52 protein-coding genes (1 of these 52 cut by a window edge) are annotated in these 56,482 nt (G+C 58.4%); 23 read left to right on the plus strand and 29 right to left on the minus strand.

Annotated elements, in window-relative coordinates:
• The coding region (locus tag PSTU_RS0102400; RefSeq protein WP_019339445.1) for a methyl-accepting chemotaxis protein at positions 1–1,470 on the minus strand (1,470 nt) is incomplete at its 3' end.
• A 108-nt stretch (positions 1,471–1,578) separates the two neighbouring features.
• Entirely contained in the window at positions 1,579–2,391 is an 813-nt protein-coding gene (locus tag PSTU_RS0102405; protein WP_019339446.1) for a TatD family hydrolase, read from the minus strand.
• A gap of 175 nt (positions 2,392–2,566) precedes the next feature.
• Between PSTU_RS0102405 and PSTU_RS0102410 the strand changes: the two genes are divergently transcribed.
• On the plus strand, positions 2,567–3,976 hold the full coding sequence (locus tag PSTU_RS0102410) for a transglycosylase SLT domain-containing protein (RefSeq protein ID WP_019339447.1): 1,410 nt from the start codon (positions 2,567–2,569) through the stop codon (positions 3,974–3,976).
• A gap of 5 nt (positions 3,977–3,981) precedes the next feature.
• Here the strand turns inward: PSTU_RS0102410 and PSTU_RS0102415 are convergent, their stop codons facing one another.
• The 5 genes from PSTU_RS0102415 to PSTU_RS0102435 form a co-directional block, all read right to left on the minus strand.
• A complete protein-coding gene (locus tag PSTU_RS0102415; RefSeq protein WP_019339448.1) occupies positions 3,982–5,004 on the minus strand; it encodes a lipase secretion chaperone in 1,023 nt (340 codons plus the stop codon).
• A 49-nt stretch (positions 5,005–5,053) separates the two neighbouring features.
• Entirely contained in the window at positions 5,054–5,950 is an 897-nt protein-coding gene (locus PSTU_RS0102420) for a triacylglycerol lipase (RefSeq protein ID WP_237709829.1), read from the minus strand.
• Positions 5,951–6,294: 344 nt separating this feature from the next.
• Positions 6,295–6,792, minus strand: a complete 498-nt coding sequence (gene greB, locus PSTU_RS0102425) for a transcription elongation factor GreB (RefSeq protein ID WP_019339450.1) — start codon at positions 6,790–6,792, stop codon at positions 6,295–6,297.
• A gap of 64 nt (positions 6,793–6,856) precedes the next feature.
• Positions 6,857–9,358, minus strand: a complete 2,502-nt coding sequence (locus PSTU_RS0102430; RefSeq protein ID WP_019339451.1) for an ABC transporter permease — start codon at positions 9,356–9,358, stop codon at positions 6,857–6,859.
• Positions 9,355–10,041: an ABC transporter ATP-binding protein gene (locus tag PSTU_RS0102435; protein ID WP_019339452.1), complete on the minus strand. Its 687-nt coding sequence runs from the start codon at positions 10,039–10,041 to the stop codon at positions 9,355–9,357. Before PSTU_RS0102435 ends, PSTU_RS0102430 begins: the two co-directional genes overlap by 4 nt.
• A 10-nt stretch (positions 10,042–10,051) precedes the next feature.
• Here PSTU_RS0102435 and PSTU_RS0102440 point away from each other — a divergent pair, with 10 nt between their 5' ends.
• From PSTU_RS0102440 to PSTU_RS0102450, 3 genes are all read left to right on the plus strand, one after another.
• The gene (locus PSTU_RS0102440) at positions 10,052–10,657 is read left to right on the plus strand and encodes an arylesterase (RefSeq protein ID WP_029404582.1); all 606 of its coding nucleotides are present in this window, start codon (positions 10,052–10,054) and stop codon (positions 10,655–10,657) included.
• Positions 10,658–10,702: 45 nt separating this feature from the next.
• Positions 10,703–10,984 carry a hypothetical protein gene (locus PSTU_RS0102445; RefSeq protein ID WP_019339454.1) on the plus strand — a complete coding sequence of 94 codons (282 nt, stop codon included), beginning with the start codon at positions 10,703–10,705 and terminating at the stop codon, positions 10,982–10,984.
• Between the two features lie 67 nt (positions 10,985–11,051).
• A complete protein-coding gene (locus PSTU_RS0102450; RefSeq protein ID WP_019339455.1) occupies positions 11,052–12,014 on the plus strand; it encodes a L,D-transpeptidase family protein in 963 nt (320 codons plus the stop codon).
• 89 nt (positions 12,015–12,103) lie between these two features.
• On the opposite strand, the gene PSTU_RS0102455 is transcribed toward PSTU_RS0102450, so the two are convergent.
• Positions 12,104–12,358 carry an Lpp/OprI family alanine-zipper lipoprotein gene (locus tag PSTU_RS0102455; protein WP_029404583.1) on the minus strand — a complete coding sequence of 85 codons (255 nt, stop codon included), beginning with the start codon at positions 12,356–12,358 and terminating at the stop codon, positions 12,104–12,106.
• Positions 12,359–12,779: 421 nt separating this feature from the next.
• Here PSTU_RS0102455 and PSTU_RS0102460 point away from each other — a divergent pair, with 421 nt between their 5' ends.
• Positions 12,780–13,070, plus strand: coding sequence for a GNAT family N-acetyltransferase (locus PSTU_RS0102460; protein WP_019339457.1), 291 nt, complete (start codon positions 12,780–12,782; stop codon positions 13,068–13,070).
• Between the two features lie 42 nt (positions 13,071–13,112).
• On the opposite strand, the gene PSTU_RS0102465 is transcribed toward PSTU_RS0102460, so the two are convergent.
• Positions 13,113–14,189: a 3-deoxy-7-phosphoheptulonate synthase gene (locus tag PSTU_RS0102465; protein WP_019339458.1), complete on the minus strand. Its 1,077-nt coding sequence runs from the start codon at positions 14,187–14,189 to the stop codon at positions 13,113–13,115.
• Between the two features lie 270 nt (positions 14,190–14,459).
• Between PSTU_RS0102465 and PSTU_RS0102470 the strand changes: the two genes are divergently transcribed.
• Both PSTU_RS0102470 and cysB read left to right on the plus strand, forming a co-directional pair.
• Positions 14,460–15,407: a putative 2-dehydropantoate 2-reductase gene (locus PSTU_RS0102470; RefSeq protein ID WP_019339459.1), complete on the plus strand. Its 948-nt coding sequence runs from the start codon at positions 14,460–14,462 to the stop codon at positions 15,405–15,407.
• Positions 15,408–15,715: 308 nt separating this feature from the next.
• A complete protein-coding gene (gene cysB, locus PSTU_RS0102475) occupies positions 15,716–16,690 on the plus strand; it encodes an HTH-type transcriptional regulator CysB (protein ID WP_019339460.1) in 975 nt (324 codons plus the stop codon).
• A 100-nt stretch (positions 16,691–16,790) separates the two neighbouring features.
• Here cysB and PSTU_RS0102480 read toward each other — a convergent pair whose 3' ends face one another.
• Positions 16,791–17,525 carry a phosphoadenylyl-sulfate reductase gene (locus PSTU_RS0102480; RefSeq protein ID WP_019339461.1) on the minus strand — a complete coding sequence of 245 codons (735 nt, stop codon included), beginning with the start codon at positions 17,523–17,525 and terminating at the stop codon, positions 16,791–16,793.
• 181 nt (positions 17,526–17,706) lie between these two features.
• Between PSTU_RS0102480 and thrH the strand changes: the two genes are divergently transcribed.
• Positions 17,707–18,324 (plus strand): bifunctional phosphoserine phosphatase/homoserine phosphotransferase ThrH, encoded by a 618-nt coding sequence (thrH, locus tag PSTU_RS0102485; protein ID WP_019339462.1) that lies wholly within the window; start codon positions 17,707–17,709, stop codon positions 18,322–18,324.
• 41 nt (positions 18,325–18,365) lie between these two features.
• On the opposite strand, the gene pabB is transcribed toward thrH, so the two are convergent.
• From pabB to PSTU_RS0102505, 4 genes are read right to left on the minus strand one after another with little or no spacing between them, the layout of a single operon-like run.
• Entirely contained in the window at positions 18,366–19,715 is a 1,350-nt protein-coding gene (pabB, locus tag PSTU_RS0102490) for an aminodeoxychorismate synthase component I (RefSeq protein WP_019339463.1), read from the minus strand.
• A gap of 48 nt (positions 19,716–19,763) precedes the next feature.
• On the minus strand, positions 19,764–20,747 hold the full coding sequence (locus PSTU_RS0102495) for an alpha-L-glutamate ligase-like protein (RefSeq protein ID WP_019339464.1): 984 nt from the start codon (positions 20,745–20,747) through the stop codon (positions 19,764–19,766).
• A 3-nt stretch (positions 20,748–20,750) separates the two neighbouring features.
• Entirely contained in the window at positions 20,751–22,277 is a 1,527-nt protein-coding gene (locus PSTU_RS0102500) for an inactive transglutaminase family protein (RefSeq protein ID WP_019339465.1), read from the minus strand.
• A gap of 4 nt (positions 22,278–22,281) precedes the next feature.
• A complete protein-coding gene (locus PSTU_RS0102505) occupies positions 22,282–22,818 on the minus strand; it encodes an ATP-dependent zinc protease (RefSeq protein WP_019339466.1) in 537 nt (178 codons plus the stop codon).
• Positions 22,819–23,083: 265 nt separating this feature from the next.
• Between PSTU_RS0102505 and PSTU_RS0102510 the strand changes: the two genes are divergently transcribed.
• The 5 genes from PSTU_RS0102510 to prpF all read left to right on the plus strand — a co-directional run bounded on the left by PSTU_RS0102510 (position 23,084) and on the right by prpF (position 29,889).
• Positions 23,084–23,788 (plus strand): GntR family transcriptional regulator, encoded by a 705-nt coding sequence (locus PSTU_RS0102510; protein WP_019339467.1) that lies wholly within the window; start codon positions 23,084–23,086, stop codon positions 23,786–23,788.
• Between the two features lie 14 nt (positions 23,789–23,802).
• Positions 23,803–24,690: a methylisocitrate lyase gene (gene prpB / locus PSTU_RS0102515; protein WP_019339468.1), complete on the plus strand. Its 888-nt coding sequence runs from the start codon at positions 23,803–23,805 to the stop codon at positions 24,688–24,690.
• Between the two features lie 95 nt (positions 24,691–24,785).
• Entirely contained in the window at positions 24,786–25,913 is a 1,128-nt protein-coding gene (gene prpC / locus PSTU_RS0102520; RefSeq protein WP_019339469.1) for a 2-methylcitrate synthase, read from the plus strand.
• Positions 25,914–25,988: 75 nt separating this feature from the next.
• Positions 25,989–28,598: a Fe/S-dependent 2-methylisocitrate dehydratase AcnD gene (gene acnD, locus PSTU_RS0102525; RefSeq protein WP_019339470.1), complete on the plus strand. Its 2,610-nt coding sequence runs from the start codon at positions 25,989–25,991 to the stop codon at positions 28,596–28,598.
• A 103-nt stretch (positions 28,599–28,701) separates the two neighbouring features.
• Complete coding sequence (gene prpF / locus PSTU_RS0102530; RefSeq protein ID WP_019339471.1) at positions 28,702–29,889, plus strand: 2-methylaconitate cis-trans isomerase PrpF; 1,188 nt, start codon at positions 28,702–28,704, stop codon at positions 29,887–29,889.
• Between the two features lie 108 nt (positions 29,890–29,997).
• On the opposite strand, the gene PSTU_RS0102535 is transcribed toward prpF, so the two are convergent.
• Positions 29,998–30,816, minus strand: a complete 819-nt coding sequence (locus tag PSTU_RS0102535) for a pyruvate, water dikinase regulatory protein (RefSeq protein WP_019339472.1) — start codon at positions 30,814–30,816, stop codon at positions 29,998–30,000.
• Between the two features lie 156 nt (positions 30,817–30,972).
• On the opposite strand from PSTU_RS0102535, the gene ppsA reads away from it, so the two are divergent.
• The 7 genes from ppsA (at position 30,973) to PSTU_RS0102570 (ending at position 38,006) form a co-directional block, all read left to right on the plus strand.
• Complete coding sequence (ppsA, locus tag PSTU_RS0102540; RefSeq protein ID WP_019339473.1) at positions 30,973–33,345, plus strand: phosphoenolpyruvate synthase; 2,373 nt, start codon at positions 30,973–30,975, stop codon at positions 33,343–33,345.
• Between the two features lie 219 nt (positions 33,346–33,564).
• On the plus strand, positions 33,565–34,053 hold the full coding sequence (gene rraA / locus PSTU_RS0102545; RefSeq protein ID WP_019339474.1) for a ribonuclease E activity regulator RraA: 489 nt from the start codon (positions 33,565–33,567) through the stop codon (positions 34,051–34,053).
• A gap of 68 nt (positions 34,054–34,121) precedes the next feature.
• Positions 34,122–35,114 (plus strand): CorA family divalent cation transporter, encoded by a 993-nt coding sequence (locus tag PSTU_RS0102550; RefSeq protein ID WP_019339475.1) that lies wholly within the window; start codon positions 34,122–34,124, stop codon positions 35,112–35,114.
• Between the two features lie 53 nt (positions 35,115–35,167).
• Entirely contained in the window at positions 35,168–35,413 is a 246-nt protein-coding gene (locus tag PSTU_RS0102555) for a hypothetical protein (RefSeq protein WP_019339476.1), read from the plus strand.
• Positions 35,414–35,415: 2 nt separating this feature from the next.
• A complete protein-coding gene (locus tag PSTU_RS0102560; protein ID WP_019339477.1) occupies positions 35,416–36,240 on the plus strand; it encodes a mechanosensitive ion channel family protein in 825 nt (274 codons plus the stop codon).
• 107 nt (positions 36,241–36,347) lie between these two features.
• On the plus strand, positions 36,348–36,914 hold the full coding sequence (gene sigX, locus PSTU_RS0102565; RefSeq protein ID WP_019339478.1) for an RNA polymerase sigma factor SigX: 567 nt from the start codon (positions 36,348–36,350) through the stop codon (positions 36,912–36,914).
• A 99-nt stretch (positions 36,915–37,013) separates the two neighbouring features.
• Positions 37,014–38,006 carry an OmpA family protein gene (locus PSTU_RS0102570; RefSeq protein WP_019339479.1) on the plus strand — a complete coding sequence of 331 codons (993 nt, stop codon included), beginning with the start codon at positions 37,014–37,016 and terminating at the stop codon, positions 38,004–38,006.
• A 738-nt stretch (positions 38,007–38,744) separates the two neighbouring features.
• Here the strand turns inward: PSTU_RS0102570 and PSTU_RS0102580 are convergent.
• The 10 genes from PSTU_RS0102580 to PSTU_RS0102625 form a co-directional block, all read right to left on the minus strand.
• Complete coding sequence (locus tag PSTU_RS0102580) at positions 38,745–40,340, minus strand: isocitrate lyase (RefSeq protein WP_019339481.1); 1,596 nt, start codon at positions 40,338–40,340, stop codon at positions 38,745–38,747.
• 509 nt (positions 40,341–40,849) lie between these two features.
• Positions 40,850–41,656, minus strand: a complete 807-nt coding sequence (locus tag PSTU_RS0102585; protein WP_019339482.1) for a secretin N-terminal domain-containing protein — start codon at positions 41,654–41,656, stop codon at positions 40,850–40,852.
• Positions 41,653–42,282, minus strand: a complete 630-nt coding sequence (locus PSTU_RS22255; protein WP_019339483.1) for a hypothetical protein — start codon at positions 42,280–42,282, stop codon at positions 41,653–41,655. The genes PSTU_RS0102585 and PSTU_RS22255 overlap by 4 nt, the downstream gene beginning before the upstream one ends.
• A 4-nt stretch (positions 42,283–42,286) precedes the next feature.
• Positions 42,287–42,712, minus strand: a complete 426-nt coding sequence (locus PSTU_RS0102595; protein ID WP_019339484.1) for a GNAT family N-acetyltransferase — start codon at positions 42,710–42,712, stop codon at positions 42,287–42,289.
• Positions 42,705–43,871, minus strand: a complete 1,167-nt coding sequence (locus tag PSTU_RS0102600) for a cupin domain-containing protein (protein ID WP_019339485.1) — start codon at positions 43,869–43,871, stop codon at positions 42,705–42,707. Before PSTU_RS0102600 ends, PSTU_RS0102595 begins: the two co-directional genes overlap by 8 nt.
• A gap of 75 nt (positions 43,872–43,946) precedes the next feature.
• Positions 43,947–45,317 (minus strand): adenylosuccinate lyase, encoded by a 1,371-nt coding sequence (gene purB, locus PSTU_RS0102605; RefSeq protein ID WP_019339486.1) that lies wholly within the window; start codon positions 45,315–45,317, stop codon positions 43,947–43,949.
• Between the two features lie 111 nt (positions 45,318–45,428).
• Positions 45,429–46,052, minus strand: coding sequence for a high frequency lysogenization protein HflD (hflD, locus tag PSTU_RS0102610; protein WP_019339487.1), 624 nt, complete (start codon positions 46,050–46,052; stop codon positions 45,429–45,431).
• Positions 46,049–47,179 (minus strand): tRNA 2-thiouridine(34) synthase MnmA, encoded by a 1,131-nt coding sequence (gene mnmA, locus PSTU_RS0102615; protein ID WP_019339488.1) that lies wholly within the window; start codon positions 47,177–47,179, stop codon positions 46,049–46,051. The genes hflD and mnmA overlap by 4 nt, the downstream gene beginning before the upstream one ends.
• 68 nt (positions 47,180–47,247) lie before the next feature.
• Complete coding sequence (locus PSTU_RS0102620; RefSeq protein WP_019339489.1) at positions 47,248–47,688, minus strand: NUDIX hydrolase; 441 nt, start codon at positions 47,686–47,688, stop codon at positions 47,248–47,250.
• A 113-nt stretch (positions 47,689–47,801) separates the two neighbouring features.
• Complete coding sequence (locus tag PSTU_RS0102625; RefSeq protein ID WP_019339490.1) at positions 47,802–50,027, minus strand: NADP-dependent isocitrate dehydrogenase; 2,226 nt, start codon at positions 50,025–50,027, stop codon at positions 47,802–47,804.
• 367 nt (positions 50,028–50,394) lie between these two features.
• Here PSTU_RS0102625 and icd point away from each other — a divergent pair, with 367 nt between their 5' ends.
• Positions 50,395–51,651 carry an NADP-dependent isocitrate dehydrogenase gene (gene icd, locus PSTU_RS0102630; RefSeq protein WP_019339491.1) on the plus strand — a complete coding sequence of 419 codons (1,257 nt, stop codon included), beginning with the start codon at positions 50,395–50,397 and terminating at the stop codon, positions 51,649–51,651.
• 57 nt (positions 51,652–51,708) lie between these two features.
• Here icd and cspD read toward each other — a convergent pair whose 3' ends face one another.
• Positions 51,709–51,966, minus strand: a complete 258-nt coding sequence (gene cspD / locus PSTU_RS0102635) for a cold shock domain-containing protein CspD (protein WP_019339492.1) — start codon at positions 51,964–51,966, stop codon at positions 51,709–51,711.
• A gap of 213 nt (positions 51,967–52,179) precedes the next feature.
• On the opposite strand from cspD, the gene clpS reads away from it, so the two are divergent.
• Both clpS and clpA read left to right on the plus strand, forming a co-directional pair.
• On the plus strand, positions 52,180–52,542 hold the full coding sequence (clpS, locus tag PSTU_RS0102640) for an ATP-dependent Clp protease adapter ClpS (RefSeq protein ID WP_019339493.1): 363 nt from the start codon (positions 52,180–52,182) through the stop codon (positions 52,540–52,542).
• Positions 52,543–52,571: 29 nt separating this feature from the next.
• Positions 52,572–54,842 carry an ATP-dependent Clp protease ATP-binding subunit ClpA gene (clpA, locus tag PSTU_RS0102645; RefSeq protein ID WP_019339494.1) on the plus strand — a complete coding sequence of 757 codons (2,271 nt, stop codon included), beginning with the start codon at positions 52,572–52,574 and terminating at the stop codon, positions 54,840–54,842.
• 192 nt (positions 54,843–55,034) lie between these two features.
• On the opposite strand, the gene infA is transcribed toward clpA, so the two are convergent.
• From infA to aat, 3 genes are all read right to left on the minus strand, one after another.
• Positions 55,035–55,253: a translation initiation factor IF-1 gene (gene infA / locus PSTU_RS0102650; protein ID WP_002553999.1), complete on the minus strand. Its 219-nt coding sequence runs from the start codon at positions 55,251–55,253 to the stop codon at positions 55,035–55,037.
• Between the two features lie 99 nt (positions 55,254–55,352).
• Complete coding sequence (locus PSTU_RS0102655) at positions 55,353–56,060, minus strand: arginyltransferase (protein WP_019339495.1); 708 nt, start codon at positions 56,058–56,060, stop codon at positions 55,353–55,355.
• Positions 56,061–56,112: 52 nt separating this feature from the next.
• Positions 56,113–56,482 carry the 3' portion of a leucyl/phenylalanyl-tRNA--protein transferase gene (gene aat, locus PSTU_RS0102660; RefSeq protein WP_019339496.1) on the minus strand. Its footprint extends 311 nt past the window's final position, so 370 of the gene's 681 nt are visible here — the last part of the coding sequence; the start codon falls outside the window, past its right edge; it ends in the stop codon at positions 56,113–56,115.

The following is a 56,482-nucleotide window of genomic DNA, read 5'->3' on the forward strand; positions in this document are numbered from 1 at the left end:
AAGCTTGAGCTGATGGATCGCCTTGCTGAGATCGCCCGACAGCGCAGCGAGTTCTGCGCTGGTGTTTGCCGATTCGACGGTTTGCTGGACGGTTTGCTCGGTGACGTCGCGAATGCCGGTGACCGAGCGGTTCAGCTCCTCCGCAACTTCGCTTTGTTGCTCGGCGGCGACAGCAATCTGCGTGTTGCTCTCGCGCATCTGTGCGACCGCCGCGGTGATGGCTTCAAGTGCTAGTCCTGCTTCACGTGCCTCGCGCACGCAGTCGTCTGCCTTGAGCGAGCTTTCCTGCATGAACTCGACGGCATCGCGCGTCATGCCCTGCAGCCCGGCGATCATCTGCGTGATTTCGTCAGTCGATACCTGAACGCGTTTGGCCAGGCTGCGTACTTCATCCGCAACCACCGCGAAGCCGCGGCCCATTTCGCCCGCACGTGCCGCTTCAATCGCCGCGTTCAATGCCAGCAGATTGGTTTGTTCGGCAATGCTGTGAATGACGCTGACCACGCCGTTGATCTTCTGGCTGTCGGCGGCAAGCTGTTCGATGGTTTCGGCAGTCTGCCGGACGCCCTGCGACAGGCTGGATATCGAGCGCTCAACCCGTCCTACTACCTCCTGCCCACTGCCCGCCAGGTGGTCGGCACTCTGCGACTGGTCGCGCGTTTCCCTGGCGTGTTCGGCGATGTGGTGGACGGTGGCGGTCATCTCATTGATCGCGGTCGCAGCCTGGTCGGTTTCGCCCTGCTGGCCGAGCATGCCCTGGCGGACCTCACCCATGCTCGATGCCAGGCGGGCGGCTCCGTCATCGAGCCGGGTAGCGGCCTGGGCAACGGTACCGACGATGCGCTGGTAGCCGGCCTGCATGGCGTTGAACGCCGCGGCCATCTCGCCGACTTCATCGCGGCTCGCCAGAGGCACCCGCATCGACAGGTCGCCGCTGCGCTCGACATGCACCATCACGTTTTTAAGCGTGTTGAGGTGGCTGAGGAGGAAGTGAATCAGCAACTGTGATGCGCCTAGCAGTACTAGCATCAGCACAGCAACAGCAACGGCGTAGCTGAAGAAATGCTCACCAAGCAGTTGCATGGCGCTGGGTGTGCGAGCCAGCACGGCGAGGTTTTCCCCACCCGGTCGGGTCACCAGTTGGGCGCCTACGACCGGCGTCGTGCCGAATAACCGGTCGTGCTCGACGGCAACCCATCCTTGGCGAGCGGTTACAGGCTGCCCGCCGATCGCAATCGCCTGACCGGCCGGAAACCGTTCGATATCCGCGTGCCTGGGAATTGCCGTGCCTTCCGGCCATGTCTGTAGCAGAGCGCCGAGCTGCTGGGCGTTGTCCTGCGCGTCCTGGCTTCGCGATTGCTGTTCAAGCTGCAGCGCAAAAAGCACCAGCAACAGGGTGGTCGCGAACGCTACCAGGTTCAGCGCCCAGAACTTGTACTTTAGTGACAGATCGCGAATCCACAAAGCCATTGCATTCTCTTCTTAGGTCGATGACCGGTACTGCTCGTCGCGCAGTGGGATCGCCGCTTTCTGCGAGCCCGTTCTATTAACGACCAAAAAGTGCTGGACTTGAGCCGCTCAGCACTCATTCAGCGGATCGATACGAAAGAATTCCTGAGCACAGCGCGTCGTGCTCCGCGCCAGTTGTTCTTCGCTGACACCTCGATGCCGTGCCACTTCCCGAAGCACTTCCGGAAGAAACGCCGGCTCGTTCTGGCCACCCTTGGGCTTGGGTCGCAGCGTGCGCGGTAACAGGTATGGAGCGTCGCTCTCGAGCATCAAACGGGCTGCAGGAATGTCGCGAACCAGCGGGTGCAGGTGAGTGCCGCGGCGCTCATCACAGATCCAGCCGGTGATGCCGATGTGCAGGTCGAGATCAAGGTAGGCGTACAGGGCACGTTTTTCGCCGGTAAAGCAATGCACGACTGCAGCACTGAGCTGATCACGGAACGGCCGCAGGATTTGCACCAGGCGCTGGTCGGCATCGCGTTCATGAAGAAACACCGGCAGACCGGTTTCGACTGCCAACTGCAGGTGCTCTTCCAGGACTCGCTCCTGTTGCGCGCGAGGAGACAAGTCCCGGTTGAAATCCAACCCGCATTCACCAACCGCGCGTGCCTCGGGTTCCGCGAGTAGGCCCTTGAGCTGCGCGCCGGTAGTGGAAGTCCATTGGCTCGCGTCGTGAGGATGAACGCCGGCCGTGCAGAACAGCCGTTGCCCGCTCTCATCCAGCTCCCGACAAAGCGCCAATGCCGATTCGCTTTCGCCCAGGCTGGTGCCCGTCAGGACGAGCTGGGCAACGCCCGCTGCGTGCGCACGATCTAGGACCGCGCGCGGGTCTCGGGCGAAGGTTGGGTGGGTAAGGTTGACTCCAATGTCGACAAGCTGCATGAAGCGTCTCGCTTATGAGATCAAAATATATGGATGAAAATCAGTGGGTTGAACGTGAAAGTTAATGTCATTAAATCGGTGTTGCTGGCGGCCAGATCAAGGCTGTGCCACTCTTCGCCACCTTGCGGCAGGGCGGCCGCAGTACAGCTTGTCCCATCCGAGCCGATATCCGGTAATGACCCGACTATTCTCCCTGCTGTTGTGTGTGCTGGTGCTGATGCCCGGGCCGGCCGCTGCGCGGGTGGTTGGGCCTCCAGCCTGGCAAGCGGCCGATACCGTACGCGATCTTGCGGACATTCGCCGCAGCGGCGTTTTGCGGGTGCTGGTCAATCAGAGCCGCAACAGCTCTGGTGAGGTTAAAGGCGAAGCTATTGGTGTGGAGTATGTGCGCCTGCGTGCGTTCGAGCAGTATCTCAATCGCGGGTCGAAAGGGCCTCCGATCACCTTGAAGATCATTCCCAAGGCCAAGGATCAGTTGCTTGGCGCGCTGCAGCGCGGAGAGGGGGATCTGGTCGCGCCCGGGGAAATCTTGCCGCAAGGACCGATACGCCGGCTGAGCCGTAGCCGCGCGGTGATCGACCAGGTGCCGATGGTATTGGTGAGCCGGCAGGGTGGTCCTCGCTATCACAGCTTCGAGCAACTGTCGGGTCGTAGCCTGGCGTTGTCCGCCGGCAGTGCCGCAGGTTCTGCCCTGGACAAGCTCAATCGAGCCTTGATGCAAGCCGGGCGAGCTCCGATTGCGGTCGAGTGGGTGGACCCCACGCTGGCAGTGGAAGACGTGCTGGAGATGGTACAGGCCGGCGTCTATCCGGCAACGGTGGTGGAGCAACCCATTGCCGAGCGTTGGGCCAAGGTGCTGCCTAAACTGCGCATCGAGTCGCAGCTGACGTTGGGCGATCCCGCTGATGTGCACTGGTTTGTGCAAAAGGACGCCGGGATGCTGCGCGCGAGCATCGACCGTTTTCTGCAGACTTACAACGCGCCGGATAACCAGGACGCGGTATTCGTTCGCGTCTATCGCAGGCTCTATCGGGTTCAGTATCCGCTGGATCGTGTCGGCAGACAGCGCTTGGAAAAGGTGCGTCCGACCTTGCAGCGGCATGCCCAGAGGCAAGGAATCGACTGGCTCAATCTGGCCGCACTGGCGTTCAAGGAGTCGACGCTTAACCCATCGGCGCGCGGCGCGTCCGGCGCCACCGGGCTGATGCAGGTGACGCCGGCCACCGCTCGCAGCATGGGCGTGCAGAACATCGGCCAGTTGGACAACAACGTGCTCGCCAGCGTGAGGTATCTGGCGAGCATCCGTAAAACCTTTTTTTCCAGCCCCAGGCTGAATGAGCGCGAACGCATGGCGTTTGTGCTGGCCGCCTACAATCTTGGCCCGCAGCGGGTCCAGGCTTTGCGTGCGGAGGCCCGCCGCCGAGGTCTCAACCCCGACCAGTGGTTTTTCCAGGTCGAACGCGTCGCCATGTCGACCATGGGCATGGGCGTGGTCAGCTACGTCAATGCGGTAAACAAGTATTACCTGGCCTATAGCCGGGAACGCTATCTGCTCGAGGGTAGCCCGCAAAGCGCCGCCAACTGAGCAGCTCAGCTGCGCTCAGCCGCAACCAATTGCTCAGCCGCTTGAAGGCGTTGACGCTCAGTTTCGTCGAAACGTTCGGCCGCCAGACGGGTGATGGCGGCGCGTTTATCCGCTTGGCTGAGGCCCGGGCTGCGTTCAATTCGCGCTTTTTCCTCACGGTAGGCGGTCAGCCGGTTTTGCCATGCCCGACGTTTTTCGTCGAGTTTCTCCAGACGGGCTGCGGCTGCGTTGCCAACCAATTGTTGGCGTAGCTGGCGCAGGTCCGTGGGGTTGCCACCACTGGCTGCCAACGCACGTGTTTGCTCGCGCAACTGCACTTGCATCTGCGCCGCGACTGCATCCTTCAGCTCCACTGGCAGGCGGTTGCGCAAGCTATCCAATGCCGCGCCTTTGCCTGACGCGTCGAGCGTCGTGTCGTGCCGAATGGCCAGGCGTTCCAGCGTGAAGCGGTCAGCTGCTTCGTCCAGCGCGAAGAACGCCAGGTGAACGGGCTCGTCGAATATCCCTGCACGCAACTGCTGAACCGCGCGCAGTCGGTTGCGCATGGCCTCCAGATCGGCCTGCTGCATATGTTGCTGTTCCAGCAACAGCAGCTGCCGTTTGTAGTCCAGATATTGGCTTAACAGCTGGACGGCGCTGTCTGCGGCAGGGGCGGGCAGTTGCGCTTCGATATAGCGACGTAGCCGGGCGATGCTGGTTTCCAGCGGTTCCTCGCCAATTGCGGCAAGGAAGTAGTCGAAGACACGGCGAATCTGCGCCTCAATGATCAACTTCCCCGCGGCGTCAGCCCGAAGACGACCGTCCACCTGGGTGCCAGCAAAGGAGCTTGGCAGACGGTCAAGCGCATCCGTTCGCGGCCGCGGTGGAGTTTGGGTTGGATGTATTTGCTGGCTGGCCTCGCTCGTGCTGATCCGAACGTTCTCGGTGCGGTTCTGCGTCTGGGCTGGCTCCGGGTCGGGTGGGGCACTGCCGTTCATTACAATGCCGATGAGAAGCGCCAATACAAACAGGGCGGCGATAAATTTCATCAGGATGCCTTGTAGTCAGAAGGTGGGGCCGGCGGGCCCCACCGGAGCCTCAGAGACCTGCGTTTTTCAGGCGATTGGCATGCTGTCGGTACACTGTCGCCGGATCGGTTTCGAACAGGCTGGTCAGCCCAAACACCTGGTTGACTTCATCGAGGTGGTTCATTCGGTAGTTGTCGCGGATGACCATGCCCAGATGCGAGCTGCAACGGCCAACGAGTCCGTCATTGGGCTCGTCAAATGCCAGCGAACCGGCCCCCAGCATGGCGTCGCTTACATCCAGTGGGTTGGTCAGCGGGCTGGTGCCGCCCCAGGAGTAATAACGCACACCGTTGACCTTGTAGGCGCCTTCGCCGCACGCAGTGGTCGGAATGCCCTGCGGATATTTCGCATTGAAGCGGGCGGCTCCTTCACTGTTGAGTGATTCAAGCGTACCGAGCGAGTTTTGTGGTTCGGTACTGGTGCTTCCCGACAGGAAATGGATCAATGCGCCCATCCCGTTGACGATGCCAGCGACGATGGCTTCGCCACTGGAGCCTTCAGGAATCTGACGTATCAGATCGGCAACATCGGACCCCTTGTGCGGTGCGCCTACGCTGGTGACCGACGCCACCAGGTCGGGACGGACCGCAGCGACGTAGCGCACGGTCGGCCCGCCGTGGCTGTGGCCGACCAGATTCACCTTTGGTTTGCCGCTGATGGCGACGATCTCCTCGACTTGTTGCAGAAGCTCCTCGCCACGCAGCTCCGAGGTGTTGAGTTGGCTCACTTCGGTGACGTAGACCTGGGCGCCATCACGTCGAAGCGCCTGGGGAATGCCGTACCAGTAATCGATGCCTAGCATGCTGTCGAAGCCGAGCATGCCGTGCGCCAGTACGATCGGATAACGCGTCTGGGTGTAGCCGCTGGAGCCGAATAGGCTGGCCTGGACCTGGCTTGAAACAGCCATGACGGTCCCGAGGCATAGAGCAAACACAGTCTTGTTGTTATTCATGAATGCACTCATCTAGGGTGACTGACATTGGGCAATCCCTCGCCATTCACCGCGCGTAGCGCGTACTGCAGGCGATTGCGGCGCAGCATTCGTGCCAGTTTGCCGGGAGGCAAGCAGATGAGGCTCTAGCGCGGCGTTCCGCCTGAGCGCTACTGCCAGGCTTGACGGCGATTGCCGAGATGTCTGTTACCAGATGAAACATAGAACTGGGTAGGAAAGTGTAGTATTCGTCAGTTGATCGAAATTAGGCGCTAGATCGACGAAAAACGTGACTTATCGGTCCAAGAGTAACTGCACGGTCACGAGTAATCGATTTTCACGATGTACCAGAGTTTCGATCCGGTGGGCGTCTGCACCTGGACTTCCGCATCCAAGGGTTTACCAACCAAGGCGCGTGCCAATGGCGAATCGATACTGATCAACCCCTGACGTAGATCCAGTTCATCCGGCCCGACGATACGGTAGCGGGCCTGTTCTCCCTCTTCGTCCTCGACTATCACCCAGGCGCCAAAATAGACCTTGCCGGGATCGCTTGGTCGCTCTGCGACCACTTTGAGCTTCTCCAGCCGTTTGGTCAGAAAACGCACGCGGCTGTCGATTTCGCGCAGCATCTTCTTGCCGTAGGTGTATTCAGCGTTTTCCGAACGGTCCCCTTGCGCGGCTGCCTCGCTGACCGACTGGGTAACCTGAGGCCGCTTCACATGCCACAGTTCATGCAGCTCGGCTCGTAGCCTTGCCTCGCCTTCGGGTGTGATCAGGGGGGTGCCGGCAGGGCGAGGTGGGCGATAACGGCTCATGGCATTTCCAGTTCAGGCACGGGCTCGGCATTCTACAGGCAGTCCAACGCGTTGCCTGCGCCGGTCAATTTTCACGCAGCACATTCAGAGGGCTGGCGTTGAGTGCTCGACGCGTACCCAGGACGCCTGCGGCACCGACCAATAGTGCGCCGATCAGCGGCAGCAACAGCAGCCATGGGTGGGGTTGCCAGCGAAGATCGAAGACGAAGTGGTAGAGCAGGGCGCTGACCAGCTCACAACCCAATGCGGCGAGTACACCGCTGGCCGCGCCTAATACACCGAATTCGGTACGTCGGGCTCTGAGCAATAGTTTTCGCTCCGCCCCCAGCGCGCGGAGCAACGCACCTTGACGAATCCGCTCGTCCAGCGTTGCTTGCAAACCGGCAAACAGTACCGCAAGGCCCGCCGCCAGCACGAACATCAGCACATATTCGACCGCCAGCGAGACTTGCGCCAGGATGCTGCGCAACTGGCTGAGCAAGGCTTCGACTTGCAATATCGTCGCAGACGGGAAGTCTCTGGCCAGTTGCACCAGTTCGCGATCCTTGCCTTGCGGCAGGTGAAAGCTGGTCATGTAGGTCGCCGGAACGTCCTGCAAGGTGTCGGGCTCGAAGATCATGTAGAAGTTGGGCTGGAAGCTGTCCCAGTTGACCTCGCGCAGGCTGGTCACGCTGACATCGCGGGTGAGCCCGCCAACTGTGAAGCTGAGTCGATCGCCCAATTGCACCTGAAGACTCTCGGCCAGCTCGGCTTCCACCGACACGCCAGGCAGATCGGCTCGCGCCCCGGTCCACCATTGGCCAGCAGTCAGACGGTTGTCGGCGGGCAGGTCCTCGGCCCAGGTCAGGCTCAGGTCTCGACGAATCGCGCGCTCGCCCTGGCTTTCCTTGCTGACCAGCTGGCGTACCGGCTCACCGTTAATCGCAACCAGACGACCTGGAACGACCGGGTACAGCGGAGCTGCGAGGTCGGAGAGTGCATCGATGCGTGCGGTGAATGCGTCCCGGTCGGCGGGCAGGACGTTCAGTACAAAATGGTTAGGGGCGTCATCCGGTAACTGATTTTGCCAAGTGTCGAGCAGCTCGCCACGCAGCAACCCGATCAGTGCCATGGCGAGCAGTATCAAGCCGAAAGCCAGCGACTGGCCGGCCGCCGCCAGCGGGTGTCGAAGTAGCTGCCCGAGGCCCAGACGCCATGTCAGCGATGCGCCTGAAAGTATTCGGCGCAGCCCCTTCAAAGCAAGCAACAGCAATCCGCCGAGGACCACCGTGGCGAGCAGACCGCCGCCCAGCAGCGCGAGCGTAATCTTCAGATCTAGGCTGAGCCGCCACATGATCAAGCCAAGGGGGATCACGGCGGCCCCGTACACCAGCCAGGAACTCGGCGGAATCGGCAGCATGTCGCGGCGCAATACCCGCAGTGGCGGCACGCGACCCAGTGCGGCCAGGGGCGGCAAGGCGAAACCCGCCAGTGCAACCAGGCCGGTCGCAATTCCCGCCAGCGCCGGCCACAACGTGGCGGGCGGCACTTCACTGACCACGAGTTCGCGCAGCAGGAAAAACAATCCATGTTGCGCGGCCCAGCCCAACAGCGCTCCGGCCGTGCTGGCAACCAGGCCGAGGTAGGCGAGCTGCAGGGTATAGAGCATCAATGCTTCGCGGCGTGACAGGCCAAGACAGCGCAGCAACGCACTGGCGTCGAAGCGGCGCGTCGCGAAACGTGCAGCCGATAGCGCCACTGCCACGCCCGCGAGCAGCACTGCGGCCAGGCTGGCCAGATTGAGATAGCGTTCGGCACGCCCCAGAGCGCCACCGATCTGACGGTTGCCGTCCTTGGCTGTCTCGATACGCTGATGCGCTTGTACATCGGCTTTGATGGCCTCTTCATAAGCTGCCAGCTGCTCCGGGGTGCCGCGCCAGAGTTCGCGATAGCGCACACGACTTCCGGGCTGTACCACGCCGGTCGCTTCGAGATCATCCAGATGCATCAGCACGCGTGGCGTCAAGCTGTAAAAATCGCCAACGCGATCAGGCTCGTAGGTCAGCACGCGGGTCAGCTGCAGTGGCTTATTGCCGACTTCGATCTGGTCACCGATCTGCAGGTTCAATGCCGCGAACAGGCGTGCTTCGGCCCAGGCTTCACCGGGTTTGGGGCCCGTTCCGGGCTGTTCGGTCTGATACGGCGCGGCCGCGCTGCGAAGCTCACCGCGTAACGGATAGCCATCGTCAGCGGCCTTGATGCTGGCCAGCTGCAGGTTGTCGTCCGTAGCGATGACGCTGGAAAACTCAACCACCCGAGCGTGTTCAAGCTGCAGTTGGTTGCCTGCTTCGATCTGTTCCGCTTCGGCCGGAGCACTGCCGCTCAGCACGAGATCGGCGCCTAGAAACTCGGTTGCGCGCAGCAGCATGGCGTCGTTCAGTCGCGCGCCAAAATACCCGATGGCTGTGCTGGCCGCGACGGCGATCAGCAGCGCAAAAAACAATACGCGCAGCTCGCCGGCACGGGCGTCGCGCAACAGCTGACGCAGCGCCAGCGTCGCCAGGCGGCTGAGGGGCACATGCTTCATTGGCTCAACTCATCGACGAGTTGGCGACCGCCTTCGAGGCGAAGCAAGCGCTGGCAACGATGGGCCAGACGTTCGTCATGGGTTACCAGCACTAACGTAGTGCCGCGTTCACGGTTGAGCTCGAACAACAGCTCGGTGATGGTTGCGCCTGTATGGCTGTCGAGGTTGCCGGTCGGCTCATCGGCGAACAGCACCGCCGGCTCGGCGGCAAAGGCGCGGGCGACGGCAACGCGCTGCTGTTCACCGCCTGACAGTTGCCTTGGATAATGATGGAGCCGTGCGCCAAGACCGACGCGATCAAGCAGCTCGATGGCTTTCGCCTCTGCGTCTGCGCGGCCATGCAGCTCCAGCGGCAGCATGACGTTTTCCAGGGCATTGAGGCTGTCGAGTAGCTGAAACGACTGGAAAACGAAGCCGACATGCTCAGCCCGCACATGCGCGCGCTGGTCTTCGTCCAGCGCGCCGAGCAGATGGCCAGCCAGATGCACCTCGCCTGATGTGGGAAGGTCCAGGCCAGCCAACAAACCGAGCAGCGTCGATTTACCGGAACCTGAAGTGCCGACAATGGCAAGGCTGTCGCCCTTGTCGAGGCTCAATGACACATCGTCTAGTATCGCCAGCTCGCCTTCCGCGCTGGGTACCGCTTTGCTAAGGTTCCGGGCGTAGAGAATGCTGGCGCTCATGGAGATTCCGATGCGAAATTGGTTGAGAGGTGGGGTCCTGGTTTTGCTGTGCTGGGCCCAGGGCGCCTTGGCGGGAACGGTGCTGGTGGTCGGGGATAGTATCAGCGCCGCTTTCGGGCTGGAAACCAGCCAGGGCTGGGTACAACTGCTCCAGCAACGCCTTGAAACAGAGAATTTTGACCAACGTGTGGTGAACGCTTCGATCAGTGGTGACACCAGCGCTGGAGGGCTGGCGAGATTGCCAGGGTTGCTGGCGGAGCACGATCCGCAAGTCGTCATCATCGAGCTTGGCGGCAATGATGGGCTTCGTGGTCAGCCGCCGAAGCAACTGAACAGCAATCTGGCTGCTATGGTCGACCTGTCAGTCGAGGCGGGTGCCGACGTCGTGTTGCTCGGGATGCGTTTGCCGCCGAACCTGGGGCAACGTTACACGCGCGCATTTGAGGAAGCGTTCGACTCGCTTGCAGACGAGCGAAACCTGCCCTATGTGCCGTTTTTTCTTGAAGGTGTCGGTGGGGTTGATGGCATGATGCAGGCCGATCGCATCCATCCGACTGCCGGTGCGCAGCAGCAACTGCTGGACAACGTCTGGCCGGTGCTCGAACCCTTGCTTTGAAGCGTGCGCGCGGCTACTGTCGCGCCCCTCGAATCGGAGCCTTAGATGCCGCGCCCAGCCTGGACCCTTTTTGCCTATCGCCTCATCGTTCCAGACGAGCAATTCGACTTGTTTGCATGCCGGGAGAACCGGCTGCACCTGGCGTTGCGGCAGCTGGAGTTGAATGGTCAGGTTGATCGCACGCTTTGCGGTGGTTTTCTACCAGCGCGCCCGCGCTGGCAAGATATCGAGCGCTCCGTACTCAAGGACCGCCGCCTCTGCCCCGCGTGTCGCGATGCACTCGGCGCACAACGCAAAGGCCTTCCGTCTGCCGTCAGCGCTTGGTAGGTCGGCGCCTGCAGGCGGTTCGAGTACAATCGGCGCAACACGAACACTTTCCCAAGGAAACCCCTGAATGCTCTCGCGTGCGTTTGTAGTCGCCTCCAGTGTGTCATTCGCGGCTTTACTCTCGGCCGGCCAGTCTATTGCCCTCGAACTACCGCTGCCTCCAGAAGGCGAGGACGTGGTCGGGCAGATTCAAGTGGTCAAGGCCAAGTACGAGGACACCTTCGCTGCACTCGGCGAAACACATGATCTGGGCTATCTGGAACTGATTGCGGCAAACCCGGGCGTGGATCCCTGGTTACCAGGCGAAGGGACCGACATCATTCTTCCGACGCGGTACATCCTGCCGCCCGGGCCGCGTGAAGGCGTCGTGATCAACCTTGCTGAGTACCGTCTGTATTACTACCCGGAGGGCAAGAACGTGGTGCATACCTTTCCGCTCGGCATCGGCCGGGAAGGTTGGGGCTCCCCGGTTGGCAATACGCGGATTTCAGCCATGACCAGCAATCCGGCCTGGTACCCGCCGCAATCGATCCGCGACGAACACGCGGCCGACGGCGATCCGCTGCCGAAGGTCGTACCGCCAGGACCTGATAACCCGCTTGGTCCTTACAAGATGAGCCTGGCGTTGCCCGGGTATCTTATCCACGGTTCAAACAAGAAATTCGGAATCGGCATGCGCGTCAGCCATGGTTGTTTCCGCATGCTCAACCATAATGTTCTGGAGCTGTCAGGCTTGGTCAAGGTCGGAACCTCGGTGCGGATCATCGACGAGCCTTACAAGTTCGGCGTGAGCCAGGGCAAAATCTATCTGGAGGCGCACACGCCGCTTCAGGACGAAGAACAGAAGATGACGCTCATGGACAAGCATGCAGTGGTGATCAACACATTACTCAAGCGTGATGAACCTGCCGGTTCACTGCAGCTGGATTGGGAAATGGTGCGCGAGATCATTGCTGGCGAAGACGGCCTGCCGATCCAGATCGCCGAGCAGGGCCAGGCTCTGGCCAACCATGAAGAGCCCATTTTCTAATATTGCGTATCTATAAGAGCGCGCCTCGCAAAACAGGCGCGCACAAAAAAGCCGACCTGATTGCAGGTCGGCTTTTTTTCGCCTGAAGCTTACTTGCGGCTGGCGCGTTCCAGCATACGCAGTGCACGCTCATTGGCTTCGTCAGCAGTCTGCTGGGCCTTCTGGGCAGCCTGCAGCGCCTCGTCGGCACGGCTGTACGCTTCGTCGGCACGCGCTTGAGCGCGGGCAGAGGCGTCTTCAGTCGCGGTCAGACGGGCTTCGCTTTCTTTGGTCATGCTGTTGCTGCAACCAGTAGCCAGAACTGCGGCGAAAGCCAGAGCAGAAAATTTCAGAACGTTGTTCATCGTGTTCCCCTTAAGGATGAAATCCATGGCAACTCCCGTTATGGAAAGTTGGCGCGCACATACTACCGATTAGTTACGCTAAGTAAACTGAGCCAAGCAGCTGCTACCACATTTTTTCTGCATGCTCATTCTTTGAACGGTATCCGCTGGCAGAACTGACTGAAAAACAACCAGAGCCAACCGCGGCACTCGCTACATGGACCGACGCAAGTGCCGAAAAGTTGCAGTGTTGATCTGAGTCGACTGTTTGAATGCGGTCATTCGGTCCATTGTGGTGCGCTGACGATTTAAGCAATTGAAGCCGGGTCTTGCGTAGCGGTAGCATGCGTCGTCCAGCTAACAATAAAGATGGATAGTGCGTGAGGGTGCCGCACGTAACTTCCAAACAATCAGGGCAGGTCTAGCCTGCAGAGGAGGCGAGATGACCGAACAGCTGCACATCCATCATGATCGAACAAGTCACCAGTTCGAGACCGTTGTGGAAGGCCATCGCGCTTATCTGGCGTATGTCGATCTTGGCAAACAGACACTGGATATCTACCGGACCTTCGTGCCCGATGCGCTTCGCGGTCGAGGTGTTGCGGCGGTGTTGGCCCAGCATGCGCTGGAGTACGCCGAGCGCGAGGGCTATACGGTTATCCCATCCTGTTCGTATGTAGAGTGGTACATCGAACGGCAGGGCAGTGCTACGGACGATCCGGAGCAGGAATAAAAAAAACGCCGGCAAGCGGCGTTTTTTCGATTCTGACAGGTATCAGCTGCGGGTGCGCTTGGGTAAGACGTCCTTCAGCTTGAGGTGCATGCCGAGAATAGTTTTCTCAGTGGCTTCCCAATCGATGCAGGCATCGGTGATCGAGACGCCATATTCCAGATCGTTGAGATCTTTGGGGATAGGCTGGTTGCCCCAACCCAGATGACTTTCCACCATCAGCCCGATGATCGAATTGTTGCCCTCGAGGATCTGGTTGGCCACGTTGTCCATCACCAGCGGCTGCAACGCTGGGTCCTTGTTTGAGTTGGCATGGCTGCAGTCCACCATGATGTTCGGTTTGATTCCGGCTTTGCTCAGTTCCTGCTCGCATACTGCAACACTGACCGAATCATAATTCGGCTTGCCATTGCCGCCACGCAACACCACGTGACCATAGGCGTTGCCCTTGGTGGTGACGATAGACACTCCACCCGATTGGTTGATGCCAAGGAAGCGGTGCGGGCTGGAAACGGATTGCAGGGCATTGATCGCAACGGTCAGGCTGCCATCGGTACCATTCTTGAAACCCACGGAAGACGACAGGCCTGAGGCCATTTCCCGGTGTGTCTGGGATTCGGTGGTGCGTGCACCGATGGCCGACCAGCTGATCAGGTCCTGCAGGTACTGCGGGGAGATCGGGTCCAGGGCTTCGGTCGCGGTCGGCAAGCCCATCTCCGCAAGATCGAGCAACAACTGGCGGCCAATATGCAGGCCGTCCTGAATCTTGAACGAGTCATCCATGTATGGATCGTTGATCAGGCCTTTCCAGCCAACGGTTGTGCGTGGCTTCTCGAAGTACACCCGCATGACCAGAAACAGACTCTCCGAGACCTTGTCGGCCAGCACCTTAAGGCGTTCGGCATATTCATGCGCGGCCTTCAGGTCATGAATCGAGCAGGGCCCAATCACGACGAACAGGCGATGATCCTTGCCGTCGAGAATGTTGCGTATCACCTGGCGGCCTTCAGAGACGGTCGCCAGCGCGGCAGCAGTCAGCGGTATTTCACGCTTCAACTGATCAGGGGTGATCAGTGTCTCGTTGGAAGAAACGTTAAGGTCATCGATCGGTAAATCAGCCATCGTGTTCTCGTCAAGGTCACAGATGCCGTCCGCCAGCCAAGCCCGGTGCGGCGGAGCAGAGCTTGAGGGCGCAGCGGGGAGCGGAACCTTATCGCGTATTGCGTTGCCACGACAATCATCTTGAAGTCGGACTGCTGCACGGAGATCGCTGCTGTCTGTCACGCCAGGTCGTTATTCATAGCCGCTGGGCGCTCTCTTGGGACGCTGATAAGGTGGTCATTTTTGCGCGCCAAGCATGGCGTCCCCCTGATCTGTCGAAGGAGCCCTCGCATGACTGCCCCTAAATCTCGAATCGGAATTATCGGTACCGGTGCCATCGGTGGCTTTTACGGCGTGATGCTCGCTCGGGCTGGCTACGATGTGCATTTTCTTCTGCGCAGCGAATACGAGACGGTCCTGCAGAATGGGTTGCAGATAAACAGTGCAGTGCACGGCTCAGTGCATCTCGATTCGGTACAGGCTTATCGCACCGCGGCGCAGATGCCCAAATGCGACTGGCTGCTGATCGGAGCGAAAAGCACCAGTAACTCGGAATTGGCTCCGCTGATTGCCGAGGCTGCAGGGGAAAATGCCAAGGTGGTGGTGTTGCAGAACGGTCTGGGAGTCGAGGAGAGCCTGCGCCAAGCGCTTTCTGATGATGTCCATCTGTTGGGTGGCCTCTGTTTCATCTGCGCGCATCGCTCGGCGCTAGGGGTCGTCGAGCATCAGGCGCTTGGCGGCGTGAACCTCGGTTATCACTCCGGCCCGGCAAGTGGCGCTGAACAGCAGAGGCTTGTCGAGGACGGCGTTGCCATGTTTCGCGCGGCGGGTGTCGATTCCAATCCGGCGGTGAACCTCGCGCAGGCACGCTGGCAGAAGCTGGTGTGGAACCTTCCCTATAACGGCCTTTCCGTTCTGCTCGACGCCGGCACCGCGCCCTTGATGGCAAACCCTGACAGCCGAGCACTGGTCCGATCGATCATGTCGGAAGCTTGCGGAGCGGCCGCCGCCTGTGGCCAACCGCTACCCGACCCGGTGGTGGATCGAATGATGATGTTTACCGATAACATGCCCAACTATTTGCCGAGCATGTACCACGACCATGCACAGGGACGTCCGATGGAGCTCGATGCGATCTATGCCGCTCCGCTGGCCGCTGCAGCAGAGGTTGGGTTCGTGATGCCGAAAACCGAGGCGCTGTATCAGGCTCTTCGTTTCCTGTCGGCTCGCGCGGACTGACAATCAATCCAAACCACCCGGCAACGCTGGACGCCGGGCGGTCCTCGCTTCGCTAGTGGTTTACTTCCAGGCTGCTAAGCTCAGTCAGACCGAGCCAAGTCTCACGCTCGCTGGCCTCGCGCAGGGTGCGATTGGGTTGACGGACCGGCAACAGTGCAAGGGTTAGACTCGCCGCTCCTGCATGGCGAAGCCCGTGATGGTGCACAGGCGTTTCATATGGGAATGGTCTAGAATCTCAGGTTCTGGTGCAGAAAAGTTATAAAAACATGGGTGGCGTCCGGGGCGCCTTTGGTCTTTGAGGGATCTCTATGAAGCTTCAGCAACTGCGTTACATCTGGGAGGTGGCGCACCATGACCTCAACGTCTCGGCAACGGCGCAAAGCCTGTTCACCTCGCAGCCCGGTATCAGTAAGCAGATTCGGCTGTTGGAAGACGAACTGGGCGTAGAGGTTTTCGCGCGCAGCGGTAAGCACCTGACCCGGGTCACGCCGGCTGGCGAGCGAATCATCACGACCGCTGGAGAAATTTTGCGCAAATGCGAAAGCATTAAACAGATCGCGCAGGAATTCTCCAATGAAAAACGTGGCACCCTCAGCATCGCGACCACCCATACGCAAGCGCGCTACGCGCTGCCGCCGGTGATCAGTGCATTCATCAAGCTATACCCGGACGTGTCGCTGCACATGCATCAAGGCACGCCGATGCAGATTGCCGAGATGGCGGCTGACGGGACCGTCGATTTTGCCATCGCTACGGAGGGGCTGGAGCTGTTTGGTGACCTGGTCATGATGCCGTGCTATCGCTGGAACCGTTGCGTAGTCGTGCCGCAGGGACACCCGTTGGCAAAGCTCGAGAAGCTGACGCTGGACGCCTTGGCTGAGTATCCGATCGTGACCTATGTGTTTGGTTTTACCGGACGATCCAAACTGGACGAGGCGTTCAGCCACAGGGGGCTGTCACCCAAAGTGGTTTTTACCGCCGCCGACGCCGACGTCATCAAGACCTATGTGCGCCTGGGGCTGGGTGTCGGGATCGTCGCGCGCATGGCCGTCGACGCGAAGCTCGACCCGGATCTGGTCGTGCTCGACGCCAGCGAGCTGTTCGAGCCCAGCGTGACCAAGATCGGTTTTCGCCGCGGCACATTCCTGCGTGGCTTCATGTGCGACTTCATCGAAACCTTTGCTCCGCATCTTGATAGAGAGATGCTTGAGAAAGCCGTGCAATGCAAGAACAAGGTCGAGCTGGATGAGTTGTTCATGGACCTCGATCTGCCGACTTTCTAGGCCGAGCCCATCCGGTTCGGTCGAGCGGACGTCAGTACGGCGGGTGGTTGGGCAAGGGGCTCGTTTGTAAGCCCCGTTAGCCAAGGTCTCGCATCGGACGTTAGTTTTTGGCGATCAGGTTGCCCGCGTGTAGGCCGCATTCCTTCTGTGTCGACTCTTCCCACCACCAGCGCCCCTCACGCTCGTGCTGATTTGGCAGAACTGGGCGTGTACAGGGCTCGCAACCGATGCTGATGAATCCACGTTCGTGCAGGCTGTTGAATGGCAATTCGAGCATGCGGATATAACCCCACACTTCTTCGCTGGACATCTGCGCCAGCGGATTGAACTTGTACAGGCTGTGGTCGGGTGTTGAGAACGCGCTGTCGACTTCGAGTACCGCAACCTGGCTGCGTGTCCCGGGGCTTTGATCGCGGCGCTGGCCCGTTGCCCATGCGCGGACAGTTGACAGCTTGCGGCGCAGCGGTTCGATCTTGCGAATGCCGCAACACTCGCCATGGCCGTCGCGGTAGAAGCTGAACAGCCCCTTCTCGTTAACCATTGGCTGCAACAGGGCCGGGTCTGGCGTCATGAATTCGATGGGAATGCCGTAATGCTCGCGAACCTGCTCGATGAAACGATAGGTCTCGCCGTGCAGTCGTCCGGTATCGAGGCTGAACACTTTCACGTTTTGGTTCAGCTTCCAGGCCATGTCGACCAATACGACATCCTCGGCCCCGCTGAACGAGATCCACAAATCATCCCCAAAGAGGTCGAAGGCAAGTTTGAGTACGTCCTGTGGGGATTTGCTGGCATAGGAGGCTGCCAGCTCGGCTGTATCAATGGTTTGACTCATCAGGCGGCTTCCTTGGTTGGCGCTTGGCGCTCTGCTGCGCGATGTTAACAAAGAGTCTTTATTACTCTAAATAACCTTTAAGGAAGAGCGTCCATTCTTTGTGGAATAAGCGACGCGTTGCTTCGCAAGGGGCTTGCCGTTAGAGTGCCGCTTCAAATTTTCTGCTGTAAGGAGCGCGTCCGTGGAAATAGCCTGTCTCGACCTGGAAGGTGTACTGGTTCCGGAAATCTGGATCGCGTTCGCCGAGGCAACCGGAATCGAATCGCTGCGGGCAACCACGCGTGACATTCCTGATTACGACGTACTGATGAAGCAGCGGCTGCGTATTCTGGACGAGCACGGCCTGAGGCTCTCGGACATCCAGAAGGTTATCGCCACGCTGAAGCCGCTGGACGGCGCGATCGAGTTCGTGGACTGGCTGCGTGAGCGTTTCCAGGTGGTCATTCTCTCCGACACCTTCTATGAGTTTTCGCAGCCGCTGATGCGCCAGCTAGGGTTCCCGACGCTGCTCTGCCATCGCCTGATCACTGATGAATCCGATCGCGTCGTGGATTACCAGCTGCGTCAGAAAGACCCCAAGCGCCAGTCGGTCATTGCGTTGAAGAGTCTCTACTACCGCATCATTGCAGCCGGCGATTCGTACAACGACACCACCATGCTCTCCGAGGCACATGCCGGCATCCTTTTCCATGCGCCGGACAATGTGATCCGCGAGTTCCCACAGTTCCCCGCAGTGCATACCTTTGACGCGCTCAAGCAAGAGTTCATCAAAGCATCCAACCGCACGCTGACGCTGTAAACGACTCGTTTCCACGGTGGCTGCCGGGCCGCCGTGGAGCCTTATGGCTCTAGCGTCGTCTCCAGTGTTCCCAGCAGTACGCTCACCTTATCCAGCGTTTCCTGGTACTCGGCCTGCCAGGCTGAATCTGCCACGATGCCGCCGCCGCCCCAGCAATAGACATCGTTCTTGCTGAATAGCAGCGTGCGGATTGCAATAGAGCTGTCCATCTCGCCGCGCACGTCCAGATAGAGTAGCGAACCGCAGTAAATGGCGCGGCGAGTCGGCTCTAGCTCATCGATGATTTCCATGGCGCGGATCTTCGGTGCGCCCGTAATTGATCCGCCCGGAAAGGCACCGGTGAGCAGATCGAGCGCATCCTTGTCGGGATCAAGCTTCCCCGTGACGCTGCTCACCAGGTGATGCACATTAGGGTAGGTCTCCAGGGAAAACAGTTCCGGCACCTGAATACTTCCGATTTCACAGCTGCGTCCCAGGTCGTTGCGAAGCAGGTCGACGATCATCAGGTTCTCGGCTCGATCCTTGATGCTGGCCGTCAGCGCGTCGGCTTGTGCCTGGTCGCCTTCTGAATCAAGCCTTCTAGGCCGAGTGCCCTTGATCGGGCGAGTCTCGACGGTCCGGCTGCTCACACGCAGGAAGCGCTCTGGAGAGACGCTTGCAATTGCGCCTTGCTCTATCGTCATAAAGCCGGCGAACGGAGTCGGGCATGCTTCGCGCAGGAGGCGGAATGCCTGCCATGGGTCGCCACTGTAGGCGGCTTGAAAGCGCTGGGCGAAGTTCACCTGATAACAGTCACCCGCCTGGATGTATTGCTGGATACGCTCGATGGCGTCACGGTAGTCGTCAGGTTTCAGATCTGCGGTAAACGCAGACGACAAGTTGAACGTCGCTTCCTGGGGTTGCCCATCCGTTTCGAACACTGTGGTCAGGCGGTTGCGTTCGGCCTGAGCCAGTGATGGATGAAAGACCAGATGCGTGGTTTGGCGCTGGTGATCATTTACCAGCGCCCAGGCATAGACGCCGAAGCGAGCGTGAGGAAGGTTCAGGTCGTCGGTTGCCACATTCGACAGTCTTTCCAGCCGTGAGCCGAAGTCATAGCTGATATAGCCCAGCAGACCACCTATAAAGGGAAGCTCAGCGTCCGAGGGGGCTTCGGCATCCCCCAATGAGCGGAGCGCCCCACGAAGTCTCGAAAAAAATGCGCTGCCGGTTTCCGTTGCGCCAGGTTCGAGCAGCTGTGTTGGCCATGCACTTAGCACGTCGAATCGGCCGCGTTCGGCCATCGGACGACCCGAATCGAGCAGTACTGCGCCCGGCGCGTGGCGAATGCGCTCGAACCAACGGGTCGGATCGGGGTAATAGGGAAGGGCGTGGAGTGTGCAGAGGGGCATGGTGTGTTTCGTTCGGGGCGTGGCCCGGCCAATGAGCCGGGCTTTGGCTCAGTCGTGAGCCGGGATGTGGCCAAACAGCTCCTGAGCGAATCGCACCCGCTCTTCCGGAGTTTCCTGAACCCCATTTTTTTTGAGCTCCTCGACGCGGTTTTCCACGGCGTGCGCGCGATGGGTCAAACCGCAGTCGTTGGCGATCTGAATGTTGAGGCCCGGGCGAGCGTTGAGCTCGAGAATCAACGGCCCCTTATCCTCGTCCAACACCATGTCCACACCGATGTAGCCAAGGCCGCACAGCTCGTAGCAGCCGGCTGCGAGCTTCATGAAGCCGTCCCAGTTTGGCAGCTGCACGCCGTCCACGGCGTTGGTGGTGTCCGGGTGTTTGGTGATCTTGTTGTTCAGCCAGGTGCCGCGCAACGTGATGCCCGTCGCCAGATCCACGCCGACGCCAATTGCACCCTGGTGGAGGTTGGCCTTACCGCCGGACTGCCGGGTCGGTAGGCGCAGCATGGCCATTACCGGGTAGCCCATCAGGACGATGATACGAATGTCCGGCACGCCTTCGTAGCTGATGCTTTTGAATATCGGGTCGGGAGTGACGCGGTATTCGATCAGTGCGCGGTCACGGTGACCGCCGAGCGAATACAGCCCGGTGAGGATGTTGGATATCTGATGTTCGATCTCGTCGTGGGTCAGGATCTTCCCTGACACCGTTCGATAACGCCCCTCGAAGCGATCGGCGATGACGAGGATTCCATCGCCGCCCGCACCCTGAGCCGGCTTGACTACAAAGTCGGTGTGGTCCTTGACGATATCCTTGAGTTTCTCGATGTCACGCTCGGTCTCGATGATCCCGTACATCTCCGGGACATCGATGCCGGCTTCGATTGCTCGCTCCTTGGTGATGATCTTGTCATCGACGATCGGATACAGGTTGCGCTTGTTGTACTTGAGCACGTAGTCCGCATTACGGCGGTTGATGCCCATGATGCCTTTGGCTTCGAGGGCCTTCCACGTCTTGATTAGACCGAACATGGCTCAATCCTTCAGAAAGGCTTTGAAACGAAACAGTTCGGTCAGGCGGTAGCCGCGATAACGCCCCATCGCGAGCATGAAGCCGACCATGATCAGCAGTACTGCCGGGAAGGTGAAGATGAAATAGGTCAACTCCGGGATGTTCATCAGCAGGAATGCCAGCGCTGCTGCGATGAGCGTACCGACCGCCACCTTGAATGCATGGCCGCCGCCACGTTCTTCCCAGGTGATGGAGAGGCGCTCGATGGTCATGGTCAGGATGACCATGGGGAACAGTGAGACAGATAGCCCGCGCTCGAGCCCGAGCTTGTGACTGAACAGGCTGATCACCGCGATCAGCACCACGACGAACGTGAGCACCACTGACAGGCGTGGCAGCATCTGCAGTTTCAGGTGCTCCAGGTACGAGCGCAGTGACAGCCCCATTGCGGTGATGACCGTGAACAGGATGATGCCGAAACCAATCTGGGTTTCACGGAAGGCGAGCGCAATCAGCACTGGCGTAAAGGTGCCCAGTGTCTGCAGACCGCCAAGGTTGCGCAGGATCAGAATCACCAGAACACCGATCGGAATCATGATCATGATCTGGTACGTCTGCTGGGTCTGCAGTGGCAGGCCGTAAAGCGAATATTCGAGGAAGTCTGCGTCGGTATTTTCGTCGGTCAGCTTTGCCAGGCGGATGGCGTTCATCTCGCTGCTGTTGAGCGTGAAGGTGACTTGCGGGTTGCGCCCGCCTTCGAGGTTCAGCAGGGGCTCGTTGCCGGTCCACCAGACCAGGCGATCCTGCGGCAGGCCTTGCTCGCCGGTTTCCGGATTGAAATACAGCCATTTATCGCCGTTGAAGCTCCGCAGCCAGAGCTCCGGGGATTGTGCCATGTCAGCCTGCAGTCGAACCGTGTGAACGCGCTCCATGGGAACGTGCGCAATGGACAGCAGCAATTCGATTACCCGCGCTTTGTTGGGCGTCGAAGCGTCTCCGCCAAGTAGCAGCTTGACGTTGTCATCGTTGGCATTGTTAACACGCTTGATGGCTTCGCTGATGAAAGTCTCGACGTCGGCCGAATGCTGGCGTATCGGTGAAAGCAATGCTTCTGCAGCAATCTTCTCAGCGCCTTCGACAGGAATGCTGTCGCGGAAAATCGGGCCGGTAGCCTTGGTCTGTTCACCGCTATAGCGCCGGGTCAGGACCAGCCGGTAATACAGCGTCTGCTTGCCATTGACGCGCCGCGCTGACCAAGTGACCCGACGATTGCCATCGGCACGGTTGATGCTCACGCCATAGTTGTTGGAGATGAAGCTCTCATTGAGGCTGACGAATTCCTGGTTGAGCGGCGGCACGTACATCTGCAGCTTCACCGGCTCGCGCGGGTTGGCCTGGAATTCGACCTTGGCGTCGATGTTCCAGAGGTCATCGGTTTCATCTTCAGTAACCGGGATGCCCAGGATGAATATCTGATAGGCAGTGATTGCGATGCCCAGCGTGACGAGCAAAAGAATCAGGATTTTTAGGTGCAGGGTAAGGGCGCGCATGGGGTTACTCGTCAGCGTCGGATTCGATAATGCAGCCGGGTTTGCCAGCAGCGTACTTAAGGCCAGGGTCGACCAGAGCACCGAAGCGAGCAAGCGCTTCGGAACCGATTAGAAGTGGGTATTGGAATGCGCTTCGGTCCGTGAGGTTCACTTCGATGCTGCGTTTTGCCTTGCCCATGCATAGATCGAGTTCAACAACCGGGCGCGGAGTATAGGTTTTTTCTTCCTCTGGATCGAAGTCGCCAGCACGTCGCTTGATCTTGCTGATGCGCTGCAACGGCAGTTCGATGGGGCGGTCATGGGCTTCGTCGATAGCGAGGTAGAAGCGCACCCAGCTTTTTCCGTTGCGCTTGAAGCGCTCGATGTCGCGGGCGCTGAGCGAGGCGGTCTGGGCACCTGTATCGAGTTTGGCTGGCACCTCGAGACCGAAATCGGGCAGCGCCACGTGCTCATTCAGACCGTAGATCGTTTTTTCATCGGCGTGCGCCCAAAACGGAACGCTTAAAAAGCAGAGCAATAGAAGGCGGGTTTTGGTGCTCATAAATCCAGATAGTCGAGTCGAGAAGTGGACAGGAACAACGAGCCAGGGTGAAGCGCGTCGAGGCGAGCGCCAGACGCGGCGTATGTAGGCATGCATTCTAGCATGGGCGACTTATCGCTCGGCTAGGCTCAAGCCGTGCTGCGGCGCTACGCGCTATGCAGACAACTAACTTCCTGGGTAATTGTCAACAATCTACTTTTGTATTATTGACCGGTTGCGTTTCCAGGGCTAACTTGGCCCTATTATTAGGTAAGGTGTCAACAATATGCTGGATGCGTTGGAAACGCCCCGCCTTGATCAGGCAGACAGTGGAACCCTCTCGGAGCACGTTTTTCGACGGATTCAGGCAGCCATCGTAAAAGGCGATATCGCGCCCGGTAGCAAGATTTCAGAGCCTGAACTTGCGCGTACCTACGGCATCAGTCGCGGCCCGTTGCGAGAGGCGATACATCGTCTCGAGGGACAGAAACTGCTGGTTCGGGTGCCGCATGTCGGCGCACGCGTCGTTTCGCTCAACCATGCAGAGCTGATCGAGCTCTACGAGATTCGCGAATCGCTCGAAGGCATGGCCTGCCGGCTCGCTGCCGAGCGCATGAGTGAGGCGGAAATCGATGAGCTACGGCGTGTGCTGCATACCCATGAACAAGACGAGGCGTTCCGGGCGGGTGTCGGCTATTACCAGCAGGAAGGCGACTTTGACTTTCATTACCGCATTATCCAGGGCAGTGGCAATCGCACGTTGACTCAGATGCTATGCGGGGAGCTGTATCAACTGGTCCGCATGTACCGCATCCAGTTCTCCGCAACGCCCAATCGCCCGCGTCAGGCATTCGCTGAACATCATCGGATTCTCGACGCCATCGCGGACCGCGACGGCGAGCTGGCCGAGCTGCTGATGCGGCGCCACATCTGCGCGTCCAAGCGCAATATCGAGCGGCATTATCTGGCTGCTCAGCAACAGACATCATAACCAAGAGGTGAGGCATGACACTTCCTACCCCCGGTCAGCGTTTCCGTGACGCGGTGGCCAGCGAGCATCCCCTGCAGGTAGTCGGCGCGATCAACGCCAACCACGCTCTGCTGGCCCAGCGCGCTGGCTTCAAGGCGATCTACCTGTCGGGAGGCGGCGTTGCGGCTGGTTCTCTAGGCTTGCCAGACCTCGGCATTACCGGTCTCGATGACGTGTTGACTGACGTGCGTCGTATTACCGATGTCTGCGATCTGCCGCTGTTGGTGGATGTCGATACCGGCTTCGGCTCCTCGGCGTTCAACGTGGCGCGTACGGTCAAGTCGATGATCAAGTTCGGCGCGGCGGCGATTCATATCGAGGATCAGGTTGGCGCCAAGCGCTGCGGCCATCGCCCGAATAAGGAAATCGTATCGCAGCAGGAAATGGTCGACCGCATCAAGGCGGCTGTTGATGCACGTACCGACGACAGTTTCGTGATCATGGCGCGTACCGATGCGCTGGCGGTGGAAGGGTTGAATGCCGCGCTGGACCGCGCCGCCGCCTGCATCGAAGCGGGCGCCGACATGATCTTCCCCGAGGCCATCACCGAGCTGGCGATGTACAAGACCTTCGCTGATCGGGTGAAGGCGCCGATTCTGGCCAACATCACCGAGTTCGGTGCGACGCCGCTGTATACCACCGAAGAGCTGGCCAGCGTCGACGTCTCCCTGGTGCTCTACCCGCTGTCGGCGTTCCGTGCCATGAACAAGGCCGCTGAAAATGTCTACACCGCGCTGCGCCGTGACGGCACGCAGAAGAACGTGATCGACACCATGCAGACCCGGATGGAGCTTTACGATCGCATCAACTACCACACGTTCGAGCAGCACCTCGACGCACTGTTCGCTCAGAAGAAGAGCTGACGAGAAGTCCCCATTGGGTTCGCCAATGGGACGTTTGCGATCCATTTTTCAACGTGATTTGCAGTATCCAGAACAAATCCAAGAAGGAGATAGCAATGGCTGAAGCAAAAGTTTTGAGTGGCGCGGGCCTGCGTGGTCAGATCGCCGGGCAGACCGCCTTGTGCACTGTCGGAAAGACCGGTGCCGGGCTGACGTACCGTGGCTATGACGTGCGCGAGCTGGCGGCTGAGTGCGATTTCGAAGAAGTGGCCTATCTGCTGTTCTACGGCGAGTTGCCGAACACGCAGCAGCTGGCCGATTACAAGAACCGTCTGAAGACCATGCGTGACCTGCCGCAGGCACTCAAGGAAGTGCTCGAGCGCATCCCTGCAAGCGCCCATCCGATGGATGTGATGCGCACCGGTTCATCGGTGCTCGGTACGCTGGAGCCGGAGCTCAGCTTCGACCAGCAGCGCGACGTGGCCGAGCGCCTGATGGCGGCGTTCCCGGCAATCATGTGCTACTGGTATCGCTTCACCCACGACGGTGCGCGCATCAGCTGTACCAGCGACGAAGAGACCCTCGGTGGTCATTTCCTCGCGCTGCTGCATGACAAGAAGCCGAGCGACCTACACGTGAAGGTGATGAACGTCTCGCTAATCCTCTATGCCGAGCACGAATTCAACGCCTCGACCTTCACCGCTCGTGTCTGCGCCTCGACGCTATCCGATCTCTACTCCTGCGTGACTGGAGCCATCGGCTCACTGCGCGGCCCGTTGCATGGCGGCGCCAACGAAGCGGCGATGGACATGATCGAGCAGTGGAAGAGCGCGGAAGAAGCTCGCGAAGCCATCATCGGCATGCTCGAGCGCAAGGACAAGATCATGGGCTTCGGCCACGCGATCTACAGCGAGTCTGACCCGCGCAACGAGGTGATCAAAGTTTGGGCGAAGAAGCTCGCAGACGAAGTGGGCGATACCGTGCTCTACCCGGTTTCGGTGGCTGTCGACGAAACCATGTGGGAGCAGAAAAAACTCTTCCCGAACGCCGATTTCTACCATGCCTCCGCTTATCACTTCATGGGCATTCCGACCAAGCTGTTTACGCCGATCTTCGTTTGCTCGCGCGTTACCGGCTGGGCGTCCCATGTGTTCGAACAACGCAGTAACAACCGGATCATTCGGCCGAGTGCCGAGTACATCGGTCCGGAGCAGCGCAAGGTTGTCCCGATCGCCCAGCGTTGATCGGAGCGGGGGAGCTCGTCACTGGGCTCCCCGAACCTCGCCCCACAGAACATTACTGGATTGGGTTCTTCAGGCATGAATACACAACACCGCAAACCTTTGCCAGGCACTGGGCTTGACTACTTTGACACCCGCGAGGCGGTCGAAGCCATTCAGCCGGGTGCCTACGACAAGCTGCCCTATACCTCCCGCGTCCTGGCCGAACAGCTGGTGCGTCGCTGTGAGCCCGAAGCGCTGACCGATTCACTGAAGCAGATCATCGAGCGCAAGCGCGACCTCGACTTTCCTTGGTATCCGGCACGCGTCGTCTGCCATGACATCCTTGGCCAGACCGCGCTGGTCGATCTCGCCGGTCTGCGCGATGCGATCGCGGAGCAGGGCGGTGACCCGGCGAAGGTCAACCCGGTTGTTCCGACGCAGTTGATCGTCGACCACTCGCTGGCGGTCGAGTTTGCAGGCTTCGATTCGGGCGCGTTCGAGAAGAACCGCGCCGTCGAGGAACGCCGCAATGAGGACCGCTTCCACTTCATTGAGTGGACCAAGACCGCGTTCAAGAACGTCGACGTGATCCCAGCCGGCAACGGCATCATGCACCAGATCAACCTGGAGAAGATGTCACCGGTGATCCAGGCGCGCGGTGGCGTCGCCTTCCCGGATACCTGTGTCGGTACCGACTCTCACACCCCACACGTTGATGCGCTGGGTGTGATCGCCATCGGCGTCGGCGGCCTGGAAGCAGAGACCGTGATGCTCGGCCTGCCGTCGATGATGCGACTGCCCGATATCGTTGGTGTGCGTCTGACCGGCAAGCGTCAGCCCGGAATCACCGCCACCGATATCGTGCTGGCGCTGACCGAATTTCTGCGCAAGGAACGTGTGGTCGGCGCCTGGGTCGAGTTCTTCGGCGAGGGTGCGGATAGCCTGACCATCGGCGACCGCGCGACCATCTCCAACATGTGCCCGGAGTACGGCGCAACCGCTTCGATGTTCTACATCGACCAGCAGACCATCGATTACCTCAAGCTGACCGGCCGCGAGCCGGAGCAGGTCGCGCTGGTCGAGCAGTACGCCAAGGAAACCGGCCTGTGGGCGACGGCGCTGGAAGGTGCCGAGTACGAGCGCGTGCTCGAGTTCGACCTGTCCAGCGTGGTGCGCAACATGGCTGGTCCGTCCAACCCGCACAGGCGTCTGCCAACATCGGCGCTGCATGAGCGCGGCATTGCCGACGACACCATGCTGGCCTCGGCGCGGGCTGAAGAGGCCGAAGGCCTGTTGCCGGACGGTGCGGTGATCATTGCCGCCATTACCAGCTGCACCAACACCTCCAACCCGCGCAACGTGGTTGCCGCAGGGCTGCTGGCGAAGAAAGCCAATGATCTGGGATTAGTGCGCAAGCCGTGGGTGAAGACTTCGTTCGCGCCAGGTTCGAAGGTTGCCAAACTGTATCTGGAAGAGGCGGGCCTTTTGAGTGAGCTGGAAAAGCTCGGTTTTGGCATTGTCGGCTATGCCTGCACCACCTGTAATGGCATGTCCGGTGCGCTGGATCCAAAAATCCAAAAGGAGATTATCGACCGTGACCTGTATGCCACGGCTGTTCTGTCAGGCAACCGTAATTTTGACGGTCGTATCCACCCATACGCCAAGCAAGCCTTCCTCGCTTCGCCGCCCCTGGTGGTCGCTTATGCCATTGCCGGTACCGTGCGCTTCGATATCGAGCAGGACATATTGGGCACCGACCAGAATGGCAACCCGATCACCCTGAAGGACCTCTGGCCTTCGGACGAGGAGATCGACGCCATCGTCGCGTCGTCGGTCAAGCCCGAGCAGTTCAAGCAGATCTACATCCCGATGTTCGATCTGGGCGCGATCGAAGAAGCCAAGAGCCCGCTCTACGACTGGCGTCCGATGTCCACCTACATCCGTCGTCCCCCGTACTGGGAAGGCGCATTGGCTGGGGAGCGTAGCCTCAAGGGCATGCGGCCGCTGGCGATCCTGCCAGACAACATCACCACCGATCACCTGTCGCCGTCCAACGCTATCCTGCTGAACTCGGCTGCCGGCGAATACCTCGCGAAAATGGGCCTGCCGGAGGAGGACTTCAACTCCTATGCCACTCACCGCGGCGACCATCTGACCGCGCAGCGGGCGACGTTCGCCAACCCGCAACTGGTCAACGAGATGGCCGTGGTTGACGGTAAGGTGCAGAAGGGCTCGCTTGCGCGCGTCGAGCCGGAAGGCGAGGTGATGCGCATGTGGGAAGCGATCGAAACCTACATGACCCGTAAGCAGAACCTGATAATCGTGGCGGGCGCCGACTACGGTCAGGGCTCATCCCGTGACTGGGCTGCCAAGGGCGTGCGCCTGGCCGGGGTTGAGGTGATCGTTGCCGAAGGCTTCGAGCGCATTCACCGCACCAACCTGGTTGGCATGGGCGTATTGCCGGTCGAGTTCAAGCCCGGTACCACTCGCCTGACGCTCGGTCTCGACGGCACTGAGATCTACGCCATTGAAGGTGACTTGTCGCCGCGTGGTGATCTGACGCTGGTCATTCAGCGCAAGTCGGGTGAAGAAACCCGCATTCCGGTCACTTGTCGTCTCGACACAGGGGCCGAAGTGCGCGTCTACCAGGCCGGTGGTGTGCTGCAGCGCTTCGCTCAGGACTTCCTCGCGTCAGCCACTGCATGACTCCGTAGGGTGGGTGATGTTCATCCACCACGCCGGTCCGTTGTTGGATCGGTAGTGCGTTATCCACCCTACGATCCGTTTTCCTTCCAGCCAGGACTCACCCATGGCGCAACAATCGCAGATCAAGATTCCCGCCACCTATATGCGTGGCGGTACCAGCAAGGGCGTGTTTTTCCGACTGCAGGACCTGCCGGAAAGCTGCCAGGTGCCGGGCGCTGCACGCGATAAACTGTTCATGCGTGTGATCGGAAGTCCCGATCCTTACTCGGCTCATATCGACGGTATGGGCGGTGCCACCTCAAGCACTAGCAAGTGCGTAATTCTGTCGAAAAGCACTCGGCCGGATCACGACGTTGAGTACCTGTACGGGCAAGTTTCGATCGACAAGCCCTTTGTCGACTGGAGCGGTAATTGTGGAAACCTCTCCACCGGTGCGGGTGCGTTCGCCCTGCATGCCGGCCTGGTGGATGCCGAACGCATCCCGCAGAACGGTACCTGTGTCGTTCGCATCTGGCAGGCCAATATCGGCAAGACCATCATCGCTCATGTGCCGGTCATCAACGGCCAGGTCCAGGAGATGGGCAATTTCGAGTTGGACGGAGTGACCTTTCCGGCCGCTGAAATCGTGTTGGAGTTTCTCGATCCGTCTGATGAAGGTGAGGCGGGTGGCTCGATGTTTCCCACCGGTAACCTGATTGACGAATTGGATGTGGCGGGTGTCGGCACGCTGAAGGCAACGATGATCAGCGCTGGGATCCCGACCGTGTTCGTTAACGCCGAGGATATCGGCTATCAGGGCACCGAGTTGCGTGACGACATCAATGGCAACCCCACGGCGCTAGCGCAGCTGGAAGCGATCCGAGTGGCTGGAGCGCTGCGCATGGGGCTAATCAAAACGGCAGAGGAGGCTTTGACGCGTCAGCACACGCCAAAGGTTGCCTTCGTCTCGCCACCTAAAAATTATCGAACATCAAGCGGCAAAACCATCAATGCGGGCGAAGTGGACCTTCTCGTACGGGCTCTGTCGATGGGCAAGCTGCATCACGCGATGATGGGCACCTGTGCGGTGGCGATCGGAACGGCCGCTGCGGTTCCGGGCACGCTGGTCAACCTCGCTGCTGGTGGTGGCGAGCCTGAGGCAGTGCGCTTTGGTCATCCATCTGGCACCTTGCGTGTTGGCGCCGAGGCGAAGCAGGTCGACGGCCAATGGACAGTCACCAAGGCGATCATGAGCCGCAGCGCTCGCATACTGATGGAGGGGTGGGTGCGTGTGCCCAGCGATGCCTTCTAAAGGCTCGCACTACCGGACAAGGACGTCATGCGCTGGAGTCGTTTCAGCAGGCGAAAGTGAAAAAAAGTCCGCACAAAGCGGACTTTTTGTTGTCTAGCAGAACGGCACTTATTTGAGCCGGCGTTCGACGCCTTTCTCGACGAGGATCTTGGCGGATATTTCTTCCACCGAAAAATGAGTGGAGTTGATGTAATTGATGTTCTCGCGACGAAACAAGTTTTCCACCTCGCGGACTTCAAACTCGCATTGAGCGTAACTGGCATAGCGGCTGTTGGGTTTGCGCTCGTTGCGAATGGCAGTCAGACGGTCAGGGTCGATGGTCAGGCCGAACAGCTTGTCGCGATGGGTCTTGAGGGCGCTAGGAAGTTGTAGGCGCTCCATGTCGTCTTCGGTCAGCGGATAGTTGGCGGCGCGGATACCGTACTGCATCGCCATGTACAAGCAGGTAGGCGTTTTGCCGCACCTGGAGACGCCGACCAAAATAAGGTCCGCCTTGTCGTAGTAGTGCGTGCGGGCACCGTCATCGTTGTCCAGAGCGAAGTTGACGGCGTCGATTCGCTCCATGTAGTTGGCGTTATGGCTGATCGAGTGGGATTTGCCGACGGAATAGGAGGAACGTGACATCAGTTCATGTTCCAGAGGAGCAAGGAAGGATGAAAAAATGTCGATCATGAAGCCATTGGATTCAGCGAGGATGTCGCGAATCTCTTGGTTTACCAGCGTATCGAATATGATCGGGCGCGCGCCGTCGCTTTCCGCCGCTTTATTGATTTGCTGTACCATTGCCCGCGCTTTTTCTGCCGTATCGATATACGGCCGCGTGAGCTTTGTGAAAGCGATGGTTTCGAACTGTGCCAGTAGACTCTGGCCGAGCGTTTCGGCCGTAATGCCGGTACCGTCGGATATGAAAAATGCAGTTCGTTTCATTGCGCCTGGGACCTTAAGTCAAGAACGGTTCTCAGCTATAGTAGGCCCCTTCGCCGAGCCTCGATTGGCAGGCATTGTTACTTATTTTGCAGGGCCAGGCCACCGTGCCGCGGATGGGCACGAACCGAGTTTCCAACACAACGTGGAGAGATCACCTTGGTAGAGTACGTAGTTTCCCTCGATAAGCTCGGCAATCATGATGTTGAGCGTGTAGGGGGCAAGAACGCCTCCCTCGGCGAGATGATCAGCAACCTGGCAGGTGCGGGTGTTTCGGTACCTGGTGGTTTCGCCACTACCGCCGAGGCCTATCGGGATTTTATGGAGCTCAGCGGTCTCAACGAGCAAATCCATGCGCTTCTCGATGCGTTGGACGTGGACGATGTCAATGCGCTTGCCAAAGCCGGCGCGCAGATTCGCGGCTGGGTCATGGACGCCGAATTCCCGCCCAAACTCGATGCCGACATCCGTACCGCATTCGCTGAAATGTCCGGCGGCAACGAACACATGGCCGTTGCGGTCCGTTCATCGGCCACCGCGGAGGACCTGCCGGACGCCTCGTTCGCTGGTCAGCAAGAAACCTTCCTTAATATCCGTGGCGTCGATAACGTCATTCGGGCTGCGAAAGAAGTCTTCGCGTCCCTCTTCAACGACCGTGCAATTGCATACCGCGTCCATCAGGGCTTCGATCACAAGTTGGTTGCGCTGTCCGCGGGTGTCCAGCGCATGGTGCGTTCCGAGACTGGCACAGCCGGCGTGATGTTTACCCTGGACACCGAGTCTGGATTTCGTGACGTCGTGTTTATCACCGGTGCCTATGGCCTCGGCGAAACCGTTGTCCAGGGTGCGGTCAACCCTGATGAGTTCTACGTGCACAAGCACACTCTCGAAGCCGGTCGCCCAGCGATTCTGCGCCGCAATCTCGGCAGCAAAGCGATCAAGATGGTCTACGGCGAAGAAGCTAGCGCTGGTAAGTCGGTCAAGACTGTCGATGTTGATCAGGCCGAGCGGATGCGCTTCTGCCTGACCGATGAGGAAGTGGCCAATCTTGCGCGTCAGGCGGTGACCATCGAGAAGCACTATGGTCGCCCGATGGACATCGAGTGGGCCAAAGATGGCGATGATAATCAGCTGTACATCGTCCAGGCTCGCCCGGAAACGGTTAAGAGCCGCAGCAGCGCGAACGTCATGGAGCGCTACCTGCTGAAAGAGAAAGGAAAAGTACTGGTCGAAGGTCGTGCTATCGGCCAGCGCATCGGCGCCGGCCCGGTAAAGATCATTCACAACGTGTCCGAGATGGACAAGGTCCAGCCTGGCGACGTACTGGTTTCCGACATGACTGACCCGGATTGGGAGCCGGTGATGAAGCGCGCCAGCGCCATCGTTACCAACCGCGGTGGCCGTACTTGCCATGCGGCTATCATCGCTCGTGAACTGGGTATTCCGGCGGTTGTTGGTTGCGGCAATGCAACCGAGCTGCTGCAGGACGGCCAGCGCGTCACCGTCACCTGCGCTGAGGGTGACACCGGGCTGATTTTCGAAGGCGAGCTGGGCTTCGATATTCGTCAAAACTCGATCGATGCAATGCCTGATCTGCCGTTCAAGATCATGATGAACGTCGGCAACCCGGACCGGGCGTTCGACTTCGCTCAACTGCCGAACGCCGGTGTCGGTCTGGCGCGCCTCGAATTCATCATCAACCGGATGATCGGAGTTCACCCCAAGGCACTGCTCAATTTCGATGGCCTTCCGGCCGACGTGAAGAGCAGTGTCGAGAAGCGTATTGCCGGCTACGGCGACCCGGTCGACTTCTACGTCGAGAAGCTGGTCGAGGGCGTTAGCACGCTGGCTGCGGCGTTCTGGCCGAAAAAAGTCATCGTGCGGTTGTCTGACTTCAAATCCAACGAATATGCCAATCTGATCGGCGGCAAGCTCTACGAGCCTGAAGAAGAGAACCCGATGCTCGGCTTCCGCGGTGCATCGCGTTATATCAGCGAATCCTTCCGCGACTGCTTCGAGCTCGAATGCCGTGCCATGCGCAAGGTTCGCGACGTGATGGGGCTAACGAATGTGGAGCTGATGGTGCCTTTCGTGCGCACCTTGGGCGAAGCCTCGCAGGTCATCGACATTCTCGGTCAGTTCGGTCTCAAGCGTGGCGAGAACGGCCTGCGCATCATCATGATGTGCGAGCTGCCTTCCAACGCATTGCTGGCTGATGAGTTTCTCGAGTACTTCGATGGTTTCTCCATTGGCTCGAATGACATGACCCAGCTCACGCTTGGTCTGGACCGTGACTCCGGCATCATCGCTCATCTGTTCGATGAGCGAAATCCAGCAGTCAAGAAGCTGCTGGCGAACGCGATCGAAGCCTGTAACAAAGCAGGCAAGTACATCGGCATCTGCGGTCAGGGGCCTTCCGATCACCCCGATCTGGCCAAATGGCTGATGGAGCAGGGCATCGAGAGCGTATCGCTGAATCCGGACTCGGTGCTCGATACCTGGTTCTTCCTGGCCGACGCTGAAATCAAATAAACGTCTGGCGGAAAAAGGGCGGTTTCCGCCCTTTTTCGCAATGATCGAAAGCGGCTCTATCAATCTCAGCGTGAATTCTCTGCCGCATCACTTGGCGCTTTAGCACGTGCTGCCATAGCGATTGTGGTGGAATCCAACACGGGGATGGGTGAGCGAACCGCTTATTTTGATGATGTCGACGACAAGGTCTGACGCGTTTCAAGTACTAGGAGGCTAACCATGCAATACATCACCCCTGATCTCTGCGATGCCTACCCCGAGTTGGTGCAGGTCGTGGAGCCGATGTTCAGTAATTTTGGTGGTCGCGACTCCTTTGGTGGTCAGATCGTCACGATCAAATGCTTCGAAGACAATTCGCTGGTCAAGGAGCAGGTGGACGTAGATGGAGCCGGCAAGGTGCTGGTGGTTGACGGCGGTGGTTCGCTGCGCCGTGCATTGCTCGGCGACATGCTTGCAGAGAAGGCTGCGCGCAACGGCTGGGAGGGTCTGGTCATTTATGGTTGCATCCGTGATGTCGACGTGATCGCGCAGACGGAGCTCGGCGTTCAGGCGTTGGCTACCCATCCCTTGAAAACTGACAAGCGCGGCATTGGCGACCTCAATGTTCCGGTGACCTTTTGTGGGGTTACTTTCCGCCCTGGTGAATATATTTATGCCGACAACAACGGCATTATCGTATCGCCCGAAGAGTTAAAGATGCCTGGTTGAACCACGGCGTTCGGCTGATCAAGCCCGGCTATGCCGGGCTTTTTTGCGATTTGTAGGAGGCAGGATCGGTGCCTGACGAAATAGCGCGTACAGGGCTTCTGCATGCCCTTGTGTTAAACGGGCACGGCGGTGCGCGCAGGATTACTTATGCGGATATCCCCTCGCTGGAGCTGGCCGAACAGGAGAGCTTGTGGCTCCATTGGGATCGAAGCCAGGCACAGGCTCAGGCCTGGCTGCGCGACCGGAGTGGCTTGAGTGCATTCGTATGCGACGTATTACTGGAAGAAAATACCCGTCCGCGTCTGCTTTCGCTGCCTGGTGACGAGTTGCTGCTGTTCCTGCGAGGCGTAAACCTCAACCCCGACGCCGAACCCGAAGACATGGTGTCGCTACGCGTGTTTGCGGATGCGCGCAGGGTGATATCGTTGCGCCTGCGACCGCTGCGCTCGACCGAGGTGGTGCTTCAGCAGTTGGAAGCTGGCATCGGTCCGAAAACCGCATCCGAAGTGTTACTTGGACTGGCTGACGCGCTGACTGAGCGGGTTGATCAGCTCGTTGCCGTGCTGGCAGAAGAGCTGGACGAGGAAGAGGACCGTGTCGAGACGGACGAACGGTACACGCCACCTCAGGACAAGATGTTGTCTTTGCGGCGCCAGGCAGCTGGTCTACGGCGGTTCCTGTTGCCGCAGCGCGAAATCTATTCGCAGCTGACGCGCAATCGCCTGCCGTGGTTCGTCGATGACGACACGGACTACTGGAATGAGCTGAGCAACCGGTTGATTCGATATCTGGAAGAGCTGGAGCTGGTTCGTGAGCGAGTCAATCTGGTGCTCGAAGCAGAAGAAAGGCGAATGCGCGAGCGGATGAACAGGACCATGTACCTGCTCGGCATCATTACCGGCTTTTTCCTGCCGATGAGTTTTCTTACCGGGTTGCTCGGAATCAATGTGGGGGGCATCCCTGGCTCCGAAAACCCTTATGGGTTCGCAATAGCCTGTGCGCTCATTGGTGCGGTTGCGTTTTTTCAGTGGTGGATATTCCGCCGGCTGAAATGGGTTTGATGTGACTACTCATAGGGCTGTGCCGTCAGAGTCACACTGTTGCCGAGGTAAAGATGCACGATCCCTTTGAAGAATCCCTGCGGGACATGCTTAACACGCAGCCGGAGCGTCATGACGACGGCCGCCTGGATCGTGTGCTGAAAACGGCCAATCGACAGGTTGGCGCTGGCGATCTGTTTGGCCTGATGGGGCATTGGCTGCAGGCCATGCTGATTGCATTTAGCAGCGGTGCGCCGCATACCTCGGCTGTTACCCGCCGTCATTCCGAATCCCGTACTTCTTTCAATAAGGCCGACTGATCATGGAACTCGATCCCTGGAGCCAGAGCTTGTTGGGTGCTATGAGCGCTCTTTGGCAACCTATTGCCGCATTCATTCCGCGCTTGTTCGGTGCGCTATTGCTTGTAGCCATCGGTTTCGTCGTTGCCAAGCTGTTGGATACGCTGCTGTCAAAAGTCCTGGCAAAAATAGGCTTGGACCGTTTGGTTGCCGGTACCGGGGCTACAAAGTTGCTGGGGCGTGCCGGTATTCGCATGCCGATCTCGGCGTTGATAGGCAAGATTGTCTATTGGTTCGTGTTGCTGATCTTCCTGGTGTCGGCTGCAGAGTCTCTGGGGCTCGCTCGCGTTTCGGCGACGCTCGATATGCTTGCGCTATACGTGCCCAAGGTTTTTGGAGCCGGGCTGATTCTGCTGGTTGGCATACTGCTAGCGCAGCTGGTCAATGGTCTGGTGCGAGGAGCCGCCGAGAGCGTTGGCCTTGAATATTCGGCAGGGCTCGGACGGATTGCGCAGGGTTTGGTAATCATCATCATCATCTCGGTTGCAATCGGGCAGCTTGAGGTAAAAACCGAACTGCTCAACTACGTGATTGCGATCGCGCTGATTTCCGTCGGGCTGGCGGTTGCGCTGGCTTTCGGTCTTGGCAGTCGTGAATTGGTGAGTCAGATTCTTGCCGGAATTTACGTTCGTGAGCTTTACGAGGTTGGCCAGAGGGTACGCATCGAAGGGCTGGAGGGCTCGATCGAAGAGATCGGGACAGCGAAAACCTTGTTGCTTACTGATGACGGTGAGCTGGTCTCGATTGCAAATAGAGTGCTGCTGGAACAGCGTGTGGGCAGCCGTTAAGCCCGGTAATCTGTTAAAGTGCGCCGCCCCTTTTCGCGGGCGACCGTGAATGGCGGCCACGACTTGTGCCGGTTCGAAGCGTCTTGACTAAAACCCATCCGCCCACCATGAGCTATGACCCCCGCCAGCTTTCGGACGAAGAGCTGGTGCAGCGCGCGCATGCCGAGCTATTCCATATAACCCGCGCCTATGAAGAGCTGATGCGACGATATCAGCGCACGCTATTTAACGTATGCGCGCGTTATTTGGGGAACGACCGAGACGCAGATGACGTTTGTCAAGAAGTCATGCTGAAGGTGTTGTATGGCTTGAAGAACTTTGAAGGTAAGTCGAAGTTCAAGACATGGCTATACAGCATCACGTACAACGAATGTATTACGCAGTATCGCAAAGAGCGCCGTAAGCGCCGGTTACTTGATGCGTTGAGCCTCGATCCAGTCGAGGAGGCGGTTGAAGAGAAGGCACCTAGCACCGAGGAAAAGGCGGGGCTAGACAAGTGGCTGGTTCATGTGAATCAGATTGATCGGGAAATACTTGTACTGCGTTTTGTCGCGGAACTGGAATTTCAGGAAATTGCCGACATCATGCATATGGGCCTAAGCGCAACGAAGATGCGATACAAGCGCGCATTGGACAAACTTCGCGAAAAATTTTCGGGAATTGCTGAAACTTAATGGCAACAAACTGTCTTAGTGATAGCGAACAGCTTGGGCTTAGCGACAGCCGGTTTCCTTAGATTGTTCTGATACTCACCACCAGATGGGGATTTACGGATGAAACTTAAAAACACCTTGGGCGTTGTAATTGGCTCTATGGTTGCTGCTACTTCTCTTAGCGCGCTCGCCCAGGGCCAAGGCGCTGTAGAGGTGGAAGCATTCGGCAAGCACTACTTCTCCGACAGCTCTCGCGGCTTCGAAGACGAAGGCGAGCTCTATGGCGCTGGCGCCAGCTATTTTCTCACCGATGATGTCTCCCTGGGTATTTCCTATGGTGAATATCATGACGTCACTTCAGACGACCCGGTAGCGGGCGGCGGCCACAAGAACATCAAGGGAAGCTTGACTTCTCTTGAGGCGGCCTATCATTTCGGTCAGGCAGGCGCAGGCCTGCGTCCTTACGTTTCTGCCGGCATGGCTCACCAGAGCATTGGCCAGGCAGCACGTAGCGGTCGTGACCACAGCACCTTTGCGAACATTGGCGCAGGTGTGAAGTACTACTTCACCGAGAACTTCTTTGCCAAGGCCAGCGTTGACGGCATGCATAACATCGATGCTGGCGATAGCGAGTGGATGGCTGGCGTTGGTGTAGGCCTGAACTTCGGCGGCGGCGCACAGCAGCAAGTCGCACAGGTTGAGCCAACTCCCGAGCCAGCGCCGGCTCCGATCGTTGATAACGAACCAGAGCCGGAACCGGAGCTGGTTCGTGTCGAGCTCGACGTCAAGTTCGACTTTGACAAGGCCCGCGTTCGCGAAGAAAGCTACAGCGACATCAAGAACCTGGCTGATTTCATGCAGCAGTACCCTCAGACCAGCACCACTGTTGAAGGACACACCGACTCGGTGGGTACTGATCAGTACAACCAGCGGTTGTCTGAACGTCGTGCCCAGGCTGTTCGCGAAGTGCTGGTCAACCAGTACGGCGTTGAAAGCCAGCGTGTCGATTCGGTCGGTTACGGTGAAGCCCGCCCGGTTGCGGACAACACCACTGAAGAAGGTCGTCAAATCAACCGCCGCGTAGAAGCTGAAGTCGAAGCACAGGTTCGTTAATTCGAAACTTGCTTCGCTAGCTCAGAAGGTGCCTGGTAAGTCTTAGGCACCTTCTCGGCTTCTTGAAAAATCCGGTACCAGATTCTGGTGCCGGATTTTTTTTGCTTTGCTGTTAGTCATTCAAGTACATGTGCCTGACTGTGTGGCGAGCGCTGGATGCACTGCTGCAGCCCAACGGCTGCGAGCGGTGCGTCGGCGTAGTACTTAGTGCAAAGCCTAGGTGCATGCCGAGCATGCCGTCGGTAATTATCGGTACCTGCCGCCTTAGACTTGCACGAGCGCGCGCACGAAGCCCGTCTCGCTACAACTAGAGCTCTGAAGAGAGTGCGCGCCGAAACATGTCATTGCGCCTGCTATGCAGCTTTCGCACTAGCGCCACGTATCTATCGCGCCAAAGCCCAAGCGAAGTAACAGACCTCACGCAACCATAAACCCAGCAGGCCATGAGTGGCTCGGGTGGCTGGTGCTGATAAGCCTGCGCATAAACTTGCCCAAAGACCTGCAGTTGCTCCTTTGCGAATCTGAACTAGCGGTGTTTCAGGCCGCGGCTGCTGGCCACTGGCAGATATTGCAGAAGAAAGTGGGGGAGGTGTGTGCGGTGGTCGCGAGAGAGCTGTTCATGCGTTGATTGCACTTCATGCGCAAACAAAAAAGCTGCCCTTTCGGGGCAGCTTTTATGCAGATGCCTGGCATCTGTCACACCACTGGCACAGGCGATGCCTGCGCCAGATCCAGCTCTTAGTGGAACTGGTTCATGGTGTTGTCTTTACCGCTCGCCTTCAGAGCCGCTTCGCCAGCGAAGTACTCTTTATGGTTGTCGCCGATGTCGGAGCCAGCCATGTTCTGGTGCTTGACGCAGGCGATGCCCTGACGCAGCTCTTCACGCTGCACGCCTTTGACGTAGGCCAGCATGCCCTGATCTGCGAAGTACCCTTTGGCCAGGTTGTCGGTGGACAGCGCAGCAGTGTGATAGGTCGGCAGAGTGATCAGGTGGTGGAAGATGCCTGCGTGAGCGGAGCCGTCCTTCTGGAAGGTACGGATCTTCTCGTCGGCAACCTGGGCCAGTTCTGTTTCGTCGTACTCGACGCTCATCAGCTTGGCGCGGTCGTAGGCGGAAACGTCCTTGCCTTCGGCAACGAATGCGTCGAACACCTGCTGACGGAAGTTGAGGGTCCAGTTGAACGATGGGCTGTTGTTGTAGACCAGCTTGGCGTTCGGGATGACCTTGCGGATTTCGTCAACCATGGCAGCGATCTGGCCAACGTGCGGCTTCTCGGTTTCGATCCACAGCAGGTCGGCACCGTTCTGCAGCGAGGTGATGCAGTCCAGTACGCAGCGGGCTTCGCCAGTGCCCTTGCGGAACTGGAAGAGGTTGGATGGCAGGCGCTTGGGACGCAGCAGCTTGCCTTCACGCTTGATCACGACGTCGCCGTTGCCCAGTTCGGCTTCGGTGATTTCTTCGCAATCCAAGAAGGAGTTGTACTGGTCGCCCAGGTCGCCTGGCTCTTTGGTCACGGCGATCTGCTTGGTCAGGCCGGCACCCAGGGAGTCGGTACGCGCAACGATCACGCCGTTGTCGATGCCCAGTTCCAGGAATGCGTAGCGGACGGCAGCGATCTTGGCGAGGAAGTCGGCGTGCGGAACGGTGACTTTACCGTCCTGGTGGCCACACTGCTTCTCGTCAGACACCTGGTTTTCGATTTGGATGCAGCAAGCGCCGGCTTCGATCATGCGCTTGGCCAGCAGGTAGGTGGCTTCCGGGTTACCGAAGCCCGCGTCGATATCGGCGATGATCGGTACGATGTGGGTTTCGTAGTTGTCGATCTGGTTCTGGATCTCGGCAGCCTTGGCGGTGTCGCCGGCTTCGCGAGCGGCGTCCAGGCTGGTGAACAGCAGGTCCAGCTCGCGGCTGTCAGCCTGGCGCAGGAAGGTGTACAGCTCCTCGATCAGGTTGGAAACAGCAGTCTTCTCGTGCATCGACTGGTCCGGCAGCGGGCCGAACTCGGAGCGCAGAGCAGCAACCATCCAGCCGGACAGGTAGAGGTAGCGCTTGTTGGTGGTCTTCAGGTGCTTCTTGATGGAGATCAGCTTCTGCTGACCGATGAAGCCGTGCCAGCAACCCAGCGACTGGGTGTAAACGGACGTATCGGCGTCGTACTCGGCCATGTCCTTGCGCATGATGTCGGCGGTGTACTGAGCGATTTCCAGACCGGTCTTGAAGCGGTTCTGAGCACGCATGCGAGCCACGGACTCAGGGTTGATAGCGCTCCAGCTGCTTCCAGCTACTTCTTTCAGAGCGGCAACGGCTTTGATGTCGTTTTGATAAGCGGACATGGTCAATCCTTCAAAGAAATTCGTGTTTGGTTGAGCACCGACTTTTCCCACTGAAACCTGCGTGTTTGCGCTGATGATGCGGATAGCACGCGGCAGAGCGTCGAAATATCGACCGAGACGAGGATTGAACCAAGGAGAGGAGGGTATGCAGTTACGACCGCAAGAGAACTTGGCTAGCTGTGGAATGATCGTGGCACTCCAACACACAGCGACCCGGGGCCGTTGGGTGGACCAGCAAACTGACGTCTCGAGCTGATGCGTTAATCGCTTCCCCGTCCCTCAGGACGACTCGTTCCAGTCGCAACCTCGTCAGTCCGCCTTGTGGGCAGTACAGTCACGGAACGCCTCTGCTGGTTGGCTGAGTGCGATCCGGAGGCCTCTGTTCAGAGCCTCTGGTTAGCGGGAGCGGGGCCATAATGCGCCGGCAAAGTAGGTTCGTCAAATGTTTTGTAGTGGATTTTTATAGGCACTACATTTTTAACGGAACGTCGTTTGTCCGCTGAACCTTCTCAATTCAGCGTGTCTACTTTCAGTCGTAGAGAGAGGTCTTGGCGACCTTCCGTGGAGTATCTGCGCAGCATTCCGTTCTCGGTGGAGCTTGCGGATTCGTCGACACCGCCGAGCTCGATCCATTCGCCAAGTCGTCCGCTGACTCGCGTATCGGTTTGCTGGATATTGATTGCACCTGGTTGGGATGCGCTCATGCGGTCGTTATGGCTGCTGATCGTAACCTGCACTCGATCGCCCTGGATGGTAGCGGTGGCATAGAAACCGCGCGTGACATCGCGATACTGAGTTTGTTGATAGAGCTGCCCGTAGCCGTCGCTCCCCATGGTGGTGATGGGGACGCTTTGGCCTATCTGAATCAGCGCAGGATAGCCCTCGGTGGCCTGGACCTGTTGCACTCCGCCGCCTTGGCTATTGGTGCTGTGGCGAATGATCCGCACTTGATCTCGACTTCGATTCTCCCCCCGGCCGCTCTGGATCTCGACGTCGCCAATGCGCGTTCCACTGTCGATCCGATAGCCGCTTTCGCTGCCAGTGGCTGTGTTTTGCGTATCGACACTAATCAGCAGTCTACGGGGTTCGGTATCAAGCTTGGACAGGACGTCTCGAAGCTCGCTGATCACGGCAGGCGGTGCGTTGACTATCAACTGGTTGCCGTACGCATTCACCTTGCCTTGATCAGCTACCACCGATTGGGCAATCGGTAGCACGTCTTCAGCCATTCGGAAATCCAGCGCGATCACCTCTGTCGCGGCGTGTAGCGTCGAGCTGACGATTAACAGGCAAGCAGCGAGCAGATGACGGCTCATAGCAAAAAGCTCCGCATATTGGGATCAAGAAGGCTACGGTCCCAGGCGACATCGAATAGCCGTTGTTGTTGGCGTGCGCGACCAGGGTCTCGGTACTGCGCATGGCCCGAGAACTGATCTGCGTTCGGGCGAATCACAATGCCGCACTCGTCGGCTATAAGGCATGCGGGTGGGTGTACTAGATAATCGGGATGAGCACTGCGAATATGGAAATTGCTGGTCAATCTGCGGCTTAGGGTAACCAGGCAGTGCCCTTCAGTGGCTGCGCGAGAAGTGTCGCTCACCAAGATACGCAGGTGGTTGCGTGGGTGAGCCCGCAAGAACTGCGAGCAGGCCGTTTGGATGCTGCTGTGGTTGTATAGCCAGGGTTCCAGGTCCGGCGTATAGATACTCAGGCTGCGCCTGGCTTGCCGGATCAGTGAAAGCGCATGCTCACGAGCTTCGTCCATGCCATTGAAAGGCTGAGCGGTAGTGGTCACACCTAGCGTAAACGGTGCTGCGCTCCATTCTTGAGGCTGGACAGGCCTTGCAGCTGGGTTATCAATCTGGAAACGACCCGGTGACAGGAACTCGATCATCGGCGAGACGTCTTCGCTGACAGAGTGATCCGGGTCGTCATGTGCCATATGGCTAGTGGCTCTTGCGTAGCATATCGACGTGGGGAAGGCCGGCTTCGAGGAACTCCTCACTGACTACTTCGAAGCCAAGACGCTCATAAAATGATGTGGCATGCACCTGAGCGGTGAGTCGCTGTTCATTGAGACCGCGCCGCTCAGCCTCGTCAATGGCCGCTTTCATCAGTGCGCCGCCGACATTCATCCCGCGCCAGTCGCGCAATACCGAAACGCGGCCAATGTGCCCGTCGTTAAGCAGTCGCGCGGTGCCGATCGGGTAGCCACTTTCCAGGGCGAGAAAATGCACGGCCTCGGTATCATCCGAGTCCCATTCCAACTCCGGCGGCACCGATTGTTCAGCGATGAACACGGTCTCCCGAATTCGGCGTAGCTCGGCGTTATCCTGCTGCCAGTCGGCGATGCGAACTTCTATGTTACTCATCAGCAAACTCCAGACTTCCCTGTTTGACCAATTGCAGAACGAGATTACGCCCATCCTCATCGCCCAGCCAGCCAGCAAGGTTTTCTGCATGGAGGGCGTCGGCAGAGCAGATCAATTTCAACAGTTCTTTCAGATGCGCTGGAAGCAGTCGGCTCTGGCCACTGGCAAATAGCAACAGGCCGATGTCCACTTCGCTCCAGGCCATGCGCGCGCTTAGGTTCCGTACAAGTATTGCGCCATCCTCCAACGCCGCCAGCATGGCCTTCTCGTCGATCTCTGGACCCTGCACTCGCTCCGGATAGCGCGGCTCGGTCATGAATTGTCCAAACCAGGTGAGCAACAGGCGCTCGTCGCCCATATGCTCGGCGAGCATCGCCCGCAGGCGATCTAGCGCATCGCTTTGAATCTGGTGTGGGTCATCGATCGGCAGCAGATCCGCGTCGCTGTAACGCTCTTCATCAGGCAAAAATTGCGCGAGGAAGTCGGTAAAGTGGGTTAGGACCTCTGCTGCGCTGGGTGCCCTGAAGCCCAGCGAGTAGGTCATGCAGGCGTCTTCGGCGGTGCCGAAATGAGCAAGTCTCGGCGGCAGATAGAGCATGTCGCCTGGCTCAAGTACCCATTCGTCAGTGCCCTGAAAGTCCGCAAGTATGCGCAGATCAGCATGCGTGAGCATTGCGCTCTCGCTGTCGCACATCTGTCCTACGCGCCAGCGTCGCTGCCCATGTGCCTGCAACAGGAAAACGTCGTAATTATCGAAATGCGGGCCCACTCCGCCGCCCGGCGCCGCGAAGCTGACCATGATGTCGTCAATTCGCCAGTTCGGCAAAAAACGGAAGTGCTCGATTAGCTCGGCGACTTCCGGCACCAGTTGATCGACCGCCTGTACGAGCAGCGTCCAGTCTCGTTCTGGCAGGCTTTGATAGGTGTCTTCACTGAACGGACCACGGCGCAGCTCCCAAGGTATGTCGCCATGCTCGATGACCAGGCGCGACTCGACTTCTTCTTCCAGTGATAAGCCGGCCAATTCATCTGGGGAAACCGGGCTTTCGAACCCGGGAATGGCCTGGCGGACCAGTAGAGGTTTTTTCTGCCAGTAGTCACGAAGAAATTCGCGCGCGCTGATCCCGCCGAGGATTTGTAAAGGAGTGTCGGAAGTCATGCCAGATACCTTGCTCTGTTCAAGAGCTGAAATAAAAACGCCCGGCACAGCCGGGCGTGCAAATAATGGGTTCGCTCAGATCCGCTTGGCTTGCTCGATCGCGTTGCCGATGTAGGCGGCGGGAGTCAGTTTGCGCAGCTCCTGCTTGGCTTCGGCTGGCATATCCAGGCCGTCGATGAAAGTCTGCAGCGCCTCGGGGCTGATGCCTTTGCCTCGGGTCAACTCCTTGAGTTTCTCGTAGGGGTTCTCAATGGCATAGCGACGCATCACGGTCTGGATCGGCTCGGCCAGCACTTCCCAGCACGCATCAAGGTCCTGCGCGATGCGCGCTTCGTTGAGCTCGAGTTTGCCGATGCCTTTGAGGCTGGCTTCGTACGCAATGATGCTATGAGCAAAGCCGACACCCAGATTGCGTAGCACAGTTGAGTCGGTCAGGTCCCGCTGCCAGCGGGAAATGGGCAACTTGCTCGCCAGGTGGCTCAGCAGCGCATTGGCGATGCCGAGATTGCCTTCCGAATTTTCGAAATCGATCGGGTTGACCTTGTGCGGCATGGTCGAGGAGCCAATTTCGCCTGCAACGGTGCGCTGCTTGAAATAACCCAGCGAAATGTAGCCCCAGATATCGCGATCGAAATCGATAAGAATGGTATTGAATCGAGCGACCGCATCGAACAGCTCTGCGATGTAATCGTGAGGCTCGATCTGCGTGGTGTAGGGGTTCCAGGAGAGCCCCAGGTCGCCTTCGATGAATTCGCGCGCGTTGGCTTCCCAGTCGACATTCGGATAGGCGGACAGGTGGGCGTTGTAGTTGCCGACCGCGCCGTTGATCTTGCCCAGCAGGGGTACAGCGGCGACCTGTGCAATCTGGCGCTCGAGGCGGTAGACCACGTTGGCCAGTTCTTTGCCAAGGGTAGTGGGCGAGGCGGGTTGGCCGTGCGTGCGGGAGAGCATCGGTACGTCGGCGTAGGCGACGGCCAGTGCGCGGATTGCGTCCGCCAGCTGACGCATCAGGGGCAATAACACCTCGTCCCGGCCTTCGCGCAGCATCAGTGCGTGAGACAGGTTATTGATGTCCTCGCTGGTGCAGGCGAAATGAATGAACTCGTTGACCTTCGCCAGCTCCGGCAACTGCTTGGCCTGCTCCTTGAGGAGGTATTCCACCGCTTTCACGTCATGGTTGGTGGTGCGCTCGAATTCCTTAACGCGTTCGGCATGCTCGAGTTGGAAATTCTCGGCGAGCTGATCGAGAAGCGCATTGGCTTCGTCCGAGAAAGGCGCCACCTCAGGAATACCAGCATGTGCAGCCAGGCGCTGCAACCAGCGGACTTCAACCTGAACGCGGCAGCGAATCAGACCGAATTCGCTGAAAATAGGGCGCAGAGCACTGGTTTTGCCGCCGTAACGGCCATCGACAGGGGAAACCGCGGTGAGCGAGGAAAGCTGCATAAAGGGCATTCTCGGACAGTCGAGCAACGAAAAGAGGGCGCAGATTATACATGAAAGCGACAGGTAGGCTGTCGCGGTGGCAATATTGCTTGTCGAGCCATTTGCTGGAGCTTATTCCGAGCGGAGCATCGGATAAAGCTCATCCAGCAGCTTGCGCCGGCTGAATACCATCTGCCACCGATGTCCGCCGAGCTGGCGCCAGAGCCGCGCTGAACGTATTCCCGCTAGCAGAAGCGCGCGGATCTTCGCAGCGTTGTCGCTCTGCTGGAGGTGGCGCATATCGCCCTGTACCTGAATGCGTTGGCGAAAGGTACTAAGCGTGTCTTGATACAGCCCGCCAAAAGAGGCGATCACGTTTTCGTGGGTTAGACCAAAATGATCGGCCTGCTGCTGTATCTGGTCCAGGCGACTGCCTATCACCTGTAACAGGTCGCCGCGTTTATCCAGTTGCCGTTCCAGGCCGATCATTGCCAGCGCATAGCGCAGCGGCTCGCGTTGCAGGCTGCTGGTATCTCGCTCCAGTGCGCCGACCAGTGCTCGATAACCCTCGCGAAGATTCAGGTCGTCCCCGCCATAGATTTCCAGAGCCGGCTTGTCTTCTCGCACCAATAGACTGCCCAGCAGGTTTGCCGTGGCAGCGTTTGGCACCTGTCCGGTTCGGGCTATTCGATCAACCAGTGCTGCGGCTTCAAACACAGCGCCGAGCGCAACCAGTTGTTCCTGTCGTGGCGTCATGGGCGAGCTCCGGCGAACCAGGGCTCCGCAGTCTCGATTACGCCACCGCCGAGGCAGGTTTCGCCGTCGTAGAACACCACGGACTGGCCCGGCGTTACGGCGCGTTGCGGCTCGTTGAATACCGCTCGATAGCCGTTGTCGGTCCGTTCCAGCGTGCATGTCTGATCGCTCTGGCGATAGCGCACCTTGGCCGTGAGCTGCAATGGCGCGGGTAACTCGATTGGATTGACCCAATAGATTTCCGAGACCAGCAAAGCCCTGGAAAACAGCCATGGATGATCATTGCCCTGGCCGACTACCAACACATTACGCTCGAGATCCTTGCTCAAAACGTACCACGGCTCGTCGCTTGCATCCTTAAGGCCGCCAATACCCAAACCCTGTCGCTGACCGATGGTGTGGTACATAAGGCCGTGATGGCGGCCGATGGTTTCGCCATCGATCGTCTCGATGTCGCCCGGCTGGGCAGGTAGATATTGCTTGAGGAAATCGCTGAAGCGACGTTCCCCGATGAAACAAATTCCTGTTGAGTCCTTCTTCTTCGCCGTCGCCAAACCGTGCTTTTCCGCAACTGCGCGGACCGCCGGCTTTTCCAGCTCCCCTACCGGGAACAGCGTTTTGCTTAGCTGCTCGCCGCCGACAGCGTGGAGGAAATAGCTTTGGTCCTTATTCGAGTCCAGGCCCTTGAGCAGCTCGCTGCGTCCGTCAATGTCGCGGCGCCTGACGTAATGTCCGGTGGCAATCAGGTCGGCACCGAGCGCCAGAGCATAATCAAGGAACGCCTTGAACTTGATCTCACGGTTGCAAAGGATGTCCGGGTTGGGCGTCCTTCCGGCTTTGTACTCAGCCAGAAAATGCTCGAATACGTTATCCCAGTACTCAGCGGCAAAATTTGCCGTGTGCAGTTTAATGCCGATCCGGTCGCAGACGGCCTGAGCGTCTGCCAGATCTTCCCGAGCCGTGCAGTACTCGGTGCCATCATCTTCTTCCCAGTTCTTCATGAACAGGCCTTCGACCTGGTAACCCTGCTCAAGCAGAAGCAGGGCGGAAACCGAAGAGTCGACGCCGCCGGACATGCCGACGATGACGCGCAGGTTTTGGGGAGCGATAAATGGTGAATCAGGCATAAAGACTCAGGGTTAACTGCAAAGCGTGCAATTCTAACAGGCCGGCCAAGCAAGCGGTTAGAGGTCGATCAGTCGCGTATGACAGCGAGATCATGGATCGGGCCGGCCAGGTAGTCATCAACGCAGCGCAGAATCAGCTCGCTGCGCCAACGTTCCGGTTGATTGGCGAGTTCGGCTCGAGTCATCCAGAGGGCGGCGACAATGCCACTATCGAGCTCGCGGTGTGACTCATGGCGAACCGGTGAGGCCGCGAAGCAGACGCGCTGGTAGGTCACGCCATTACTCGGTGCAGTGTATAGATAGACACCTACCACGCCTTGGAGCGCAACCTCCCAGCCGGTTTCCTCAAGGGTTTCGCGTACCGCCGCTTGGCGCAATGTTTCGTCGGGTTCAAGGTGTCCGGCCGGTTGATTGAGTACCAATCGACCGCCTTTGGATTCTTCGACCATCAGGAAGCGGCCATCGGTTTCGACAATCGTCGCCACCGTGATGTGTGGATGCCAGGTCATGTTTAACCTCGGGTTAGTTTGGATGCGAAGAGGGCGCGTTTACATGCGCTGTAAAAAAGAAACCCCGGCGTAGCGCCGGGGTTCACTTTATTCGCCAGTACCGCCAGCTCCGATCAGGCCAGAGCGGCGAGCGCAGCGTTGAACGTTGCGCTAGGGCGCATTGCCTTGCTGGTCAGCTCGGGGTTGGAGCGGTAGTAGCCACCAATCTCGACTGGCTTGCCCTGAACCTCGGCCAGCTCAGCCAGAATGGCTTGCTCGTTGTCCTGTAGCTGCTTCGCCAGAGGCGCGAAGTGAGCTTGCAGAACAGGATCTTCGGTTTGCGCTGCGAGCTCCTGCGCCCAGTACAACGCCAGATAGAAGTGGCTGCCGCGGTTGTCCAGCTCACCAGTACGGCGGGACGGAGACTTGTTATTGTCGAGCAGCTTGCCGGTGGCGGCATCCAGCGTTTTGCCAAGCAGCTTGGCCTTGACGTTCTCGGTTTTGATTCCGGTCTCTTCCAGCGATACCGCCAGCGCCAGGAACTCACCGAGCGAGTCCCAGCGCAGATGGTTTTCCTCGATCAGCTGCTGGACATGCTTGGGCGCAGAGCCACCGGCACCTGTTTCATACATGCCGCCGCCAGCCATAAGCGGGACGACGGAGAGCATCTTCGCGGATGTGCCGAGTTCCATGATCGGGAACAGGTCGGTCAGGTAGTCGCGCAGAACGTTGCCGGTCACGGAGATGGTGTCCTGACCACGAATCAAGCGCTCCATGCTGACACGGATCGCTTCGTTGTAGCCCATCATGCGAATATCCAGACCAGTCAGGTCGTGCTCCTGCAGGTAGGCTTCGACCTTCTTCTGAAGCTCACGATCGTGGGCGCGCTCCGGGTCAAGCCAGAAGATCGCCGGCGTGTCCGATTGGCGGGCGCGTGTAACGGCCAGCTTGACCCAGTCGCGGATCGGCGCGTCCTTGGTCTGGCAGGCGCGCCAGATGTCGCCTTTCTCCACCGGGTGTTGCATCAGAACGGTGCCGTCGGCCGATACGACGCGCATGATGCCGTCAGCTTGCATCTCGAAGGTCTTGTCGTGGGAGCCGTACTCTTCAGCTTTCTGTGCCATCAGCCCTACGTTCGGCACGCTGCCCATGGTTACCGGATCAAAGGCGCCATTGGTTTTGCAGAAATTGATCATCTCCTGGTAAATGCGAGCGTAGGTGCTCTCCGGCATCACCGCCTTGGTGTCCTTCTGCTTTCCATCCTTGCCCCACATCTGACCTGAGTTACGGATCATGGCGGGCATGGATGCGTCGACGATCACATCGCTTGGGATGTGCAGGTTGGTAATGCCCTTAACGGAGTCAACCATCGCCATTTCGGGGCGTTCGGCATAGCAGGCGTGGATGTCGTGCAGAATCTCTTCCTGCTGCGAATCCGGCAGCGATTTGATCTTGTCGTAAACGCTGCTGATCCCGTTGTTTGGGTTAACACCCAGTTCCTTGAACAGCTCGCCGTACTTGTCGAAGACGTCCTTGTAGTAAACGCTGACCGCATGGCCGAATACGATCGGGTGCGAGATCTTCATCATGGTGGCCTTGACGTGCAGGGACCACATGACGCCGGTTGCCTTGCAGTCCTGCAGCGTCTCCTCGAAAAACTCGCGCAGCTTGTTACAGCTCATGAACATACCGTCGAGCACTTCGCCTTCCTGGAGGGCGAGTTGCTTCATGACCGCTACGTTGTTGTCCTTGCCGACAAACTCGATGCGCACATCACCGGCTGCTTTCATGGTGATGGATTGTTCGCTGGAGAAAAAATCGCCGCCGCGCATGTAGTCTGCGTGCGACTGCGATGCCTTGCTCCACTTACCCATCGAATGCGGGTGCTTGCGAGCGAAGGCTTTCACGGCCGCCGGTGCGCGCCGGTCAGAGTTGCCTTCGCGCAGGACCGGGTTTACCGCGCTACCGAGTACCTTGCCGTAACGCGCCCGTACTTCCTTGTCCGCGTCGGTCTGCGGATCTTCCGGGAAGTTGGGGATGTTGTAACCCAGGGCTTGCAGTTCGGCGATGGCCGCTTTGAGCTGAGGGATGGAAGCGCTGATGTTGGGTAACTTGATGATGTTGGCGTCCGGCTGATTAGTCAGCTCGGCAAGCTTGGCCAGGTCATCTTCCACAACTTTATCGGCACCCAACTGATCGGCAAAGCTTGCAAGAATGCGCCCTGCGAGAGAGATGTCACGTGTTTCGACGGCTATATCAGCGGAGGCTGCAAAGGCTTCAACAATGGGCAGAAGCGAATAGGTGGCCAGCGCCGGGGCTTCGTCGGTGAAGGTGTAGATAATCTTCGAGCGGGTGGACATTTAGAGTTAACTCTCTCTTGCTGAGCGTGCACAGAATCTCGAAGTGCGCAGGTAGGCGCCCTGGCTGCGTTAGCCGTGCCAGTCTCGAGGTTCGCCGCGATGATGTTTGATGCAGCACCACTGGAGTGTTGAGTGTTTGATCCGACTGGCTGCGGTTGGCAGTCTGGCGGTGCAGAGGCAGTGATCTCGTCGGAGATCGGTTGCCCCTCATGACTCGTTAGTCACCTAAGCAGTATATCACCGCCGCCCGTTGTCAAAGAATGCCCCGACCATACGACGAACGAACATATGGTTTAGGCCGATTCAACTGGGTTACTCTTCGAAGATGACCACTGTTTAATGTTTAACCACAAAAACGGAGTCCAGCATGGGATACCAAAAGATCCAGGTGCCTGCCAGCGGTGACAAAATCACCGTCAATACCGATAACACCCTGAATGTCCCCAATAATCCGATCATTCCTTATATAGAAGGCGACGGTATTGGCGTGGACATCAGTCCAGTGATGATCAAGGTGGTCGATGCGGCCGTTGAGAAGGCCTACGGCGGTGAGCGCAAGATCGCCTGGATGGAAATCTACGCAGGCGAGAAGGCGACGCAGGTGTATGACCAGGACACCTGGCTGCCCAAAGAAACGCTGGATGTTGTTCGTGATTACGTGGTTTCGATCAAAGGGCCGCTGACCACTCCGGTCGGGGGCGGGATTCGCTCATTGAACGTTGCGCTGCGGCAGGAACTCGACCTTTATGTCTGTCAGCGTCCGGTTCGCTGGTTTACCGGGGTACCCAGCCCGGTAAAGAAGCCGGCAGACGTCGACATGGTCATCTTTCGCGAGAACTCCGAAGACATTTACGCAGGCGTGGAGTGGAAGGCCGGTTCGCCTGAATGCGAAAAGGTCATCAAATTCCTTACTGAAGAAATGGGCGTCAAGAAGATCCGCTTCACAGAGAACTGCGGTATCGGTATCAAGCCGGTATCGCTTGAAGGGACCAAGCGGCTGGTGCGCAAGGCTCTGCAGTATGCTGTCGACAATGACCGTAGCTCGGTCACCTTGGTCCACAAGGGCAACATCATGAAGTTCACCGAAGGCGCATTCAAGGAATGGGGCTATGAGGTGGCGCGCGATGAATTCGGTGCAGAGTTGCTGGACGGCGGCCCGTGGATGCAGTTCAAGAACCCCACTACAGGCAAAAATATCGTCGTCAAGGATGCCATTGCTGATGCAATGCTCCAGCAGATCCTGCTGCGTCCCGCTGAGTACGATGTTATTGCGACCCTTAACCTGAACGGCGACTATCTGTCCGATGCGTTGGCCGCAGAGGTCGGTGGCATCGGCATCGCGCCGGGCGCCAACCTCTCGGACACGGTTGCCATGTTCGAAGCCACACACGGCACGGCGCCGAAATATGCCGGCCAGGATAAGGTCAATCCTGGGTCGCTGATCCTATCGGCAGAAATGATGTTGCGACATATGGGATGGCTGGAGGCCGCGGACCTGATCATCAAGTCGACGGAAGCCGCCATTGCAGCCAAGACAGTGACCTATGACTTCGAGCGCCTGATGGACGGCGCGAAGCTGATGTCCTGCTCTGAATTCGGCGATGCGATGATCTCCCACATGTAAGCGTGCGAGAGCGACACAAAAAGGCCGATCGATGATCGGCCTTTTTGTTGCCTGGCATCAGGCGTCTACGGTCGAGCCCTGTGAGACAGGTGCAACCGCCTCGGCAGTGGTTTGCAGCGACCGAATATTGGTTGCGTGTAGGCCCTTTGGACCTTGCAGTATGTCGAACATGACCGCTTGCCCAGCTTTCAGAGTTCTGTACCCTTCCATTTGAATGGCCGAGTAATGGGCGAACAGGTCCTCATCGCCGCCGTCTGCTACGATGAATCCGTAGCCTTTAGCGTTGTTGAACCACTTGACCTTACCGCTTAGCATGCTGTTTTCCCTCTGCAAAGGAGTCCATCACTGGAGTAACATCCATTTCATTCCGCGCTGATGCAGCACATGGCCCACATGCGCAGCCCGTTGCCGTTGTGGCACATACTGTTTGTATCATCGTTTTGCCGATAGTCAAGGCGACTCGTCAGGTGGCTGTGAAGCCTTTCCACTTACCCGGCCTCGGCGCCCCGATCTAGAACTGTTATAGGCATGCGTGCATTTCCAGAGATTCGACTAACATTCAATCAAGATCGTCCGAATCCATCGGATGATGACTCCTCCGGCCTGGCAGTCGAAGAAGCCAAGCCGCAACTGAAGGCACCACCGATGTTTAAAGTTGTCATGTTTAATGACGACTACACGCCGATGGATTTCGTCGTGGAGGTGCTCGAAGGAATTTTCAATCACAATCGGGAGCTGGCCACCAAGATCATGCTGGCGGTTCATACCGAAGGGCGGGCCGTTTGTGGCGTCTACACGCGCGACGTTGCTGAAACCAAAGCAATGCAGGTCAATCAATATGCAAGGGAATGCCAGCATCCGTTGCTTTGTGAGATCGAGAAGGACGGTTAAACCCGACTGCTGGGTAAGAGGTGAAAGCTATGTTGAACCGTGAGCTCGAAGTCACTCTGAATCTGGCTTTCAAGGAGGCACGTACCAAACGTCATGAGTTCATGACGGTTGAGCACCTTCTGTTAGCCTTGCTGGACAATGAAGCAGCCGCAACTGTTTTGCGTGCTTGTGGGGCCAGCCTCGACAAACTGCGTCACGACCTCCAGGAATTTATCGACTCCACCACGCCTTTGATTCCACAGCATGACGAAGAGCGCGAAACCCAGCCGACCCTGGGTTTTCAGCGGGTATTGCAGCGAGCGGTGTTTCATGTCCAAAGCTCGGGTAAGCGTGAAGTGACGGGCGCCAATGTGTTGGTTGCGATCTTCAGCGAGCAGGAAAGCCAGGCGGTGTTCTTGCTCAAACAGCAGAATGTCGCCCGCATCGACGTCGTCAATTACATCGCCCATGGTATTTCCAAAGTTCCGGGTAATAACGGCAGTCCTGAAAGCGATGCGGAAATGCAGGATGAGGAGGGTGGTGAATCGTCTACTGCCGGAAACCCGCTTGATGCCTATGCAAGCAATCTGAATGATCTGGCTCGTCAGGGCCGTATCGATCCGTTGGTCGGTCGTGAGCACGAGGTTGAACGAGTTGCCCAGATTCTGGCGCGGCGCCGCAAAAATAATCCGTTGCTGGTCGGTGAGGCTGGTGTGGGGAAGACCGCGATTGCTGAGGGACTTGCCAAGCGCATCGTCGATAATCAGGTCCCGGAGCTACTTGCCAATAGCGTCGTTTATTCACTCGATCTGGGTGCGCTGTTAGCCGGCACGAAGTACCGCGGAGATTTCGAGAAGCGCTTCAAGGCGCTTCTGAATGAGCTTCGTAAGCGTCCGCAGGCAGTCCTGTTCATTGACGAAATTCACACCATCATTGGGGCTGGTGCTGCTTCGGGCGGCGTGATGGACGCATCAAATTTACTCAAGCCGTTACTGTCGTCTGGTGAGATCCGTTGTATCGGATCCACTACCTTTCAGGAGTTCCGTGGCATCTTCGAGAAAGATCGGGCGCTCGCGCGTCGCTTCCAGAAGGTCGATGTTTCCGAGCCGTCCGTTGAGGACACCATCGGTATCCTGAGAGGACTGAAGGGTCGCTTCGAGCAGCACCACAACATCGAGTACAGCGACGAATCGCTTCGCGCGGCAGCGGAGCTCGCGTCTCGGTATATCAATGATCGGCATATGCCGGACAAGGCAATCGATGTAATCGATGAGGCAGGTGCGTACCAGCGTCTTCAGCCTGAAGATAAACGCGTCTCGCGGATAGATGTCGAGCAGGTTGAAGACATTGTCGCGAAGATCGCGCGCATCCCTCCAAAACATGTGAGCACCTCCGACAAGGAGCTCCTGCGTAATCTGGAGCGAGACCTGAAGCTGACCGTATTCGGTCAGGATGACGCCATCGATTCGCTGGCCACGGCGATCAAGCTTTCGCGTGCTGGGCTGAAGGCGCCTGATAAACCGGTCGGCTCATTCCTTTTTGCAGGCCCTACCGGTGTTGGTAAAACAGAAGCTGCTCGGCAGCTTGCGCGGGCGCTGGGTATTGAGCTCGTACGCTTCGATATGTCCGAGTACATGGAGCGTCACACAGTGTCTCGCCTCATCGGGGCGCCGCCTGGCTATGTCGGCTTTGATCAGGGCGGGCTGTTGACCGAGGCAATCACCAAGCAGCCACACTGCGTTCTGCTTCTCGATGAGATCGAAAAGGCGCATCCGGAGGTTTTCAACCTGCTATTGCAGGTCATGGATCATGGCACGCTGACGGATAATAACGGCCGGAAAGCCGACTTCCGTAACGTCATCGTCATCATGACGACTAATGCCGGTGCAGAAACCGCGGCGAGAGCCTCGATTGGCTTCACTCATCAGGATCACGCCTCGGATGCGATGGAGGTGATCAAGAAGAGCTTCACACCGGAGTTCAGAAATCGCCTGGACACCATTATTCAGTTTGGTCGTCTCAGTCACGAAGTCATCAAGAGCATCGTCGACAAATTCCTCATTGAGTTGCAGGCGCAGCTTGAGGACAAGCATGTCACGCTTGAGGTGTCCGACGCGGCGCGAGGTTGGTTGGCCGAGCGTGGTTACGATGTGCAAATGGGCGCGCGGCCAATGGCTCGGCTGATTCAGGACAAGATCAAGCGGCCGTTGGCTGAGGAAATTCTGTTCGGTGAGTTGGCAGAGCACGGCGGAGTAGTGCACATCGACATCCGGGACGGCGAGCCGTACTTCGACTTTGAAACTTCGGTCGAGTTGGCGTAACGCATCAGAGGTACTGAAATAAAAACGCCCGGCATCGCCGGGCGTTTTTATTTGACCATGGTGACAGAGCGCAAGGTTAATAAGACCTGGCCGCTATGCTTGTTGGTGCGTTAAGCAATCGAGGTTGTCAGTCCTTTGCGCGGGCCCAAACAAAAAGCCCGGTCTATGCCGGGCGTTCATGCTCGCGTCCTGTCAACGGGCGCGGTAGGTGATGCGGCCTTTGCTCAGGTCGTACGGTGTAAGTTCTACACGAACCTTGTCACCGGTGAGAATCCGGATGTAGTTCTTGCGCATCTTTCCGGAGATGTGCGCAGTAACGACGTGCCCATTTTCCAACTCCACACGAAACATGGTGTTGGGTAGGGTGTCGACGACAGTACCTTCCATTTCGAAGCTGTCTTCTTTCGACATTCAGTAAAGCCCTCGGTGTCCAATGATAGACCCGGTGCGAAGAATGCCCGGGTAAAAGCGGCAAGTATTGTGCCTGAAAGGGCTCCGAGAGCCAAGGGCTCAGGTTAGTGTTATCCAGCGCTGGTTAACCAACAGTTCGATTGGGCGATACTCGGTCTTGTAGTTCATTTTGCGACAGTTTTTGATCCAGTAGCCGAGATAGACCGCCTTTAGACCGAGCCGGGCCGCTTCACGGACCTGCCAGAGAATCGCAAAGCGTCCAAGGCTGCGGCGCTCCTCGCTGGGCTCATAAAAGGTGTAAACGGCGGACAGGCCATTGGGTAGCAGGTCTGTCACCGCGAGCGCGAGCAGACGTCCTTCCAGGCGGAATTCGTAGAAGCGGGAAAAGGGCAAGTCGCGGACCAGGAAGGTATGAAACTGATCTCTGCTCGGGGGATACATATCGCCGTCAGCATGGCGCTGTTCGATATAGCTTGCGTAGAGCGCGTAATACTCTTCGGTGAATGACGGGCGGACATCGGTAACGTTCAGGTCGGTGTTGCGCTTGAGGATGCGCTTCTGCTGACGATTGAGTTGCAGTCCGTCGGCTGGTATCCGTGCGGGAATGCAGGCAGTGCAGCGTTGGCAATGCGGACGGTATAGATGATCGCCGCTGCGGCGGAAGCCCATTTCGGACAGTTCTGCATACACCTGTGCATCCATCGGCTGGCTGGGGTCGAGGAAGAGCGTGGTGGCCTGTTCGTCGGGCAGATAACTGCAGGCGTGAGGCTGGGTGGCGTAGAACTTGAGACGAGCCAGTGAAGTCATGGTCAGCTCTCGAAAATCTTGAAGTCAGTGTAGGTCAGCTTGGCTTCGTCGACTAGGTTTCCCATCGAGCCGTGCTGGGTTCATCCAGATAGCGGACCAGCGCCTTGGCGAAGGTCTGGCGGGGAATGGGCCTCGCGCCAAAGCTGGCCAGGTGATGCGTGTGCATCTGGCAGTCAATCAGTTTGAATCCGCGGTCTCTGAGACGTTCCACCAGTGTCACGAATCCCGCCTTGGATGCGTCTGTCGCGCGACTGAACATCGATTCGCCGAAGAATAGTCGACCCATTGCGAGGCCATAGAGGCCGCCGACCAGCCGTTCGTCTTGCCAGACTTCAACTGAATGCGCGATGCCGAGCCGATGCAGCTCCAGGTAAGCCTCTTGCATCGGCATGGTGATCCAGGTCCCGTCGGTATAGTTGCGC

Source organism: Stutzerimonas stutzeri SDM-LAC (genome assembly GCF_000235745.1).
Classification (GTDB): domain Bacteria; phylum Pseudomonadota; class Gammaproteobacteria; order Pseudomonadales; family Pseudomonadaceae; genus Stutzerimonas; species Stutzerimonas stutzeri_H.

What these genes read in the sequence shown, in the direction of transcription:
- PSTU_RS0102655 (WP_019339495.1), bottom strand. Translation starts at nt 56,060, where the DNA reads ATGACTTCACTGGCTCGTCTCAAGTTCTACGCCACCCAGCCTCACGCC.
- PSTU_RS0102420 (WP_237709829.1), bottom strand. Translation starts at nt 5,950, where the DNA reads ATGGCTGTTTCAAGCCAGGTCCAGGCCAGCCTATTCGGCTCCAGCGGC.
- PSTU_RS0102470 (WP_019339459.1), top strand. Translation starts at nt 14,460, where the DNA reads ATGACTGCCCCTAAATCTCGAATCGGAATTATCGGTACCGGTGCCATC.
- acnD (WP_019339470.1), top strand. Translation starts at nt 25,989, where the DNA reads ATGAATACACAACACCGCAAACCTTTGCCAGGCACTGGGCTTGACTAC.
- purB (WP_019339486.1), bottom strand. Translation starts at nt 45,317, where the DNA reads ATGCAGCTTTCCTCGCTCACCGCGGTTTCCCCTGTCGATGGCCGTTAC.
- pabB (WP_019339463.1), bottom strand. Translation starts at nt 19,715, where the DNA reads ATGCCCCTCTGCACACTCCACGCCCTTCCCTATTACCCCGATCCGACC.
- rraA (WP_019339474.1), top strand. Translation starts at nt 33,565, where the DNA reads ATGCAATACATCACCCCTGATCTCTGCGATGCCTACCCCGAGTTGGTG.
- PSTU_RS0102570 (WP_019339479.1), top strand. Translation starts at nt 37,014, where the DNA reads ATGAAACTTAAAAACACCTTGGGCGTTGTAATTGGCTCTATGGTTGCT.
- PSTU_RS0102535 (WP_019339472.1), bottom strand. Translation starts at nt 30,816, where the DNA reads ATGAAACGAACTGCATTTTTCATATCCGACGGTACCGGCATTACGGCC.
- infA (WP_002553999.1), bottom strand. Translation starts at nt 55,253, where the DNA reads ATGTCGAAAGAAGACAGCTTCGAAATGGAAGGTACTGTCGTCGACACC.
- PSTU_RS0102560 (WP_019339477.1), top strand. Translation starts at nt 35,416, where the DNA reads ATGGAACTCGATCCCTGGAGCCAGAGCTTGTTGGGTGCTATGAGCGCT.
- clpS (WP_019339493.1), top strand. Translation starts at nt 52,180, where the DNA reads ATGCGTGCATTTCCAGAGATTCGACTAACATTCAATCAAGATCGTCCG.
- PSTU_RS0102505 (WP_019339466.1), bottom strand. Translation starts at nt 22,818, where the DNA reads ATGAGCACCAAAACCCGCCTTCTATTGCTCTGCTTTTTAAGCGTTCCG.
- PSTU_RS0102430 (WP_019339451.1), bottom strand. Translation starts at nt 9,358, where the DNA reads ATGAAGCATGTGCCCCTCAGCCGCCTGGCGACGCTGGCGCTGCGTCAG.
- hflD (WP_019339487.1), bottom strand. Translation starts at nt 46,052, where the DNA reads ATGACGCCACGACAGGAACAACTGGTTGCGCTCGGCGCTGTGTTTGAA.
- PSTU_RS0102500 (WP_019339465.1), bottom strand. Translation starts at nt 22,277, where the DNA reads ATGCGCGCCCTTACCCTGCACCTAAAAATCCTGATTCTTTTGCTCGTC.
- PSTU_RS0102580 (WP_019339481.1), bottom strand. Translation starts at nt 40,340, where the DNA reads ATGTCCGCTTATCAAAACGACATCAAAGCCGTTGCCGCTCTGAAAGAA.
- cysB (WP_019339460.1), top strand. Translation starts at nt 15,716, where the DNA reads ATGAAGCTTCAGCAACTGCGTTACATCTGGGAGGTGGCGCACCATGAC.
- icd (WP_019339491.1), top strand. Translation starts at nt 50,395, where the DNA reads ATGGGATACCAAAAGATCCAGGTGCCTGCCAGCGGTGACAAAATCACC.
- PSTU_RS0102480 (WP_019339461.1), bottom strand. Translation starts at nt 17,525, where the DNA reads ATGAGTCAAACCATTGATACAGCCGAGCTGGCAGCCTCCTATGCCAGC.
- PSTU_RS0102415 (WP_019339448.1), bottom strand. Translation starts at nt 5,004, where the DNA reads ATGAAATTTATCGCCGCCCTGTTTGTATTGGCGCTTCTCATCGGCATT.
- PSTU_RS0102440 (WP_029404582.1), top strand. Translation starts at nt 10,052, where the DNA reads ATGCGAAATTGGTTGAGAGGTGGGGTCCTGGTTTTGCTGTGCTGGGCC.
- PSTU_RS0102450 (WP_019339455.1), top strand. Translation starts at nt 11,052, where the DNA reads ATGCTCTCGCGTGCGTTTGTAGTCGCCTCCAGTGTGTCATTCGCGGCT.
- mnmA (WP_019339488.1), bottom strand. Translation starts at nt 47,179, where the DNA reads ATGCCTGATTCACCATTTATCGCTCCCCAAAACCTGCGCGTCATCGTC.
- clpA (WP_019339494.1), top strand. Translation starts at nt 52,572, where the DNA reads ATGTTGAACCGTGAGCTCGAAGTCACTCTGAATCTGGCTTTCAAGGAG.
- PSTU_RS0102410 (WP_019339447.1), top strand. Translation starts at nt 2,567, where the DNA reads ATGACCCGACTATTCTCCCTGCTGTTGTGTGTGCTGGTGCTGATGCCC.
- PSTU_RS0102495 (WP_019339464.1), bottom strand. Translation starts at nt 20,747, where the DNA reads ATGTTCGGTCTAATCAAGACGTGGAAGGCCCTCGAAGCCAAAGGCATC.
- PSTU_RS0102435 (WP_019339452.1), bottom strand. Translation starts at nt 10,041, where the DNA reads ATGAGCGCCAGCATTCTCTACGCCCGGAACCTTAGCAAAGCGGTACCC.
- PSTU_RS0102600 (WP_019339485.1), bottom strand. Translation starts at nt 43,871, where the DNA reads ATGACTTCCGACACTCCTTTACAAATCCTCGGCGGGATCAGCGCGCGC.
- PSTU_RS0102595 (WP_019339484.1), bottom strand. Translation starts at nt 42,712, where the DNA reads ATGAGTAACATAGAAGTTCGCATCGCCGACTGGCAGCAGGATAACGCC.
- PSTU_RS0102585 (WP_019339482.1), bottom strand. Translation starts at nt 41,656, where the DNA reads ATGAGCCGTCATCTGCTCGCTGCTTGCCTGTTAATCGTCAGCTCGACG.
- greB (WP_019339450.1), bottom strand. Translation starts at nt 6,792, where the DNA reads ATGAGCCGTTATCGCCCACCTCGCCCTGCCGGCACCCCCCTGATCACA.
- PSTU_RS0102555 (WP_019339476.1), top strand. Translation starts at nt 35,168, where the DNA reads ATGCACGATCCCTTTGAAGAATCCCTGCGGGACATGCTTAACACGCAG.
- PSTU_RS0102625 (WP_019339490.1), bottom strand. Translation starts at nt 50,027, where the DNA reads ATGTCCACCCGCTCGAAGATTATCTACACCTTCACCGACGAAGCCCCG.
- sigX (WP_019339478.1), top strand. Translation starts at nt 36,348, where the DNA reads ATGAGCTATGACCCCCGCCAGCTTTCGGACGAAGAGCTGGTGCAGCGC.
- PSTU_RS22255 (WP_019339483.1), bottom strand. Translation starts at nt 42,282, where the DNA reads ATGGCACATGACGACCCGGATCACTCTGTCAGCGAAGACGTCTCGCCG.
- PSTU_RS0102460 (WP_019339457.1), top strand. Translation starts at nt 12,780, where the DNA reads ATGACCGAACAGCTGCACATCCATCATGATCGAACAAGTCACCAGTTC.
- PSTU_RS0102405 (WP_019339446.1), bottom strand. Translation starts at nt 2,391, where the DNA reads ATGCAGCTTGTCGACATTGGAGTCAACCTTACCCACCCAACCTTCGCC.
- prpB (WP_019339468.1), top strand. Translation starts at nt 23,803, where the DNA reads ATGACACTTCCTACCCCCGGTCAGCGTTTCCGTGACGCGGTGGCCAGC.
- PSTU_RS0102510 (WP_019339467.1), top strand. Translation starts at nt 23,084, where the DNA reads ATGCTGGATGCGTTGGAAACGCCCCGCCTTGATCAGGCAGACAGTGGA.
- prpC (WP_019339469.1), top strand. Translation starts at nt 24,786, where the DNA reads ATGGCTGAAGCAAAAGTTTTGAGTGGCGCGGGCCTGCGTGGTCAGATC.
- PSTU_RS0102465 (WP_019339458.1), bottom strand. Translation starts at nt 14,189, where the DNA reads ATGGCTGATTTACCGATCGATGACCTTAACGTTTCTTCCAACGAGACA.
- PSTU_RS0102445 (WP_019339454.1), top strand. Translation starts at nt 10,703, where the DNA reads ATGCCGCGCCCAGCCTGGACCCTTTTTGCCTATCGCCTCATCGTTCCA.
- PSTU_RS0102620 (WP_019339489.1), bottom strand. Translation starts at nt 47,688, where the DNA reads ATGACCTGGCATCCACACATCACGGTGGCGACGATTGTCGAAACCGAT.
- cspD (WP_019339492.1), bottom strand. Translation starts at nt 51,966, where the DNA reads ATGCTAAGCGGTAAGGTCAAGTGGTTCAACAACGCTAAAGGCTACGGA.
- prpF (WP_019339471.1), top strand. Translation starts at nt 28,702, where the DNA reads ATGGCGCAACAATCGCAGATCAAGATTCCCGCCACCTATATGCGTGGC.
- PSTU_RS0102455 (WP_029404583.1), bottom strand. Translation starts at nt 12,358, where the DNA reads ATGAACAACGTTCTGAAATTTTCTGCTCTGGCTTTCGCCGCAGTTCTG.